We start from the raw sequence: 56,344 nt of genomic DNA on the forward strand, positions 1-56,344 counted from the left end.
TCGACATCCTCGACGAGACGGTGCGCGCACACCCCACCGCCCACGCCCTCGACGCGGGCGCCACCCCACTTACCTACCGCGAGCTGGCCGACGCCGTCGAGGCCGTTCGGGTCACCCTCGCCGGCCACGGCATCGGCGCCGGCGACCGGGTGGGCATCCGCATTTCTTCGGGTACGGCCGAGCTGTATCTGGCGGTTCTCGGCGTGCTCGCCGCCGGTGCCGCCTATGTCCCGGTCGACGCGGATGATCCCGCCGAGCGTGCGGAGCTCGTTTTCGGCGAGGCCGGCGTCGCTGCCGTCCTCGGTGACGGTCTGTCCGTTTCGCTGCGCCAGACCCCGCAGGGACGGGTCGGCCGGCCCGGACCGGACGACGATGCCTGGATCATCTTCACGTCCGGCTCCACCGGAACCCCCAAGGGCGTCGCGGTCAGCCACGGCGCGGCCGCCGCCTTCGTCGACGCGGAGGCGCGGCTGTTCCTGACCGGCGAGACCGACGCGGGCGCACCGATCGGTCCACAGGATCGGGTCCTCGCCGGGTTGTCGGTGGCCTTCGACGCGTCCTGCGAGGAGATGTGGCTGGCCTGGCGCTACGGTGCCTGCCTGGTTCCCGCCGAGCGGTCGCTGGTCCGCAGCGGCGTCGACCTCGGTGCCTGGCTGGCCGAGCAGCGCATCTCCATCGTGTCCACAGTGCCCACTCTGGCGGCACTGTGGCCGGTCGAGGCGCTGGCCGAGGTGCGACTGCTGATCTTCGGCGGCGAAGCCTGCCCGCCCGAGCTCGCCGAGCGGCTGTGTGTGGCCGGCCGCGAGGTGTGGAACACCTATGGCCCGACCGAGGCGACCGTCGTGGCGTGCGGCGCCCGGATGACCGGCACCGGTCCAGTGCGGATCGGCCTGCCGCTGGTCGGCTGGGATCTCGCTGTGGTCGACCCGGCGGGCGAGCCCGTCGCGATGGGGGAGACCGGCGAACTGGTCATCGGCGGGGTAGGACTCGCGCGCTACCTCGACGCGGCCAAGGACGCCGAGAAGTTTGCGGCGCTGCCGTCGCTCGGCTGGCAGCGGGCATATCGCAGCGGCGACATCGTCCGCGCGGAGCCCGAGGGGCTGCTGTTCGTCGGTCGCGGCGACGAGCAGGTCAAACTGGGCGGGCGCCGGATCGAGCTGGGCGAGGTCGACGCCGCGTTGCAGGCGCTGTCCGGGGTCGCCGGCGCGGCCGCCGCTGTGCAGCGCACCGCCGCGGGCAATCAGTTGCTCGTGGGCTACGTGGTGCCCCACGACAGCGCCACCTTCGACATCGACAAAGCCGCGCTGCGCATCCGCGAACAGTTGCCGGCGGCGCTGGTGCCGTTGCTGGCCGTCGTCGAGTCGCTGCCGACCCGTACGTCCGGCAAGGTGGACCGGGCTGCCCTGCCCTGGCCGCTGACCGCTGCCGTGGAAGCGGCGGACGCACTGACCGCGACCGAGTCCTGGCTTGCCGAGGGATGGCAGGAAATTCTGGGCGTGCGGCCCAGCGAGGCGGACGCCGACTTCTTCCACCACGGCGGCGGCAGCCTGACGGCAGCGCAGCTGGTGGCCTGGATCCGTGAGCGGCACCCGCAGGTGTCGGTCGCCGACATCTACCAGAGCCCGAAGCTGTCCCAGCTCGCAGTGGTGTTGGACGGGCTCGGCACGACGACGGCGGTCCGCCGCGAGGTGCGGCCGACGCCGCGCCGAGCCGGGCTGATCCAGGCCGTGCTGATGCTGCCCCTGCTCGCGCTGGTCGGTCTGCGCTGGCTGACCCTGCTGGCCGCGCTGAGCAACATCCTCGCCTTTCTCACTCCCGTGTCATGGGTGCCGGTCGTCTCCTGGTGGTGGGTGGCGCTCGGCTGGGTGCTGCTCGACAGCCCGCTCGGCCGGATCGCTCTTTCGGCCGGGGGAGCGCGGCTGCTGCTGCGCGGCGTCGGGCCGGGTGACTATCCCCGCGGCGGCAGCGTGCACCTGCGGCTGTGGGCTGCCGAACGGCTCGCCGAGCTGACCGGAGCCACCAGCGTCGCCGGGGCATCATGGCTGCTCACCTATGCCCGCGCGCTGGGTGCCCAGATCGGCCCGGACGTCGACCTGCACTCCGCGCCGCCGGTCACCGGCCTGCTCAAGCTGGGCCGTGGCGCAGCCGTCGAGCCCGAGGTGGACCTCGCCGGGCACTGGGTCGACGGTGACGTTGTCCGGATCGGCAAGGTGCGCATCGGCGCCGGCGCCCGGGTCGGCGCACGCAGCACCCTCATGCCCGGCACACGGATCGGCAAGAACGCGCAGATCGCCGCCGGGTCGACCGTGGCCGGGACGGTCCCGGCGACCCAGCGCTGGGCTGGCTCACCCGCGGCTCCGGCCGGCAAGGACCCGGGTGAGTGGCCCGCCCAGCGGCCCGAACGGTCCCCGATGCGGTCCCGCTTCTGGGTCGCCGCGTACGGCCTGACCGCGCAGTCGCTGAGCCTTGTCCCGGTGCTCGCCGCCCTACCCGCGCTGGCCCTGCTGGGCTGGACGGTCGCCTACCGGCCGGCCGCGGGCCCGTTGCTGGGCGCCGTCGCGGCCGGAACCGTCGGCTTCTTCCTCGGCTACGCCCTGCTGGTGCTGGTCGCCGTCCGGCTACTCAGCCTCGGCATCCGCGCCGGGTTCCACCCCGTGCAGGGGCGGGTGGCGTGGCAGGTGTGGACCACCGAGCGGCTGATGGGGATGGCCCGGGTCGGGCTGTTCCCGCTCTATGCCAGCCTGTTCACCCCGGTGTGGCTGCGGCTGCTGGGCGCGAAGGTCGGCCGCGGCGTGGAGGCCTCCACGGTCCTCGCGCTCCCCAAGATGACCACGGTCGCCGACGGCGCGTTCCTGGCCGACGACACCATGGTCGCCACGTACGAGCTGAGCCACGGCTGGCTGCGCGTCGCCCCGGCTCGGATCGGCAAGCAGGCGTTCCTCGGCAACTCCGGCATGGCGGCCCCCGGCCGGTCGGTGCCCAAGCGTGGCCTGGTCGGCGTGCTGTCCTCGGCGCCGCACAAGGCGAAGAAGGGCTCGTCGTGGCTCGGCGCCCCGCCCATGCCACTGCGCCGGACGGTCGAAGCCGCCGACACCACCCGCACCTTCGACCCGCCGCTGCGGCTGAAGCTGGCCCGCGCCGCGATCGAGTTGTGCCGGATCGTTCCGGTCATGTGCGCCGCTGCGCTCGCCGTCGGGGTGCTGGGCACCCTCGCGTACATGTGGCAGCTGGCCGGCGGATGGGTCGCCGCACTGGCGGCCGGCCCGGTCGTGCTGGCCGCGACGATGGTCGCCGCGCTCACCGCGACGGCCGCGAAGTGGCTGCTGGTCGGCCGCTTCCGGGTCGCCGACCGGGCGCTCTGGACGTCGTTCGTGTGGCGCAACGAGTTGGCCGACACGTTCGTCGAGGTCCTGGCGGTGCCGTGGCTCGTCCGGTTCGCCGCCGGCACCCCGCTGGTGAACCTGTGGCTGCGCACCCTCGGCGCGAAAATCGGCCGCGGCGTGTGGCTGGAAACGTACTGGTTGCCCGAGTACGACCTGGTCCGGCTCGGCGACGGCGCCACCGTCAATCGCGGTTGTGTAGTGCAAACTCACCTGTTTCATGATCGGGTGATGAGCATGGATCAGGTGACCCTCGGCGCGGGTGCGGCTCTCGGCCCGCACGGCATCGTGCTGCCCGGCGCCAGCATCGGCGCGCGTACCACCGTCGGACCCGGCTCGTTGGTGACCCGCGGAGACGCGGTGCCCGCCGACAGTCGTTGGCTCGGCAACCCCATCGCGACCTGGCCCTCGCCGGACCGTCGTTCCGCGTGAGCCCGAAGGCCGCCACGCCCGGGGCCGACCGGTCGACCGACTCCTACCTGCCCGAGCACGGCAACGGCGGGTACGACGTCGTGCACTACGACCTGGACCTCGACTATCGGGTCGTGCCGAACCGGATCGCCGGCCGGGCCACCGTCACCGCGGTGGCCCGGCAGGCGTTGTCCCGGTTCACCCTCGACCTGGGCCGGCTCCGGATCCAGGACGTCCGGGTGGACGGCCGGCCGGCGAAACACGCCCACCGGCCGAACAAGGTGCACATCACGCCGCAACGACCGATCGCCGCCGGAGACACCTTCCGGGTGGACATCCGGTACGGCGGCAACCCGGTGCCGATCGCCGGCCGCTGGGGCGACATCGGCTGGGACGAGCTCACCGATGGTGCACTGGTCGCCAGCCAACCGAACGGCGCCCCGTCCTGGTTCCCCTGCGACGACCAGCCGGGCGCCAAGGCCACCTTCCGGGTGACGATCACGACGGCGACGCCGTACACCGTGCTGGTCACCGGCGACCCGGTCACCCGCCGGCGCGGCGCCGGCAGCACCACCTGGGTGTACGAGCGTCGCGAACCCACCTCGCCGTACCTGATGAGCGTGCAGATCGGCCGCTACGAACTGATCGACCTCGCCGTCGGCGGGGTGGTCCAGCGCGCCGCGATCCCGCCCCTGCTCCGCACCACGTTCGCCCACGACTTCGGCCGGCACGGCGAGATCATGGAGGCGTTGCAGCGGCTCTTCGGCCCGTACCCGTTTCACGAATATGTCGTGGTGGTCGCCGACGACGACCTGGACGACCCGATCGAAGCGCAAGGCATGGCCGTGTTCGGCAGGAACCACCTCGACGGGCGGCGCACCCACGAACGCCTCGCCGTGCACGAACTGGCCCACCAGTGGTTCGGCAACAGCCTCACCGTCGCGGACTGGCGGCACATCTGGCTCAACGAGGGCTTCGCCACGTACGCGGAATGGTTGTGGTCCGGCGTGTGCGGCGACCTGCCCACCGACGCCCTGGCCGCGCACTGGTATGCCCGCGTGGCCGCTCGCCCGACCGAGGTCGTCCTGGCTAATCCCGGCGTCGACCGCATGTTCGACCCGCTCGTCTACAAACGCGGCGCCCTCACCGTCCACGCCTTGCGCAAGCAGGTCGGCGACGAGGCGTTCTTCACGCTGCTGCGCGCCTGGGTGGCCGAGCACCAGCACGCGACCGTGACCACCGACCAGTTCCGCGACCATGCCCAGCGGTTCGCCCGTGAGCCGCTCGACGACCTGTTCGCCGCCTGGCTGGACAGCCCGGTCCTGCCCCCGCTGCCGCGCTAACGCCGAGCGCTGAGCCGCGGCAGCGCCCGGCGGATCGCCGCCGGGTCCGTGACCTCGACGCGTGGCCGCAGCTCAGTTCGGCCGCGGTCCAGTGCCCCCAGGTGTACAGGCGGACGGTGTCCAGCAGTGACCCGGGCTTCAGGGATCTGAAGGCCCGGGTCACCCGTGTCGCTGGGGGTCTAGAGGGTCAGGGTCCAGGTGTTGATGTAGCCGGTGTCCGCGCGGTAGACGTCGCGGACCTGCAGCTTCCAGGCGCCGTTGCCGGCCTCGCTGGACAGGTTCGTCGTGTAGGTGGCGTTGACGTTGTCGGCGCTGTCACCGAGACTGCTGTTCTTCAGCCGGTACGCCGTGCCGTCCGGGGCGATCAGGTCGACGACCAGGTCACCGCGGTACGAGTGGACGATGTTGACCGCCACCGTGGAGCTGGCCGTGCCGTTGCGGCCACAGCCGCTGATCGTGATGGTGCTGGTGACTGCCGCGCCGGCGTCCGGGATGGTGACGTCGGTGCCGTTGGTGCCGGTGCAGCTGCCGCCGGGTCCGCCGGTGACGGTCAGCGTGTAGGTGGCCGTACGGGCAGCCGTGCCGGTGCCGGTGATCGTGATCGGGTAGCTGCCCGACGGGGTCGAGGCGCTGGTGGCGATGGTGAGGGTGGACGAGGCGCCCGAGGTCACCGAGGTCGGGTTGAACGTCGCGGTGGCGCCGCTGGGCAGGCCCGAGGCGCTGAGGGCGACGGTCTGCGCCGAGCCGGAGGTGGTGGCGGTGGCGACCGTGGTGGTGGCCGAGGCGCCCGCGGTGACGCTGCCCGAGGTCGGCGAGGCCGAGATCGAGAAGTCGTTGCCCGGGTTGGTGTCGCAGGTGGCTTCACCGGTCTGGGCGGGGACGCTGATCGCGTTCCAGGCGGCCTTCACCGTGTTGAACTCGGTGCAGCTGTTCGGGTAGAGGTTCCGCGCGGCCTGCAAGGTTGCCGTACGGATGTTCGCGTACCGCCAGGTGGAGGTCTTGGACTGCATCGCGTTGTAGTAGATCTCGCCGGCCTTGCGGATGGTGATGCCGGCGACCGACGACGAGTTGCAGGTCGGGCTGGCGGGCTGGCCGTTGGTCGGGGCGGAGCCCTCGGCGGTCAGGTAGAACCAGTGGTTCAGCGGGCCCGCGGCGGCGTGCACCTCGGTCGACGGGATCGAGGTGGACCAGCAGTTGGGGTCGCCGGCCAGGGACGGGTTGTACATGTAGCGGATCGGGCCGTCGCCGACCAGGTCCACTTCCTCGCCGACCTGGTAGTCCGGCGGGTCGAGCGGGCTGTTGGCGTACGCCTCGGTCAGCGCGCCGAAGATGTCGCCGGTGGCTTCGTTGATGCCGCCGTTCTCGTTGCCGCTGCCGGCGCCGCCCGGCGTGTACTGGAAGATGGCGTGGCCCATTTCGTGCGCCACCACGTCGATCGGCGTGGCCTGGCGGTCGTTGGCCTGGTTGTGGCCGAAGTTGGTGAAGGTGCCGTTCCAGTAGGCGTTGACGTCGTTGAGGCCGACCCGAATCGGCGGGTTGTTGCCGTTGCCGTTGATGCCGTTGCGGTTGAACCAGCTGCTGAGCATGTCGACCTGGCGCTGGGCGCCCCACATCGCGTCGACGCAGGCGGTCTCGAGGTTGGTGCCCTGGCCGGTGCCCCAGGCGTCGTCGGTGCCGGTGTACGCCGAGCCGTTCTGTCCGCCGCAGCGCAGGCCGGGGCGGGTGGTGTCGGTCATCGACCAGGAGGTGCCGGAGCCGGACGTGTTGATGGTGACGTTGCCGTAGTAGTAGCCGTTGCCGGTGCCCTCGCGGACGTAGTCGACCTTGTCGACGACCTTGCCGGTCTGCGCGTCGACGAAGACGTGCAGGTTGCTGGGCGTCCGGTCCGCGGCGCGGCCTTCGACGACGGCCTCGTACACCAGCTTCGGGGTGCCCCAGGCGAGCACCTTGAGCTGCGGTGCGGCCGCGCTGTCCACCGTGGCTAGTTCCTTCTTGGCGGTGGCCGCGGCTTGGGCCGCGGTGATGCCGGCCGTGGTGCCGACCGCGATCTGGGCAGTCTGCGCGACGGCGGTGTCCTTGACCGTGCCCGCCGCGTCCGTGGTGACCACCACGTCGCCGCCGACCACGGGCAGGCCTCGGAAGCTCCGGGCGTAGGTCACGTATTGCAGTCCGCGCGTGCCCTGCACGACGCCGGTCCGCTGCAGGGCGTCGCCGTCGGAGCGGCGCAGCAGCGAGGCGGTACCGGCGCTGCCGACGAGCCGGTCGGCGGCCGACGCGGCGAGTGCCGGGCCGGACGGGGGTGCGGGCGCCTGCTGGGGTTGGGCCGAGACCGGCGCCGCGGCCAGCGTCAGCGCGGCACCGGCGGCGAGCGCCGCCGAGGCTGAGATGATTTTTCTACGTCCCACGCTCGTCACTCCTTCTCTCGACCCGATCAGGGCGAGGGCTAAGCGCGGTGTCCCGGGGTCGGGAGTCACCAGGCTGGTGGAGCAGACGCTATGCATCGACGGATGTCACCGAATCAGGGAAAACCCTCGTCGTCGGGAGCCGCTGGGAGAGCTGGGTGCGCGAGCGGACGCCGAGTTTGCGATACACCCTGGTCAGGGTCGCTTCCACGGTCTTGACGCTGAGGAACAGCCGGCCGGCGATCTCCCGGTTGCTGGCGCCGTCGCGGACCAGTCCCGCGATGCGGGCCTCGGTGGAGGTCAGGCCCAGGTCGGTGGGGGGCGCGGCGGTTCCTTCCGTACGCGCGAGCGCCCGTTGCGCCTGTTCGGTCCACGGTTTCGCCTCGGCGGCGAGGAACAGGGCGAGCGCCGCACCCAGGGCCGCCCGGGCAGCGGCGTAGCGCCGGCGGCGGCGCTCCGCCCCACCTTGCACGAGGAGGGCGTGCGCCTGTTCCAACGGCTGGTGCAAATCCGCGAAGTGCCGTGCAGCTGCACTCGACAGCAGCACGGCCGAGTCGGTCTGTCCCTGTTCCGACAACACCAGCGCGCTGGCCCGGTCGAGGTAGCCGTGCAGGCTCGGGGTGGCGCCCAGCCGGACCGCGGCGGCCCGAGCGCGAGCCAGGGTGGCAGCGGCTTCGGAATGTTCACCGAGCGCGGCCAGGCCGGCGGCGAGGTCGCCCTGCCAGCGGACGATCATCGGGTCGGCGCCACTGCCGGCCAGCTCGCTGAGCCGGCGCAGGGTGGCGACGCCGTCGCGGGTGTCGCCGGCACGCAGTTGGGCCTGGCCGAGGGCGTGCAGGCTGCGGCGAAGATACAGGCTGTCGCCTTCCTGTTCCGAGGCGCGGACGCCGCGGCGGGCGTATCCGGCGGCGGCCGTGAGACTGCCGCCGGCGAGTTCGGCGATGGCCGCCGTGTACCAGGTGGGGCCGGGGCTGAGGCAGGCCTGCTGGGCGGCGGTGACGGCGCGGTGGGCGTAACGCAGCGCGTCCCGGCAGCGACCGGCCCGGGCTGCCACTTCGGACAGGCTGCGCAGGATCTCCACGAGGGCTTCGCCGGTGCGGTCGTGTTCGGCGACGGCGAGCAGGGTGAGCAGTTCGGCACGGGCCTCGTCGAGCCGGTCGTCCATCATGGCGAACCGGGCCGCCAGGTAACGCGGGCTCATGTGCAACATTCCCGGCACCTGCGGCGCGGGCAGCTTCAGAGCCCGACGCAGCGTGCTGGTCCACAGGTAGTGCCCGCGGATGCGCTGCACCTGAGCGAGGGCGCTGAGTGCCATCGCCTCGGTGGTGGGGTCGTCGGCGGCGTGCGCTGCCCGGGCTGACTCGGCGGCGCAGTTTGCGGCCGTTTCCACGTCGCCGCCGAGCATGGCGGCCCAGGCGAGCCGCAGCTTGACGGGGGCGAGCAGCGCCTCGTCGGTCCCTGCCTCATTCAATGCGCCGGCAAACGTCTCGCCCATGTCCCCGAGCGCCTGCCCGGCCAGGTCCAGCAGCACGACGCGCGCCTGGACGCGGTGTGCGGCGGGGGCGTCGGCGGCGGCCAACACCGTCTCGGCGGCGCGCCCTGCGACCGCGGATGCGCCGCTCGCCGCAGCGGTTCGTGCGGCGGCGACGAGCCAGTCGAAACGCTGGTCGGCCAGGCTGCGCGGGCAGCGGTCGGCGGCGAGGAGGTACAGCTCGGCTGCGGTCCGTCCGGCGTTGCGACGCAGGGCCCGCCCGGCGGCGTCGAGCAGGTCGTGGGCCACGTCGGCGTCGGGTCGGCCGCTGCGCAGGGCCCGATGCCGGGCGGCCATCGTCTCGTCCAACGCCGTGTTGGCGAGCGCATCGTGCACTCCGGCGCGGCGGGCGGCCCCGGCGTCCTCGGCGAGCACGTCGGCGAGTGCGGGCGGCGTGAACCGGATCGTTTCGCCGTCGGTGCGTACCGCTCCGGCCGTCTCGGCGGCTCGCAGGTCCCGATCGGCGTCCTCGTGGCCCGCGCGGACCAGCACGGACAGGGTGGGTTCGATAGCCAGCGCGGCCACCAGCAGGGTGCCGGTGACCTGCGGCGGGAGTGCGGCCAGGCGGCGACGCAGCAGCTCTCGGGCCGCTTCCGGCAGCGGCGCTGGCCGCCAGGGCGGGCCGGGCGCCACAGCGCCCAGGGCCACCGCCAGGAACGGATTGCCGCCGCTGGCCTCGTGCAGCCGAGCCGCCGTCCGGCAGGGTAGGCCACGTGCTTCGAGCAGCGCGGTGAGGTCATCCGCGCTGAGCGGCGGCACCAACAGGTCCGCCACCGGGGCCGGGCACAGTCGTGCGGCGCGGTGGCGGCCCGCCTCGTGTCGGCCGGCGTCGTCCGGGAAGCGCTGCGCGGCGACAACCCGGACCCGTGGCCCGGGGCGGCGGCGCATGGCGAAGCCCACCAGGTCAGCGGACTCGGTGTCGAGCCACTGCACGTCGTCGAGGATGAGCAGCACCGGTCGGCTTCGGGCGCAGTGCGCGAGCAGGTTCGGCAGGACCAGCCGCCGGGCCAGCGCCGGGGCGCCGGACCGGGGAGCAGCACCCTGCCGCAGCATGGCAAGGGCCGCGCGGTGGGCGGGGGGCAGGGCGGCGACGGCGGCTCCGGGCAGCTGCGCCACCAGGTCGGCGATTCCCGCGTACGGAAGAAGTCGCTCGGCTGACGCGGGCCGTAACCGGACGACCAGCTCGTCCCGCGCGACCGCCGTGGCCGCGACCGCGTCGAGCAGCGCAGTCTTGCCGATGCCCTCCGGTCCGTGCAGGGCCACGCCGCCGCCGGAGGCCAGGCGTGCTTCGATGGCGGCCAGCAGGGGTGCCCGGCCGAACAGGGTGGTCGGGTGAGGTGCGCCGGTGTCCAGGGCCGTCTCCCGCCGCGAGAGCGAAATCGAGGACCTTCAGCCTAAATAAATTCACCAGAAGGCATCAATGCCTGTGAATGTTACGATCATGAAAACCAGCCCGCGGAAGCTCCGGGCATACTTGCCGAGTGCCCCGGATCTACCACGCGGATCACACCGCGCACATCAGGCGGCGCCTGCGCACCGAGACGATCCGCTTCTCGGCGGGGCTGCTCGCGGCCGTCCTGCTTGCCGTGGGCAACGGGATCCTCGCCGCCCGGCTCGACGGCCGGCACGCCACCCTGACCGCCGCCGTGTGGTGGGCCGACGGGCTGTTGATCATCATTTCTCTGCTCGGGCTCGCCCTGGCCGGCGCCCAATACGTGGTCTACCGCCGGCGTCGGCCCGACCTCGACGCTGCGGGCGCGGAAGCGATGGGTGAGCGCGCCGCCCGACTGCACTACGGCTCCAGCGACTGAAAAGTCCTTCAGTCCGGGCGCTCGATGCCGACGTACCGGGCGGAGGAATGTGGTCATGGCTGGACGGCACCGACACGCCCGCGCATCGCGCGGCCGTTTCGCATGGCTGGGTGCCGCCGTCCTGATCGTGCTCTACCTGGGCGGTTTCACCCAGATGCCGGTCAGCTCCGCCGCGTTCACCGCCACGACCGACAACTCGGCCTCCGCGTTCACGGCCCGCGCCACCTTCGGCCTGACCCAGACCGCCGGCTGCTTCAGCGACAACGGCTCGGGTGGTTGCCCCACCACCGCTTCGGGCATCGCGAACGGCGCCGCCGTCGTGGTCAGCCCGGACGGCAAGAACGTCTACACCGCTTCGGTCAGTGGCAACGCCGTGGCCGCGTTCTCCCGCAACGCCACCACCGGCGGCCTCACCCCACTCGCCAACCCCAACGCTTGTCTGAGCAACGCCAGCTCTCCGCCGCCCAACTGCAGCTCAGCGACCGGCCTCCTGAGCCAGGTCTGGGACCTCGCGATCAGCCCGGACGGCAAGCACGTGTACGCGGCCGCGTACGGCTCGTCGACCCTCGTCGTCTTCGCGCGCAACGCCACCACCGGTATGCTGAGCTATCAGAGCTGCCTCTACGGCAACTCCGCCGTCGGCTCGTGCACGTCGGCGCGGGGCATCGCCGGCGCCAACGGTGTCGTCGTCAGCCCGGACGGCAGCTACGTGTATGTAACTGGCTTCAACTCCAAGGCGCTCGCGGTCTTCGCGCGTAACACCACCTCGGGCGCGCTCACCCAGACAGCCGGCGCCAACGGCTGTTTCACCCTCACCGCCACTGGTACGGCCGCCACGTGCACCGTCGTCTACGGCATCGACCAGCCCTACTACCTGCGAACATCGCCGGACAACCGCAGCATCTACGTGGCGGGCTACGGCAGCAACGCCATCGCGGTCCTCCAGCGCAACATGACCACGGGTGTACTGACCCAGCCCTCGGCCCCCAACGGCTGCGTCTACACCGGCACAGGCAACGCGAACTGCACCGGTGCGCCCGGCCTGACGGGAGCGTGGCACATCGGCATCTCACCGGATGGAGCCACCGTCTACGGCGTGGGTAACACGAGCAGCTCAGTGGGCTCGTTCTCCCGGAACGCCAGCACCGGCGTCCTGACCGCGATCGCCAACCCCACCGTGCGCGCGATGACGAGCCCAACCGGCATGGCCGTCAGCCCCGATGGGCTCTTCGCCTTCGTCTCGGCCTCGGGAAGCGGCGGCGTAGCGGTCTTCCGGCGTGACGACAGCACTGGCGTCCTCACCCAGGTGACCCCCAACGCGAGTGGCTGTATCGGCGCGTCCGCCAACGGCTGCACTACGGGCTCCGGCTTGAGCGCTGCCGGGGGAATCGCCATCAGCCCGGACGGCCGGGACGTCTACGTGGTCGGCGGGGCCAGCGCCCGAGGATATGTCGCGGTTCTCAATCTGACCCACTAACCCGGTGGCGCCGATCCTCCACGTCCCAGCGGCGCAGCTCGGCGTCGATCTCACGTTGGTCCGCGGCCCGATCTCGCTCATCCGCCGTCTCTTCCCGCAAGTCGGCCAGGCGTTCGCGCTCGTCGGCGGCGGCTTCGCGCAGGTCCGCACGCCGATCTCGTTGATCGGCTCGGTCGTCGCGCAGGTCGGCCTCGTCGTCGCGCCGGGCGGCGCGCTGGTCTTGTTCCCGCAGGGCATCGGCGCGCTCGTCGAGGTGGCGCTCCCGCTCGCCGGCGGAGTCGGATCGTCCATCGAGGCTACCCCTGGCCGGTGCTGTCGGTCGCCGTGCCGTCGCCGCGTACGGAACGGAGCAGCAGTTCGGACACATCCGTGACCCGGACGTCGTCGGCGGCACGGCCCTGCTGTTTGCGGGTGGCGACGCCGTCCGTGAGCATGCTGATGCAGAACGGGCAGGCCGCCGCGACCACACTGGCACCGGTCTCCAACGCCTGGTCCGTGCGGGTCTCGTTGATCCGGGTGCCGAGCGGCTCTTCCATCCACATCCGGGCCCCGCCGGCCCCGCAGCAGAACGACGTCTCGCGGCTGCGCGGCATCTCGGCGACCTGCAGCCCCGGCACGCTGCCCAGCAGCTCACGAGGCGGTTCGAAGACCCGGTTGTGTCGACCCAGGTAGCACGGGTCGTGGTAGGTGACCGCGGCCTCGACCGGGTGTGCCGGGCGCAACCGTCCGTCCGCCACCAGCCGGGAGAGCAACTGGCTGTGGTGTACGACCTCGTAGTCCCCGCCGAGCTGCCGATACTCGTTGCCGATCGTGTTGAAACAGTGCGCGCAACTCACCACGATCTTGCGCGCGCCGACCCCGTTGAGCGTTTCCACGTTCTGCCGGCCGAGCTCCTGGAACAGCATCTCCTGGCCGAGGCGGCGGGCGGCGTCGCCGGTGCACGTCTCGCCGCTGCCGAGCACCATGAACTCGACGCCGGCCTCGTGCAGCAGTTCGGCGATCGCGCGGGTGGTGCGCTTGGCGTTCTCGTCGAGGGCACCTGCGCAGCCCACCCAGAAGAGGTACTCGACGTCGCCGGGCAGGCGTTCCTCGCCGCCGGTGCCGAAGACGCGGACCTCGAAGGGCAGCCCGGCTGTCCACTCCAGCCTGGCTTTGGCGCCGCGGCCCCACGGGTCGCCGGCCCGTTCCAGGTTGCGCAGCATGACGTTGGCTTCCTTGGGGAACTGCGACTCGATGAGCACCTGGTAGCGCCGCATGTCCACGATGTGGTCGACGTGTTCGATGTCGACCGGACACTGCTCGACGCAGGCGCCGCAGGTCACACAGGACCACAGCACGTCGGGGTCGATGACGCCGCCGCTGTCGGCCGGTCCGATGAGGGGTCGTTCCGCCTCGGCGAGGACGTCCCGGGGCAGCGCGGCCCGTTCCTCATCCGAACTGGCGAGCAGGTAGGGCGCCTTGGCGAGGGCGTGGTCGCGCAGGCCCATGATGAGCAGTTTGGGGTTGAGCGGCTTGTCGGTGTGCCACGCCGGGCACTGCGACTGACACCGGCCGCACTCGGTGCACGAGCCGAAATCGAGCATGCCCTTCCAGGTGAAGTCCTCGATCACCCCGCGGCCGATCTTGTCGTCCTCGTCCGGGTCCTCGAAGTTCACGGGTACGCCGCCCGAGGTCACGGGCAGCAGCGGGCCGAGTCCACGGGGGCGCCGGGAGAACAGGATGTTCAACGGCGCGAGGCCGATGTGCAGGTGCTTGGAGTGCACGACGAGGACGAGGAAGGCGAGGACGACGCCGAGCGACAGCAGCAGGCTCACTGTTTCGAGGACCTCGTTGGCGGCGTGTCCGGCCGGCGCTAGCGCCTTGGCGGCCAGCTCGGAGGCGAAGGCGCCGCGCGCGTACGGAAAATTGCCGGTGTTGATCTGGGCGCCGCGGCAGAGCAGCAGCGTCCACATTACGTTGAAGATCATGAAGAGGACCAGCCAGGCGGCGCCCGTGTGCGAGCCGAAGAACCGGGACCGGCGTCCCTCCCGCTGGGGCTGGTGCCGCAGTCGGATCGCGGCGAAGGCGACGAGCCCGAGCAGCACCGCCACGATGAAGAAGTCTTCGAGGAAGCCCAGCCAGGCCTGCTTGCCGATGAGCGGGATGTGGAAGTCCGGGTCGAAGAGTGCCCCGTAGCCCTCCACGATGGTCGCCCCCAGGACCAGGAATCCCCAGAAAACCGCGAAATGCGCAATTCCGGGCACGCTCCACGTCAGCAGTTTGCGCTGCCCCAACACCTCGGTGACGATCGCCCACGTGCGGGTGCCGAGCTCGGTGGTGCGCCCGGGCTCGACCGGCTGCCCGGTGCGGGCCGTCCGGACCAGGGTGCGGATCCGCCGCCCGGCCAGCGCGAAGGCGGCCGCGGTCAGGGCGAGTCCGAGCACCATGCGTATCGTCACGTCGTCTCCTCGCTGGGGCTGGTCAACGGGTGGCCTTGCGCCTGCTGATCTCGGCCAGCAGTTCGGGCACCACCCGGTGGACGTCTCCGACCACGCCGAGGTCGGCCAGGTCGAAGATGGGGGCCGCCGGGTTCCGGTCGATCGCGACGATCGTCTCCGCGTGCTGCATGGCGGCCCGATGGCGCACCGAACCCGAGATGCCCAGGGCCAGGTACAGCCGGGGGTGCACGATCGTCCCCAGCTGATCGATCTGTTCGCGCCGCGGACACCAGCCGAGCTCGGTCGCCGCGTGTGAGCCCCCTGCCGTGCCGTGCAGCGCCTCCGCGAGCGCGCCGACCAGGGCGAACGACTCCTGCGAGCCCAGCCCGCGGCCGCCTGCCACGACGATGGCCGCGGTGGCAAGGTCGCCGGACACCTCGGTGCCCCCGGGCCGCCGGGCGATCCGCCGGACAGCGCGAACCCCCGCCGGGAAGCCGATGTCGACCCGGCGCACCGACGGCTGCACCGGCGCCGGGAGTGGCTCCACGGCGTCGGTGCGGATGGTCAGCACCGGCACTCCGGCGGTCACCCGGGACTCGACGCGATAGGCGCCCAGCAGCGCCGACTGCACGGCGACCGGCCCGTCCACGTCTCGGCGCAGGTCGACGGCGTCACTGATCAGGCCGGAGCCCAGCCGCGCCGCGAGCCGCGCGGCGATCTCCTGGCCCAGCCGGTCGGAGGCGATGAGCACCGCCGCGGGTGCGTCCCGGCGGACGAGATGGGTGAGCAGTTCGACCCGGGCCGCGGCGGGGTGCTCGGCCAGCTCGGGGCGGGCGATGGTGGCGATCGTGGTGGCGCCGTACCGGCCGAGAGCGACGATGGCGGACGGGTCGGGCGGACCGCACAGCACTGCCGTCGGCGGACCGATCCGCCGGGCGAGGGTCAGCAGTGCGTCCGTGGAGCGGGGCACGCTGCGATCGGCGGTGGCCTGGTCCACGAGCACCAGCACAGGTTTCATGACCCTCTTCCCGGTGGGCGAACGGCTACAGGAACTGGTGCACGGTGAGGAAGTCGGCGACCCGGATCGCCGCGATCGTGGGCTCGTCAGCGAGCACGACGGGGGAGCGGGCGGCCGGCGTTGCCGCGACGGTGTGGACGACCGTGGCGCCCGGTCCGGCGCCGGGGATGCCGAGGTCGGTCAAAGACCAGGTGTGCACCAGCTTGTGGTGCGCGTCGAGGGTTGCCGTCAGCGTGGGCAGCAACGGCTCACCGCAGCGCTCGGTGACCGAGACGACGGCGGGGAGCGCCGCGGCGTACGTCTGCAGCCCGGCGCCGTCGTTCCGCCCGATCTCCACCCGGTGCTCCCGGACCCGGAGGAGGTCGGCGAAACAGAGCACCGGAACGTCCAGCAGCTCGGCGACCATCGCGGGCACCGCCGACGTCCCGGCATCGGAGGAGGCGGAACCGCACAGAACCAGGTCGAAGCCGATCCGGTCCACCACGGTGGCGAGCACCCGCGCGGTGGCGAGCGCGTCACTGCCGTGCAGCCGGTCGTCGAGGACGTGCACCGCGTCGTCAGCGCCGAGGATCAGCGCCCGGCGCAACGCCGCGGCGGCTGCGGCCGGACCCATCGTCACGGCGGTAATCTGGACATCACGGCGCCGGCGCGCGACCCGCAGCGCCTGGTCCACGGCGTATGTGTCGGCCTCGTTGAGCTGGCCGGGGCGCCCGCCGCGCGCCAGGGTGTGGTCGGCACCGAACGTCATGCCACGCAACACGCAGGGTACGTGTTTGACCAGGACGACGATCTTCATCAGGGACAGCCTCCGCCCGCTCAAGAGCACGACGCTGCCGCGAGTGTACGACAGAATATCGATCATCATGGATGATGTTGCCCACGAGCCCGTCTGACCGATCGGAGGATGCGGCAGTGCCCCGGACAGTCCAAGGTCGCTACTGACGGGTAACGGATCGTCAGCAGCATTGAACCGACCGCAGGGATCCTGCGTTTCCATGGTCAAGTTCAACAGGGGGTCGAGGATGATCATCGGTGTACCGCGGGACCCGCACCCGGGCGAGCGGCGCGTCGCGGCGACACCCGCCACCGTGACGCAGCTGGTCAAGCTCGGTTACGACGTGGTGGTGGAGGCTGGCGCCGGAGTCGGCTCCTCGTTCTCCGACGAGGCGTACGCCGCCGCCGGGGCGACCGTCGGCGACCCGCTCGCGGCGGACGTGCTCTTCGCGATCAACCCGCCGACCACCGAGCAGCTCGACAAGCTCGGCACGGGCGCCACCCTGATCGGCATGCTGAGCCCGCGGCTCGACCAGGACCTGGTCGACGAGCTCGCCCGGCGCCCGATCACCGCGCTGTCGATGGACGCGGTGCCGCGGATCTCCCGCGCCCAGTCCCTCGACGTGCTGTCCTCCATGGCCAACATCGCCGGCTACCGCGCGGTCGTCGAAGCGGCACACGTCTTCGGCCGGTTCTTCACCGGCCAGGTGACCGCTGCGGGCAAGGTACCCCCGGCGAAGGTCCTGGTCGCGGGCGCAGGCGTCGCCGGGCTCGCCGCCATCGGCGCCGCGAACAGTCTGGGCGCGATCGTCCGGGCCACCGACCCCCGCCCCGAGGTGGCCGACCAGGTCCGCTCGCTCGGCGGCGAGTACCTGTCGGTCGAGGCCGCCGACGTCGAGGTGTCCGCGACCGGCTACGCCAAGGAGATGTCCGACGACTACAACGAGCGCGCCGCCCGGCTGTACGCCGCGCAGGCCGGCGAGGTCGACATCATCATCACGACCGCGCTGATCCCCGGCCGTCCCGCCCCGGTGCTGATCACCGCGACGATGGTGGCGAGCATGAAGCCGGGCAGCGTGATCGTCGACATGGCCGCGGCCAACGGCGGCAACGTCGAGGGCACCGTCAAGGGCGACGTGGTCGTCACCGACAACGGCGTCACCATCATCGGCTACACCGACCTGGCCGGCCGGCTCCCCGCCCAGGCGTCCCAGCTCTACGGCACCAACCTGGTCAACCTCATGAAGCTGCTGACACCGGAGAAGGACGGCCAGCTCACCCTCGACTTCGACGACGTCGTCCAGCGCTCGATGACCGTCGTCCGCGACGGCGAACTGACCTGGCCGCCGCCGCCCGTCGCTGTCTCCGCGGCGCCCGCCGCTGTCGCCCCGGCCGCAGTCGCCGTCGCCGCGCCCGAGCCGGCCGCCAAGCCGGGCCGCCAGCTCGCCATCGTCGGCGCCGCGGCGGCCGCGCTCTTCCTCCTCACCGCGCTGGCGCCGGGCTCCCTCCGCGGCCACCTCACCGTCTTCGCCCTGGCGATCGTCATCGGCTACTACGTGATCGGGCACGTGCACCACGCCCTGCACACGCCGCTGATGTCGGTGACCAACGCGATCTCCGGGATCATCGTCGTCGGCGCCCTGCTGCAACTCGGGCACGGCGACTCCGTGGTGACCGGGCTGTCGTTCGTCGCGATCCTGCTGGCCAGTATCAACGTCGTCGGTGGCTTCGCGGTGACCCGCCGCATGCTCGCCATGTTCTCGAGGAGCTGACCCGATGAGAGTGGAAACCGCGGCCCAGGCGTCGTACATCGTCGCCGCCCTGCTCTTCATCCTCGCGCTGGCCGGTCTGTCCAAGCACGAGACCGCCAAGGTGGGCAACACCTTCGGCATCGCCGGGATGACGGTCGCCCTCGCCGCGACCGTCGCGCTCGCCATCGAACTCAAGATAAGTACGACCGGACTGATCCTGCTCGCCGCCGCCATGCTGATCGGCGCCGCGATCGGGCTGCACCGCGCGGGCAAAGTCGAGATGACCGGCATGCCGGAACTGATCGCCCTGCTGCACAGCTTCGTCGGCCTCGCCGCAGTCCTGGTGGGCTGGAACGGCTACCTACACGTCGAAGCCCACCTCGACGGCACCGAAGCCGCCATCCTCAGCGGTCAGGACATGCTCGGCATCCACAGCGCCGAGGTCGTCATCGGCATCTTCATCGGTGCCGTCACCTTCACCGGCTCGATCGTGGCATTCCTCAAGCTGTCCGCCCGGATCAAGTCCAGCCCGCTGGTCCTACCCGGCAAGAACCTCCTCAACGTCACCGCACTCGTGGCATTCGTGGCGCTCACCGGCTGGTTCGTGGTGGCTCCCCAACTCTGGCTGCTGATCGTGGTCACCCTGGTCGCGCTGCTGCTGGGCTGGCACCTGGTCGCCTCCATCGGCGGCGGTGACATGCCGGTCGTCGTGTCCATGCTCAACAGCTACTCCGGCTGGGCCGCCGCAGCCGCCGGCTTCCTCCTCGAAAACGACCTGCTGATCGTCACCGGCGCACTCGTCGGCTCGTCCGGCGCCTACCTCTCGTACATCATGTGCCGGGCGATGAACCGGTCCTTCCTGTCCGTGATCGTGGGCGGCTTCGGCATCGAAGCCGGCCCCGCCGGCGACCAGGACCTCGGCGACCACCGCGAGACCACCGCCGAGACCGTCGCCGAGCTGCTCACCGCCGCCGACTCGGTCATCATCACCCCCGGCTACGGCATGGCGGTCGCCCAGGCCCAGCACGGCGTCGCCGAACTCACCAAAGTGCTGCGCGAACGCGGGGTGAAGGTCCGCTTCGGCATCCACCCGGTCGCCGGCCGCCTGCCCGGCCACATGAACGTCCTGCTCGCCGAAGCCCGCGTCCCCTACGACATCGTCTGCGAGATGGACGAAATCAACGACGACTTCCCGGGCACGTCCGTCGTCCTCGTCATCGGCGCCAACGACACGGTCAACCCGGCGGCCACCGAAGACCCCACCAGCCCGATCGCCGGCATGCCGGTGCTCACCGTCTGGGAAGCGGACGACGTCATCGTCTTCAAACGCTCCATGGCTTCCGGGTACGCCGGGGTGCAGAACCCGCTGTTCTTCCGCGACAACTGCTCCATGCTGTTCGGCGACGCGAAAGAGCGCGTGGACGCGATCCTCACCGCGGTGACGGCCCTGGCCCCGGTCCGGCATTGAACGTCACGTCAAGTCGTCCAGGATGTCCTGGCCGAGGCTGATCAGGACCGGCTTGTTCTTCCTGACCGCGGTGGCGTACGACGCCGGTGTCAGCTCTCCCACCCCATACGAGAGCATGACTCGGGCATTGCTGGCACGAAACGACAGCACAATGTTCTGTCGATCACCGTAGACAGCAAGGTAGGCCTCGTCCCCGATCCCGCCGACCTGCTCGGGTGCAAGCATTCGTCCCTCTGCGACGGATTTTTGCCACTCCGCTTCGAATTCTGTCGCTGTTTTCTGCTCGGCGGTCGGCGTACCTTGCCCACGGTCGATGCTGATCAAGGTCGTGACAGACCCGACGCCCGTTCCCCACGTGCAGGTGACGAGCTGGGAGATGAGGCTGTCGATGTTGGTGTCGCCCGGCTTGCCGACAGCGGGCAATGCCAATCGTTTGGCGGCGTCGCCGTCGAGGGTGGGGCACGGATCCGTGACCTTGGTGTACTTGCCTACGAAAGCACCGTTGGCCGAAGCGAGGGAGGACACGTCCGGGCGAGGCGGGACCGAGACGGGATCGGCTTCGAGCCCGCACCCGGCCAAACCCAGGGTGATCGCCAGCGCCGGTGCGATCGCCAAGCGACGCATGCTCATTTCTTCTCCCAGATCAGTCGGAGACGGGCGACGGCCACATACCGTCCGGGGTGAGGCCGGTGAGGTCGGCTTTCTCGGCCTCCAGCTGGAGGATCTGGTTCAGTACCTCGGAGATCCGGGCGCCGAGCTGCGCGATGTAACCGAGGACCTGTTCGGTGATCGTGCCGATGACCTCGGAAAAGTGCTCGAGCAGGGAGACCACCTGCGTGACGGCACCCGAGGAAGCCGCAACGATGTCAACGCAGGCCGTCATGAGGCTGCCGTAGACCGCCGCAAGCCGTTCCCCGAGGCTCGCCATATACGCCATGTTCCCGGCGCCTGCCTCGCCGAGATATTCCACGAGCTTCTTGACCTTCGCAGTAGCGTTGGACACCGCGTCCTGCTGATCCTGCACTCGCTTCTCATAGGTGTTCTTAGCGGGGCCGCGCCAGAAATCGATCTCGTCGGAGCCAGTCATTTCGCCGAACATGCCGGACATCGGCCGGGTCACCTTATTGTTGATCTCAAAGCCGCGGGTGAACAGTGATGCGACCGGTACTGCACCGGCCAGCGAGTCAGCGGCCTTGGTCAGAATCTCGGAAATCTTGGCACTCACCTGCTCGGTGAGGCTCTTGATTTTCGCAAGTTTCTCATCCAAGTCACCGGTGACCAACTCGACGACCTTGCCGAAAAAGCTATCGTTCAACTCGTCGACGGTCCGCTGCATGAAAGCGTTGACACCGTTGATGAGCTTCTCGAGTTCGTCGCGGATCTTTCTGACGAGCTCCTCGACCGCTTTGACAGCTCGCTGGAACGTTTCAATCGCGAGCGGGATGTACTCGCTGCTCGGTGTCGGTGTCGGGGCTGTCAACGGTGCTCCCCTTCCGCCGCGGCTGGTCGCCTCACGACGTAGCGATGTTGTCGAAGGACTTGGCGCTGCGACCGTCTGTCTGGTCGTATTCATCGGCGCACTTCTTCAAGGCGTCGCCGAAGCGTTCCATCTTGCCGGAAGCGTCATGGAACAGGCTGAACAGCCATTCTTGCGTCTTGGAATAGGCGCCAGCCTGGTCCATGCTGGTCATCAACGCGGCATGATCGATGACCGCAAATGCCGTTGGCTGGAGGGTCATGAGTCCCATCGCGGAGCGGATACCAGCCATCTGGTCTGCGAACCCATACCACTTTCTAGCCTCGGCCCGGATGCCCTCGGTGGCGACCTCGATCGCCTCCTGACTAAAATACGGATACTCGTCGGTCATAGATCTGCAACTCCTCTGGAGAGCCAGTACCGTGGATCTGCCTCGCGCGAAGCCTGCGTCAACGCGGCGCGCGCATCCTCGACCAGCAGATCAGCGCCGGACGCGGAAAGTGCGCCTTCGTTCACGTCAGCCCGCTGCACCGCGAATCCTGTCATCGTTATGTGGAAGAGGCCCCGTGGACCGGTGATCAACCGCTGCTGTGGGTTGTCGCGTAACCGGCCGATCCGGTCAGCGGCGTCGACGATCGAGATGGCGCGGTCGATCTTTTTGGACGCTGCCGCGGTCTCAGCCGCTAGGTTCGCGACTGGTTCTTCCTGACTTGGGAAGAATTCGCTGACATCAACCTCGCGCGCCTTCACCGTGCGTCCGTAATGGCTTAAGGTTGCCATTGCGATGAGACTCATCTCCTGGGCGAATGCGAGTGCGTCCAGGACGGCAGAGGCTATACCAGCTGGACCGACCGAGTACCACCAGTCGGATTGAATGGACAGGTCGACGAAATCGCCGCGAACGTCGACATAGCAGGTGACGGTGCCGGTTGCGTCGCTGCCGGGAATGCGGTCGAGACCGTCGACGGGTAGGTCCGGTGATGTTGCCGTGATCGCATGGCGAAGTTGCTCGGCGAAGATACGCGCGCCGGAAATCCGTGGGTCATCAGCGCCAATGGTCCGCTGGCTCTTCAACATGTGACTTTCCGGCCCCCGCCGATCGAAGACACCTGGTCAGCGTTCTGAACAGGTCGCGGGCTACCTTAGCTCACCGCGCGCCGGCCGTGTTGCCGTCCACGGTCCGCCGGAGGTTAGGTTGAACTCATGCAGCCAGCAACCAGGCCCATGAACCATGAGGTGGACGCGGCGGTCATCCTCAGCGGACAGTACGACCTCAGGGGCTATCCGTTCCCCTATCTGGCCGTCCTGTCGAATGCCACCAGCGGAACGAGCATCGTCTCGAGCTTGTTAACAGCGGTTGGACTCTTGAAGGAGCAGGGCTGGGAGCTAGTGAGTGTCGCCAATACGGGAACCGCCGGGCTGCACCTCACGGCATTCCTCAAGCGTCTAACGTAATTTCGGCGGGAGTGAGCGGGCGAAGCGCACTCCTCGCTCCACCCAGGAGCCCAGCTTGCCGGCCGTGAGCCCGGCCGGGTCGATGTGCAGCCAGCCGTCGAGCTCCCGGCCGCGCATCTCGAAGCGGGCGGCTTCGGGCTGCTCGACGAGGCGCGGAGTGTCCGCAGGGTCGACGCGCAGCAGTAATCCGCCCTGGCCGCTGGCGCTCACTGCCAGGTGCCCGTCGATGAGGAACGCGAGCCCGCCGAACATCCGCTTTTCCGTCAGCCCGGGCTCGCCGTGCACGAGGTCGCGGATCTGGTCGGCGAGCGCCTCGTCGTATGCCATGGCGACCAGTCTTCCACCGTTCGGCTCTTTCACCGTTCGGCGGTAGCCGTTTCAGCGGGCGTTCAGGTGGGGTACGCGACGATAGCTTGGCCGACTGCCCCCGGAGGAACCCATGCGCGTACTCGTCGTTGACGACGAACGGCGACTCGTTCGGTCGTTGCGGGTGGGGCTGGAGGCAGAAGGTTTCGCCGTGGACGTGGCGCACGACGGGACTGACGGGTTGTGGCTGGCGCGGGAGAACGCGTATGACGCGATCCTGCTGGACCTGATGTTGCCGGGGATCAACGGCTATCAAGTGTGCGCCGCTCTGCGGGCGGAGCAGGACTGGACACCGATCCTGATGCTCACCGCCAAGGACGGGGAGTGGGACCAGGTCGAGGGGTTGGATACCGGCGCCGACGACTATTTGACCAAGCCGTATTCGTTTCCCGTGTTGGTGGCGCGGCTGCGGGCGGTGGCGCGGCGCGGTGCTCGGGAGCGGCCGACAGTGCTGGAGGCGGGTGACATTCGGCTGGATCCGGCGGCGCGCCGGGTGTGGCGGGGTGAGACGGAGGTGGAGCTGACGGCACGGGAGTTTTCGCTGTTGGCCTTTCTCGCCCGGCATCGCGGGGATGTGGTGTCGAAGCGGCAGATTCTGGACGCCGTGTGGGACACCGATTTCGCGGGAGATCCCAACATCGTCGAGGTGTACGTGCGGCATCTGCGCAACAAACTCGATCGACCGTTCGGCCGCGCGGCGATCCAGACGTTGCGCGGCGCCGGCTACCGGCTGGGCAGCGACGGTGGCTGAGCGACGCCGTCCCTGGTGGCAGCGGGAACGCCGTCCAGCGGGCCGGCGCACTGATCCTGCGGCGTTTCAGCACGTGGCGACGGCGGATGCCCGGGATTCGAGGTCCAGCGCGGTCCGGTGGCGGTGGAGCCGAGCTTCGGTCCGGTTCCGGGCAACGTTGTACGCCGTTCTCGTGGTGGCGGTGGCACTCATCGGTGGGGCCGTGGTCTTCGTGATCTTGGTCGGGGCATCGCTGCGGAACGGGGTGGAAGCCGCCGCCGAGCAGCGCGCGGCCGCGTTGGCCCAGCAGATCGAGACGGCTGGTCTGCCGGCGCCGGTCTCCGCGGAGGGGGCCGAGCCGGACGATCTGGTGTGGCAGGTGGCCGACGCCTACGGCACCGTGGTGCGGTCGTCGCAGGGGCTGGCCGAGCCGTTGCCTGCCGCAGATCTCGACGAGGTGCGCATTGCCGGCGGGGACAACCCGTACGTCGTGGTGACCGAGGAGGCGGGAGACTTCCGCGTTTCGGTCGCGGCCTCGCTGGAGGAGGTCGGCGAATCGACCGAAGCGCTGATCGTGCCGCTGCTGACGGGTGTGCCCATGCTGCTGGTCCTGGTCGGTTTCACCACTTGGACGGTGTTGGTCGGTGCGCTAGCGCCGGTCGAGCGGATTCGGCGTGAGGTGGAGGGGATCACCGGCGACCGGTTGGACCGGCGGGTGCCGGTGCCGCCTTCGCGCGACGAGATTCACCGACTGGCGCACACCATGAATCAGATGCTGGCCCGGCTGGAGGACGCGCGGACTCGGCAGCAGCAGTTTGTCGCGGACGCCTCGCACGAGCTGCGGTCGCCGCTGACCAGCATGCGGCAGGCGGCTGAGGTGGCGCACGCGCATCCGGGGGCGCTGGGGGAGGGCGAGCTTGCCGACGCGGTGGTGGAGGAGTCGGCGCGGATGCAGCGGTTGGTCGGCCAGTTGTTGCTGCTGACCCGGGGTGAGGCGCTCAACCGTACGCCGCAGGATGTTGATCTTGATGATCTAGCCTTGGCCGAAGCCGGCCGGCTGACCCGGGCGGGGTTGACCGTCGAGACCGCCGGGATCGGCGCGGGGCGCGTGCGCGGTGACGCCACGGCGCTGGCGCAGGTCGTGCGAAATCTGGTCGATAATGCCGCCCGGCACGCGGAACGGACGGTGGCGCTCGCGGTACGGCAAGGTGGCGGCGTTGTCGAACTGGTTGTCGAGGACGACGGCGGGGGAATCGCCGAGCCGGACCGGGAGCGGATCTTCGAGCGGTTCGTCCGGCTGGATGAGGCGCGGACGCGCGATGCCGGCGGGAGCGGGCTCGGGCTGTCGATTGTGCGCGAGATGGTGGCCGTCCACCAGGGGACCGTCCAGGTGTCGGCATCAGCGCTGGGCGGGGCGCGCTTCACCGTCCGGCTCCCGGCTGAATAGCCCTTCAGGTTCGTTCAGCGAGGCTTCAGGCACACCCGGGCAGGGTTGCACCCATGAAGATTTCGCGGAAGCGCACAGTCCTGATCACTACCGCCACTGTCGTGCTCCTGGGCGCAGGTGGCGCCGTGTGGGCCACCGCGGCCAGCGCCGACGTGCAAGGCGGCGACCGGGAGCGCGCTAGCGCCGCCGCAGTCCAGGCCGTTGGTGGCGGCACGGTGGCCGATGTGGAGAAGAGCGACGACAACGGCGAAGCGTATGAGGTGGAGGTGCGCAAGGCCGACGGTGCCGAGGTGGAAGTCGCCCTCGACAAGAACTTCACGGTGATCAGCCAGCAGGCGGAAACACCGGACGCGGGCGAGCGGGTGCTCAGCGCCGCCGACCGCGCCGCCGCTGAGAAGGCAGCACTGAGCGCGGTCGGCGGTGGGACGGTCACCGACGTGGAAGCTGCCGGGGACAGCGGTGGGACGGTCACTGCCGGGGAGGCTGCCGGGGACGACGGTGCTGCCGCCTACGAGGTGGAGGTGCGGCTCGCGGACGGCGCTGAGTGGTCCGTCGACCTGGGCGCCGACTTCTCGGTGCTGCGTAAGGCTGTTGACGATTGACATCCATGAGAACATCCGGGTCCGGCCCGGGCGCGTCGGCTGCGCGCCCGGGCCGGCCTTACCGGGTCAGTTGATCGTGGTGCCGACCCACAGGCTGCCGTTGCTCGGGTGATACCCGACCACGTCGCTGCGCGCGTCTCCGGCGTAGTTGCCGGCGACGAAGCTCCAGTTGGCGGTAGGAGTCACCTGGGCGTACTGGGAGAAGGAGAATCCGAATCCGGTGTTGGTGCCTTGCCACAGGATGCCGTTGCTGGGGTGATTGACAACGATGTCAGTCAGTCCATCGCCGGCGAAGTTGCCCGCAGTGATGCTCCATCCGGCTGGCGGAGTGACCCCGCCAGTCTGGAAGAAGGCGAATGATGCCCCGGTGTTGGTGCCGCGCCACAGGCTGCCGTTACCGGAGTGGTATCCGACGATGTCGGTCCGGGAGTCACCGCCGAAGTTGCCCGATACGAAGGTCCAGCCTGACGGCGGCGCAACGAGGGCCCGCTGAGTGAAGCCGAAGTTGAAGCCGGTGTTGGTGCCGACCCAGATGCTGCCGTTGCTGGGGTGGTAGCCGACGAGGTCACTGCGGGAGTCGCCGGCGAAGTTGCCCGACACGAAGCTCCAGCCGGCGGCCGGGCTGACGGTCGCGTACTGGGCGAAGGTGAACGAGGTGCCGGTGTTGGTGCCGACCCAGACGCTGCCGTTGCTGGGGTGGTAGCCAACGATGTCGAGCCGGGAGTCGCCGGCGAAGTTGCCGGCGACGAAGCTCCAGCCGGCCGCCGGGCCGACGGTCGCGTACTGGGCGAAGGTGAACGAGGTGCCGGTGTTGGTGCCGACCCAGACGCTGCCGTTGCTCGGGTGGTAGCCGACGACGTCGCTGCGGGAGTCGCCGGCGAAGTTGCCCGACACGAAGCTCCAGCCGGCGGCCGGGCTGACGGTCGCGTACTGGCTGAACGCGAACGAGGCGGCAACGGCCGACGGGTTGACGGAAGTCGGGCTGGCCGACCCGGCCGGGGCGTCGCCCGGCCGGGTGTCGGCCTGGGCGGCCCCGGCCCAGGTGACGGCGCCGAGGACCGTGGCCAGGCCGACGGCCAGACCCCGGACCAGTAGGTTGCGCATGATGAGCTCCTCCTCTGCCGAGGAGCGATTGCTGCACACCGAGTGAAAGCAATTTACCCACGCCAATTTTTGCACATTGCGTGCGAAAACTTTCCCACTGGTGGCACCATTCGCCAGGCTCGGCTTCGTGGTGTGCTACCCGCATTCGCGGGCGCATTCCTGCCGGTTCAGCCTCCGCCTTGAAGGTCATCGGGACAACGCGAGAAAGGGGCATCAGCCGCGCATTCGGACCTACTCGAGATCGGTAGGTTTCACCTATTCGTCGCGGTGTTCATGATCGGTGTCGTCAGGCGTACGAGTAGTTCAGGGTGTTGATGTCCCGAACTGCGGCGGGCGTGACGGTGAACGGGAGCATGGTCTCGCTGTTGTCGATGACGTTCGTGGTGCCGGTGCGCGGCTGGTACGTGTCGAGGCCGCGGTTGGTCTGCCACTGCCACCACAGCCGGTCCACGTTGCAGTGGTGCAGCCAGAACACCGGGTCGTTGGGCGACTCCACGGTGGCCATGTGCCCGCCGACGTAGTTGTGCACCCGGTTATGCACGTCGATCTCATTGCGGTTGCGGTAGCTGTTCACCACGGTGTTGTTCCACGGGGAGCGGTCGTACGTGGTCTGAGCCTGCACCGTCGACACGGTCTGCGCGGTGGGCCGGGTCGCGTTGACACCCACCCGCCGCTGCAGGAACGAGCCGGCGATGCTGCTGCGATACATCGACCAACCCCAGGTGGGACTGAAGTTGCCGCTGTTCACGCTGCCGTTGGTGATCGCCCCGAGCAGGTCGGCGGTAAAGGGCGTGGCCGCCTGAGTCCAGTCCCAGTAGGGGAGGAACACGTTCGGGTTGCCGCTGACCGTCTGCAGGTCGAACTCCATCTGACGCAGGTACTCCCGGTGCCACGGGAGGAACGACGGCGCCTGGTGTGCATAGTTGATGCCGTTGCGCGGTCCGAAAAACTCGATGTGCCGGTCGATGTACCAGTTGTACGTACGGCCGTTGGCGGATCTGGTCTTGAAATCTCGGAGCGCGTTCACGAACGCGGTCTTCTCGGCGGGGGTCATGACGGCGAAGCTCTTGCGCACGACGGCCACTGTCGGACTGCCTTTCTGCGGAGGGGAAGTGCTGGTCAGTGGTGGTGCGCTCGCGCCGCTTCGGCGCTGAGCTCGGAGCCGCCCAGGGTGTCCACGATGCGCGCGGCCAGGCGACGGAGGCCGTCGGCGTGCTGCCCCTCGTCGATCTTGATCGGGTCGTAGTGGTTGATGGAGCTGATGTAGCCGGTGCCCACCTGCGGCGCCGAGCCGTCTTCCGGCACGAACAGGGTGGTGATGGCGGTCAGCGTGACCTTCCGATTGTTGATGTGCAGTTCGTGATTGCCGTTGGCGACGTGCCGACCCCGAATCCGCTTGCCCTTGTAGATCTCGTCAAAGTCGCGCCGGTCTGCGCGGCTGGTCTGCGCGGCCGCTGCGGATTCCGCGGCGGTCAGGCTCGCGATGCCGGCCGCGGCGGTGGACGCAAGTACGGCTCCCGCCGCGGTATACCGCAAAACGTTGCGACGTTTCATCTCTGCCATGGGGTTCCCCGTCTGGAAAAATGCCATCCGATGCGGCATGTCCAGGAGAAGTTAACGGTGCTTAGGGTGGCTCGCCATGGGGCGGACGGCGACCAAGATCAACCCAGTCGGCCATTGTGGATAAGTGATATTTCAAGAGTTTCATATTCGGTTCATAATTACGAAGTCAAGCCATTCGATGGAAAGATATCGACATCAGTGACTTTGTAGCCAACAATGGAGACTGCGCCTGCACAAAGCTGGGCGAGGATCCGAGGAGATGTCATGCGAAACAACGTCACCCTGGCGGCCGCCGTGTTGGTCACCACCGGTCTGCTCGCGATCGCCGGCCCGGCCGCCGCGGCGACGGACCCGGCGCCGGCCAGTCGGGTCGAGACCGCGACCAATACCGAGATCAGCGCCGGAGCCTTCTCCGAGATCTACCGCGGTCGACACATCATGGGCTGGGGCCGTGACGACTCCGCCTGCGCCTACATCGACGGCATCCAACTCGTGCTCTACCCCGTCGGCAACGACTGGTACGTGAGCGCCGTCCAGGCCTACGAGCAGGCACACGGCGTCCGTGAGATCACCAAGGCCTCGGTACGGACACTCGGCGAGTTGGACCTGTTCCCGCCGACCGAAGCGGTCCCGCACTGCCCCCGCTTCCTCGGAGACACCCTGCCCGGCTGACGACCGCCGACCCCAACCCGGCAGGGTGGGGCGGGTGACCGGTGACCGGGCGCTAGTCGCTAGCGCCCGGCACCCGGATCGCCGAATCCGCTCCTCAACTGCACCCGAGCCAGTTTCAACTGTGGTGCGCTCCTCGTCGAAGATAGGAGCATGGTGTGCCAACGGACGGCTGTCGGTCCGGAATCGGAGACGACAGCGCCGCAGCCGCACTCCAACGGCATCCCGCTGCGCCGCCTGCGTACGGTAGCCGGCTTGTGCGTGGCGCTCGTCGCGCTGTACCTGTACGTCGTGCTCGCCCGGCCGCTGAACGACTACGGAATGATCGTCTTTGGTGACCTCTTCCTGGTCATCGTCCCGATGTTCGGCAGCCTGCTGGCCTTCCTCGGCTGGCGCCGCGCCGCCGGCACGCCGCGCTCCGGCAGCCTGCTGCTGGCATTGGCCACCTTCTTCTACGGCGCAGGGCAGGCAGCCTGGTGCTACTACGAGCTGTACGCCGACGAGCCTCCGTTCCCATCTCTCGCCGACGTCGGCTTCGGTGCCTCGGTGCTGTGTCTGGTCATCGGGATGGCCTCGTTCGTGCCGAAGCGAACGCACCGCCTCCTTGCTGGGCTTGATGGTGCCCTGATCGCCAGTTCGCTGCTCTATGTCAGTTGGGCCCTGGTCCTCGGCCCGATCGTGCGCAGCGGGGCCGGCAGTCCGCTCGAGTGGAGCCTGCTCCTGCTCTATCCGGTGGCCGATATCGCGACTGCGAGCATCGCCCTGACCGTGCTGGTACGGGCCGTGACCGCCCACCGTTGGCCGCTGCTCATCGTGGTGCTCGGCGCGTTCGGCCTGGCTACCGCCGACAGCGTCTTCGCCTACCTGGCCAACCAGGACCAGTACGAGGCGGGCCGCTTGGCCGATCTCGGCTGGGTGGCCGGCACCCTGCTGGTCGGATTCGGCATCTGGTGGCGGGGGCCTGCGCGCACCGCCGGACGGTCCCTCGCGCCGGCCGGCGAACCGGAGTTCGGCACCCGGGTTCGGGTTTCCACCGAGTTGCCCGAGCGTTCGTCCCTGGTCGGGCTGATCCTGCCGTACACCCCGCTGGTCATCGGCATGGTCACCACGCTCGTGCTCATCCTGCGGGACTGGACGCTGGACCCGGTGTTGTACCTGATGGCGATGGGCGTCGTGCTGCTCGTCGTGGCCCGCCAGCTCACCGCGATCAGGGACAACCTGCACCTGAACCGGCGCCTCGGCAGCGCGGTCGAACAACTGCAGGAACGCGAACGCCAGCTCGAGTTCCTCGCCTTCCACGACCCGTTGACCGGCCTGGCCAACCGGGCACTGTTCCACGACCGAGCCGCGCACGCGCTCGCCCGCCAAGACCGACTCGGCACGTCGCTGGCTGTCCTCTACATCGACCTGGATGGCTTCAAACCGGTCAACGACCAGCTCGGCCATGCCGCCGGCGACGCGCTCCTGCTGCTGGTCGCCGAGCGGCTACGCGGCTGCATCCGAGCCACCGACACCCTCGCCCGCCTCGGCGGCGACGAGTTCGCCGTCATCAGCGAGCCGATCGACGACGTTCTCGACGTATCGCTGGTGGCAGACCGGATCGTCGAGGCGATCGCAGAGCCTTTCCTGCTGGACCACGGCGCGGCCCAGATCACCGCCAGCGTCGGCATCGCCATCCGGACCCCAGGCGACGGCGACTGGGGCACTCTGCTGCGCCGGGCCGACGCGGCGATGTACGCCGCCAAGGCGGGCGGCAAGAGCCGCAGCGTCGTCGCCGACCTCGTCGAATCCCCGGCACACCCCGCCTGACCGCGACCGCGGCGCTACGACCCTGGTCAGACCAGCTCCGCGAGCAGCTTCTCGGGACGCAGAGCGTCGTACGTGCAGTCGCCGCCCAGGCCGAACCGCATCGTTGCCAGTGCCGGGTCGTCGACCAGGGTGGCACCGCGGGCTCGGATGTGGCGGCGGGCGAGGTCAGCCACCGACGGCTTGGTGTGCCGGCGGGCGGCTACTGCGGACACCAGCGTCGCGATGTTGTGGCCGTCCTGTTCGACACGGGCCCGTGGCTGCCCGTTGAGGTAGACGTCCACGTAGAGGATCTCGTGGGTGTCGAGGTCGAGGAGCATGGGTACGGCGTACCGCTTGCGACCGGTCAGGGCGAAGGCGTTGACGACCGTGGCCGGGTCGAACACGCGGTGCGTGCTGGACGCCGAGTCGCGCAGCATCCAACCCGTGTACGCCTCGGCCAGCGCGTCGAACGTGGGGCCGGCGTAGCGGAACACCACCGGCACCAGGTAGCGCCAGCCGCGCTTGTGGGCGACATGGGCTGCCTTGGCCAGGTCGATGTCGACGAACTCCTGCGCGCCGGTCGGTGCGGAGGTGAGGTCGCCGGAGTGGGTCATGACACCGTTGCCGAGGTTGGTCCAGGACGCCTGGGCGGCGATGCTGAAGTCGGCGTTCAGGGCGATGCAGGACAGGTCCAGGTCGCTGCGCTCGCCGTCTTCCCGCCAGTGCATGAACAGCCGCACCACCTGGGCGTCGCCGACGGGGAGTCGGCTGCCGCGCTCCACCTGCACGAGACCTTGCGCGGTGGCACGGAGGGTGTCTGGGAGCAGCAGCCGGTCCAGCCCCGGGTCGACGTGCACGGTTTCGCCGGACCAGTCGCCTTTGGCCGCGATCTGGGCGTCCACCGCGGTGTCGAGCGTGCCGAGCAGCTCGGTGCGAAATTCGGCCGAGACGGCCAGGTGGCCGGGCTGCCGGACGATCGGCAGCGCCGAGCCGTCCTTGCCGAAGACCACTCGGGGGTACGTGTGCCCGTTGTCGGCGAGCTGCGCGCGGGCGGCGAGCAGCACTCGCAGCGGGATCCGGTCCGCCGCCGCGGTGAGCTCGCCGACCAGCACGGCCTGCTGGTCGGCCGCGGTGGCAAGGGCGGCGAGCCGGCGTAGGCCGCGGCCGAGCAGGCCGGGTGCCTCGGCGGCGCACAGGCGAACAGCAGCGGCGTAGTCCGTCCAGAGCAGACGCTCGAACCGGGACGGGAAGGAGGTGTGGTCGTGGCGGCTGTGGCGCAGCCAGAGGAAGGCCGACTTGGCCCGGAGTGCGCGGAATTCGCCGAGGTGGAGACCGCGGTCGATCGCCAGCCACAGCCCGCGGCGCCGAAAGATGTCGCCGAGGCGATCGCTGGCCTCGAGGGTGTTCACCACGACGCGGCGGTCGGCGCGGGACAGCCGGGGGAAGGTGATGGGGGCGCTGAGGCTGATGTCGCCGCCGGTCAGTTGGGCGAAGAGCCGCAGCAGGTCGTCGGGGGTGGCCCCGGTCGTCGGGAGCCGCTTGCGGTCGTGCGCCCAGAGCAGCGCGAACAGCAGCGTACGGTTTTCCCGGAAGCGGACCTCGCTCAGCGTGATGCCGTCGGCGCCGAGCCGATCGACCAGGATGCCGAGGTCACGCTGCACGTCCTCGCGCAGCGACGCTGCGCTGAGAAAACAGTCCCGCATCCAGTCGCGCAGCCGGGCCTCGAGTTCGGTGGCGCTGACCAGTCGCACGGTGATCCAGGTGATCCGACTGTCGCGGGGCAGCAGCCCCTGCGCCCGCCGGTCGGCCGCTGCCCGCTTCTCGTCTTGCGGGATGGAGGATGCGGGCCACCAGTCGAAGTGCGCGACACCCAGCGCTGTCCGGAACGACATGTCGTCGAATTCTGGGAGCTGGTCCGGAAAACCGGGGAACAGCGGTGCGTAGGTGCCAGATTCTCCGCGCCGGGCGCGTACGTGGGCGAGCACTGCGCGATGCGGTCCGGCCAGGCCGTCGGTGATGGCTTCCGGGTTGCTGAACCGTACGCCCGCATGCGCGAATTCGAGCAGCAGTGGGGCAGAGACGCCCGGGGTGGCGGTGCCGTCCGGTGTGCCGACCAGTCTCAGCCGGTCGAATCCGATTCGCTCCAGCGCGTCCATCCGTGCCCCCGTACCCACGTGAAATCGGCGCCGCGAAAGCGACGCCGATGCGAGGAGAGTGCCCGGGCGAATATCTAAGAGGATGTCGAAGTATGCCCGTGCTAAGCCTCTGCGCAGGAGCGTACGGGACCCGTCCGACGCCTGGCACCTGAATATCGGGGCGGCCGGCTGGCCGCCCCGATGCTGGTGCTGATCAGCCGCAGTTGGCCCAGCCGCTGGTGTAGCTGGTGCCCTTCGAGTAGCCGAAGATGCGGACGCACTTGCCCTTGCTGCGCTGCTTCACCGGCCCGGCGTAGTACGTGTACGCCCCGGTGTCGTACGCCCAGGATCCGCCCTTGACCCGCAGACCGGCGGTGATCTTCGTGGCCTTGCCCAGCGCGGTCGTCTTGAGGGTCACGACGCAGGTAGTCGTGCCGTTGTAGAGCTGGTAGACGGTCGCGCCGGGCAGCTTGTGCGAGCGCTGGAGCTGGTAGCCGCTGCCGCACACGCCCTTCGCGGTGTACGGGTTCGCGGCCTGCGCCGGGGCGGCCATGCCGGCGATCAGCAGGGTGCTGCTGGCGGCGATGACGGCAAGCCGGGAACGCTTCGAGATGGTGGACATGATTTCCTCTCGGGGAACTACGCGGACCGCGAGGTTTTACCCCTAAAGTCCGTTTTATAACCCTACGAGAAGTCCCCAATGAGCTGGCCGACCGCATACGTGACCGCCATAGCTGCCGCGCCGCCGCCGACCAAGCGGGCGACCGCGCGCCCCGCGGCGGCCGAGCCCAGCTTCGCGCTGATCGCCCCGGTGATCGCCAGGGCGAGGATCACCACCGCGAAGGTGACCGGCACCCGAGCGCCAGGCGGCGGCATCAGAATCGCTGCCAGGGGCAGCACCGAACCCATCGTGAAAGCCAGCGCCGACGCCCCGGCCGCCTGCCACGGATTCGCCAGCTCCTCGGGGTCGATCCGCAGCTCGATGTCCACGTGCGCCGCGAAGGCATCCTTCGCGGTCAGCTCCTCGGCCACCTGCCGTGCAGTCGACTCCGTCAGGCCTTTCGCGACGTAGAGCGCGGTCAGCTCGTCAAGCTCCTGCTCGGGAAACTTCTCGAGCTCCATCCGCTCCTTCGCGAGCAGTGCCCGCTCGGAGTCGCGCTGGCTGCTCACCGAGACGTACTCGCCCAACGCCATCGACACCGCACCGCCCACCAGGCCGGCCACCCCGGCGATGGCGATCGGGCCGGCAGCCGTCGTCGCCCCGGCGACACCGACGACGAGCCCCGCGGTGGAGACGATGCCGTCGTTCGCGCCGAGCACACCGGCCCGCAGCCAGTTCAGTCGTTCCGCGAGTCCGGCGTCGTGCGGTTCTCCCGCGTGGGTACTCATGATCGATATCCTGCCTCCCGCCGCTCAGCCCACCACGAGCGTCAGTCCCAGCGTCGCCATGATCACAGCGATGACACCATCCACGACCCGCGGCGACCGCGCTGCGCTAGAGCCTGCTTCGCTCCAGGCAACGCGGCCGTCGCGGGAACCTCGCAGGGTGGGTCAATGACGCGAGATCACGCTGATGTTGTTCGGCCAGGAGTCGTGGAGGGTGCCGAGTTTTGCGCCCTGCCCGATGGCCCACCCCTGTTGTCCGCCGATGTTCCGCCAGACACCCCAGATCGAGCCGGTGCGGATGCACAGCCTCGCCACGAGGCTTCATTGGAACAGCAGTGTCAAGTCCCTGCTGTCAGTCGTCGGCCAGGAGGGTGCCGAGCGGTCCCAGGTCGAGGTTGAGGTCGGCGCGGGACAGGCCGAAATGGACGCAGAGCTGGTCCATCCGGTCGTCCAGCGCCATCAGGCCGGTGCCGAGGCGTTCGACGTCGTCTTCGGTGAGGTCGCCGATGTCCATCCGCCGGATCGCCTGCCGTTCCATGAGTTGCCGCAGCAGCTCGATGATGGCGAGGACGAGGCCGGCGAGTGCGCGCTCCGGCGGCTCGTCGCTGGTGGTCATCGGCCGGGTCCGATCGGGGCTACCTCGGCCCGGACGGAGGCCAGCAGGGCGTGCAGTGAGATGCGGACGAGGTCGATGTCGGCCACGCCGAGCACGATCTCACCGTGGACGACCGTGCCACGGCCGAGGACGCGGTCCAGGATGTCGACCAGCGCGACGGGACGTTCCGCTTCGGTCATGGTTGCTCCCGCAGCGTGGTGAAGCTGTAGGCGGCCCACGGTCCGGTGAGTTCAAGTCGCAGACCGTCGGTGCCGGACAGTGACCTCACCGTGGCGGCGAAGGCTTCGGCGCTGGTGCGGTCGACCAGGTAGGCCGCTTTGAGGACGTCGGGACCGTCCCGGACCGCGGCCGCGGCCAGTGCGGCGAGTGTGGCGTGCACCTGGTCGGCGCTGCCGGTGGGATTGCGGGCGAGTTGCCGTCTGCGGCGTTCCAGATAGGCCGTGCCGGAGGCGGTTGCTGCGGGCTCCTTCGGCGGTGCCACGGCGTAGCCTTTGACGCCCCATTCGTCGCGTCCGTCGATCGACCGTAGGGTGCGGTGCAGCTCGTCGCGGTGGGTGTCGACGAATTGGCGGACTCGGTCGTCGCCGAGATAGACGGTGGCGAGCCGGAACGGAATGGCCGTCGTGGTCGCTGCGATGGCGGACACGACCTCATGGTGGGTACGCGCGAGGTGCCCGAGGCGGCTGCTGTCCGTGAGTGCCTGCTCCCATGCTTCCGCGCCGAACTCGGGGAGGCCGACTGTGCCGACCACCGCGGTGAGGTCGCCGCAGGGGAGGGCGTGGACCGGTTCTCCGGCGACGCCGCGGAGGCCGGTGGGGACGTCGGCGACCGGGCCGGTGATCGCATAGAGCCAGGTGCCGATGGACTCAGGCATGGCCGGTCACCTCGCTGCGGGCGCGGCGGTGGCCGGCGGACAGTGTCGGGTCATGTTCCCACCAGTCGATGCCCATTTCCCGGGCGCGGTCGACGGAGGCCACGATGAGGCGGACCCGGATGGTGAGCAGTTCGATGTCGAGCAGGTTGATCCGGATGTCGCCGGCGATGACAACGCCCTTGTCGAGGACCCGTTCGAGGATGTCGGCGAGGTTGGCCTGGCCGGGCGGTGGTGTGGCCGGGACGCCGGCGAGGAACCCGGTGAGCGGGCGGTCCGGCGTCACGGCATGCCCGCCTGGGGCAGCAGCTGAAGCAGAAGGTGCTCTTCCAACTCGGCGGCGTCCTCGGCGCTGAGCTCTCCGGCGGCCAGCGCATCCTGGAGGTCGCGAAGGCTGTCGTGGCTCGACGAGGCGTCGGCAGCTTGGTCTGCGAGGAACTGAGCAAAGAGGATGACGAGGCGCAGGGGGAAGGGCAGGAACATGTCAGCCTCCGTCCGCGAGCGCGAGCGCGGGGGCGACGAAGTCGTAGGCGGCCGTCGGGCCGAGCAGGCGGATGCGGGCCCGCCCCGCCCAGCGCCGGGCCAGCTCTTCGGCCGCGGCTTCGAACGACGCGCGCTGGTCGTGGCTGACGAGGAACGCGCCGCCGAACGGTGCTTCCTGGTCGCCCGCTGGGCGGGGTGTCGCGCCGGCGGCCAGGGGTGCTAGCCGGCTCCACAGCTCGTGGGCGTCGGCATTGCGGGTGGCTGCCAGCGCATGGGCGACCAGCTCGCCGAGCCGGACTCGGGCCTGGTAGCCGTCGGTGTGGCACAGTTGTGCGATGTCGGGCCGCGTGTCGACGACTTCCCGCAGGATCACCTGGCGAACGTGTCGGGCGGTGACGGAGAACTGCACGTGCCCCCGCAGGCGTTCCAGGCCGGCGAGGAATTCCTGCTGGTGAGCGGCGAGCGGGGCGCAGGAGAGGTCGGTCAGCACCGTGCCGAAGCGGGCCGGGAGGACCGGCGCGCGGGTGGCGATCCGGTCGAGCAGCTGGGCGTGGTGCAGGAGTGCGGCCCGGTCGCGGGTGGGCGGGCCGTCGAAGGGTCCGTCGATCACCGCGGCGATGGCACCGTACGGAAGCAGCTGGGTTCCTGGTTCTTCGAAGGTGGCGTCGACGATGCCGTAGACCCGGTAGTAGGCGGTCATGCTCAGCGACCTCCCCGGCGGCGGCGGGTCATGCGGCCGGTGACCGCCTCGATGACGCCGCGGGTCTTGCCGGCGGCGATGCCGGCGGTGACCCCTTCGACCAGCTCGGGGAGGCCGGCTGCGGGCTGCGGGGTGAGCTGGAGGCGACGCATCTCCTCCGCGTACCGCAGGTAGGTGTCGATGCTGGCTACGACGACCCGCGCCTCGATGGCGAGGATCTCGATGCCGATCACGGAGACGCGGGCGGACGCGTCGACGACGAGGCCTTTGTCGAGGATGAGTTCGACCACGTCGGCGAGGCCGCCCTGGGATTGCCGGTCGAGCAGCTGGCCGTGCGGTTGTACGGTCACGGATCCTCCGTCGATGGGGGTGGTGTCGGCCGTGACGGCCGGAGGGGTGGGATGCCGCGACGTCCTTGGCCGGCATCCGGCTGCACCTGCGGTGCCCCGCCCCTCCGGCGGTATCACTGCCCATCCCCCACTCCGGCAGATGGTGCAAACTTCTCGATTCCCCCGTGCGCTACGCCATGATTTCTGCGCCGATCGGGAGCGGTGTCGAGCCGATCACCACGTCACCGGCAGCGCAGCCAGGCCGTACACGATGGAGTCGTCGCGTTTGGGCAGGTCCTCGGCCGCGGCGGTGACCTTGAGGCCGGGGAAGCGCCGCGCAAGGCGGGTCAGGGCGATGCGGAGCTCGGCGCGGGCCAGCGGCTGGCCGATGCACTGGTGCACGCCGAACCCGAAGGCCAGATGCTGATGCGCCTGCCGGTACGGGTCGAAGGTCTCGGGATCGGCGAACACATCCGGGTCCCGATTGGACATGGACAGCAGTGCGGTGGCCGGCTCGCCCGCCCGGATCAGTTGCCCGCCGATTTCGACGTCACGCAGCGCCTGACGGGGCAGCCCGGCGCGGACAACCGTCAGGTAGCGCAGGAGCTCGTCGACGATGCCTTCCGCCGTGGCGTCGTCGCCCTCGCGCAGTTGTTGCCACACAGACGGATACTGCTGCAGCAGCAGCACGCTCATCCCGATCATGTTGGCGGACGTTTCGTAACCGGCGATGAGGACCAGCGTCACCATGCCGATCAGCTCGGGCAGCTCCAGCTCGCCGGTGCGCAGCCGCTCGTGCACCAGCCGCCCTAGCAGATCGTCGCCGGGGTCGTCGGCGGCCCGCTTGGTGTCGATCAGGGTCCGCAGATAGCCGGCCAGCGCCCGGATCCGCTGGGGATTGTCCTCGCCGTCGAGCAGGCGCGCGCTGTGCTGCTGGAACAGGGCGTGGTCGGCGTACGGGACGCCGAGCAGGTGGCAGATCATCAGCGACGGCACCGGCAGGGCGAACGTGGTGATCAGGTCGGCCGGCGGTCCCGCGTCCTCGGTGGCGTCCAGGGCGGTGTCCACGGCGTCGGCGATCTGCGGTTCGATCCGGCGGATGTGCTTGAACATGAACTCGGTGGTGAGCATCCGTCGCAGCCGCAGGTGCTCCTTGCCGTCCATGCGGATGAATCCGCCTCGGTTGGCCCGCGGCATCTGCGGCGGCAGCTCGCGCAGCCGGGGGAAGCCGGGTCGGGTCATGTCGGCGCTGAACGCGTCGGAGCGCAGCATGACTTTGACGTCGGCGTGCCGGGTGACCAGCCAGGTCCAGCCGCCGGTGGGCAGTCGGACCCGGGTGACGGGGCCGTCGAGGTGGCGCCGGTCGGCGGGGGTGATGGGGGTGAACGGATCATGCTCGGGGCTGTGGAACGGAAACAGGGGGAGATCCGTCAAGAGGTCGGCCACAGAGGCGCTCCTCGCACATAGCAGGGCGTACCGGTCAGCACGCGCTACGTTAACCGCCGTCGAGGTAAAGAACAATGAACATCGATGTCTTGCTCGCTGAACAGTCGCACGTTAGGGCGGATATCAATCGTTTCTCAATGTGGTGATTCACCAGACTTTACCGTCGTTTTCATGCATATAGCTTCGATTGTGCGCCCCGCGACACCGCGGCGGCGCCACCTTGGACTGTTGCTCGCCGGCGTGCTCGTCGCGGCGGGAACACCCACGGTCGCGGAGGCGGCCACTCCGCTGGTTTCCGTCAAGCCGGTCGGCTCGGTCGGCTTTGATGGTCTGGTGTACGCCACGGCGTACGCGGGTTCCACAGTGTTCGTCGCCGGTAGCTTCCGGAACGCCATCGTCAACGGGCGCTCGGTGCCCCGCAAGCGGCTGGCTGCCATGAACGCCCGCACCGGGGAACTGCTGCCGTGGGCGCCGGCGACCAACGGCACGGTCTTCGCGTTGGCCGCATCCGGACAGTCGCTCTACATCACCGGCAAATTCACCACGGTGGGTGATCAGTCGCGCGGTGGCCTGGCGAGCGTCAACATGCAGACGGGTGCCGTCGGCGCGCTGAAGCACACGATCAAGGGCGAGGGGAAGACACTCGCCGCGGGGGGCGGGCGACTGTTCCTGGGCGGGAAGTTCACCGCTGTGGACGGCCGTGCGACGGCAAACCTGGCCGCCTTCAACCTGGCGACCGGTGCCCACGACGCTTCCTACACCAGCGGCGCCGACGGGGAGGTCAAGGCGCTGACCGCGGCCGGCACCCGGCTCTATGTGGGCGGCGCGTTCAAGAAGCTCAACGGGGCTGCCAACACGGTGCGGCTGGCCGCGCTGCAGCTCGCCAACGGGCAGGTGGACTCGACCTTCCGGCCGATGACGCCGTACAACACGATGGCGATCACCGTCGCGCCGGACAAGGTGTATGCGGCGCTGGCCGGGCCCGGTGGGCGGGTGGCCGCTTATCGGCCGGACGGGCAGCTGGTCTGGAGCTCGGTCACTGATGGTGACGTGCAGGCGCTGACGCAGCTCGACGGCACCGTGTACGGCGGCGGCCACTTCACCGTCGCCTGCCCCGCACCCTCGCGGACGGCCACCTCCTGGTGCCCGGCAGATCTGCGCAGTCAGCCGAAGCTGGCGGCGTGGAACTCCGACACTGGCAAGCTGCTCGACTGGAACCCGAAGAGCAACGGCAAGTGGGGCGTGCTCAGCATGGACGTCCACCCGCGCCTCGGCCGGATCGCCGTGGGCGGCGAGTTCACCGCGATGAACGGCGTGAACCGTCCGCACTTCGTCCAGTTCAGCACGCCGGGCGGGTACGGCTCCGGCGGCCGCACCGGACGCTAGCGAGCAAGGGGTGGTGCCGGCGCTTGGACACCACCCCTTGTCCGAGTCAGCCGTGCCGGCGGCTCCACGGGCCGGTGATGGCGAAGACGTAGCCCGGCACCTGCACGTTGGCGAAGAGGAACCGGCCGTCCTGGCTGAAGGTCACCCCGGCGAACTCGCTGTCGTTGAACTCGTTGCGAGCCATCGGGTAGGCGGTGCCGGATTCGGTGAGACCGACGACGTGACTGAGGCCGACGCCGTCTTCGGCCAGCATCAGCCCACCGTACGGTGACAGGGTGATGTTGTCGGGTCCGTCGTAGGCCAGATCCGCGTCCGGGTCGGGGTTGACGCCGAAGATGGTGGTGAGGGTGACGGTGCGGGCCGCGGGGTCGTAGTGCCACACATGGCCGTCGTGGTCGTTGCGGCTGCCGTCCTCCTTGCGGGCGAAACTCGCGACGAAGTAGACGCCGCCGTCGCCCCACCACTGGCCTTCCAGCTTGCGGCTGCGGGTGATCTGCGTGTCGGTCAGCTGGTTGCGCACCGACACGGTCCGCGCGTCCCGGTCCGGCACGTCCACCCAGGTCACGTGGTAGCGCGTGCCGGGCTCGGTGGCCTCGGACAGGTCGAAGATGTGCTTGCCGTACGCGGAGCAGCTCAGCGCCTGCAGCTTCCCGGCCGTCGCTCCGCCCGGGCTCAGGGCGAGCGCCCGGAGCGCACCCTTGCCACCGTGGAATCGCTTCGGCGGCGTCCACCGGTAGTAGAGCCCCTGCGGGCCGGCGGCGTCCTCGGTGAGGTAAATGCTGTGGGTGTGCGGGTCGACGGCGACCGCTTCGTGGGCGTACCGGCCGAGGAACGTGAGCGGGACCGGTTGCTGGTTGGCGTCGCGGTCCAGGGGATCGACCTCGAAGACGTAGCCGTGGTCCTTCTGGAACACGCCCCCGGCCCGCTGCTCGGTCTCCTCACAGGTCAGCCAGGTGTTCCACGGCGTCACGCCGCCGGCGCAGTTGTTGTGGGTGCCCGCGACGCTCACGTACTCGCGGAGGCGGTTGCCCCGGCGGTCGACCTCGATGGTGGTCGTGCCGCCGCCCGCGCCCGGGTCGTACGTGACGCCGGGCAGGACGGGCACCCGGAAGGGCTCGGTGCTGCCGACCTCGTGGTTGTTGACCAGCGCCCAGCCGGTGCGGGCGCGGAAGCAGGCGGTTCCGTCCGGGTCGCTCGGTGTCGGCTCGCCGGATTCGAGCAGCGTCTTGCCGGTCTCGGCGACGATCGTGTAGGTGAAGTCCTTCGGCAGGGCGAGCAGGCCGTTCGGGTCGGGGATGAGGGGGCCGTAGCCTGCGGGCGGCCGCACCGCGGCCCGCGCCTCGGCGGGTCCGGCGATGGCGTCGAGGCTGCCGCCGATCGCGATGCCAAGTCCGCCGTAGGCGCCTGCGCGCAGCAGATCGCGGCGGGGGAGTGCGTTGGTCATGATGATCACTTCCCGGTAGGGCGAATAATCAGACTCGATGGACAGTGGAGGAGGACCTGGTGACCAGTCCGGTGCACGTCGTGGTCGACCGGCGCAGCCCGGTCCCGCTGTACTTCCAGGTCGCTCAGCAGATCGAGGTCATGATCGATCGGGGTGAACTGCTGCCCGGCTCTCGGCTGGAGAACGAGATCGTCCTCGCCGACCAGCTGGGCCTGTCGCGGCCCACCATGCGGCAGGCCATTCAATACCTGGTCGACAAGGGACTGCTGGTGCGCAAGCGCGGTGTCGGCACCCAGGTGGTGCACGGTCAGGTCAAGCGGACGGTGGAGTTGAGCAGCCTGTTCGACGATCTACGCCGGGCGAACCAGCACCCCACGACCGAGGTCATTTCGGTCGCTGTGGTGCCGGTGACCGACGACGTCGCCGTGGCCTTGCATCGGCCGCCCGGCACCGAAGTAGTCCGGTTGGAGCGGCTCCGGCGCGCCAACGACGAGCCCCTCGCCATCCTGCAGAACTGGCTGCCCACCGGACTGGCCGAGCTGACCCCCGAGCGGCTCGAAGCGCACGGCCTGTACGAGCTGTTACGGGCCGCCGGGGTGACCCTGCGGGTGGCCGCCCAACGCATCGGCGCGCGGGCAGCCACCCACCGGGAGGCGACGTTGCTGACGGAACGACGGGGTGCGCCGCTGCTGACGATGACCCGTACCACGTACGACGACAGCGGCCGGGCTGTCGAGCACGGGTCCCACGTGTACCGCCCGGCGCTCTACAGCTTCGAGATGGCGCTGATCGAGCGCTGAACCGCAGTAATTACCGCCGTGGACTCCAGCCGCTGGTGTCCACGGCCAGTCCGGCCTCCTCGGCGACGTCGTCCCACTCCACGAACTTGAAGTTGGTATTGGTCCGCGCCTCGCCCTCGGAGTCGTCGACGTCCGGGGTGTTGAAGCCGTCCTGGACGACGAGTAGACCTTCATCGAACTCGCCGAGCGGCACGTTCAACACCATCGCGCCGTCGCATTCCTCGGAGCCGTCCGGGCCGTCGGAGTCGGGGCCGATCCGGAAGTTCGTCACGTACGCGTTGGCGCCCGCGCGCTGGTACACCACGAACGTGTTGTCGCCCTGGCTGGAGGCGAGCAGGTAGCCCCGGCCGTCGCGGCGGTAGTAGATGGTCAGGCCCTCGACGTCGGCCGAGATGTGCCTGCCGCCCGCGCCGGGATCAGGGCCGGAGACCGCGCACTCCTCAGTTTCGGGATCGTAGGTGGCCGGGACCCCGAACTCGCGGACCTTGTCCATCAGGACGGGCGTACCCGTCAAGGTCGCGGGCATCCGCCAGATCCCCACGTCCTCCTGCCCGGCGTAGAGCACACCGGTTTGCGCGTCGACGACCATGCCTTCGACCTGGGGCAGCTCGCCGGGGTCCGCGCACGGCGTCCAGGTGGAGCCGTCCGGCAGCGAGAAGCTGGACGGCAGGGTCAGGGTGCGGACGACGGTGTAGGTGATCGTGCCCGTCGGGGTGGCGACGAGCCGGACCAGAGCGACCTCGGTGGTGTGGCGGCGGCTGACCAGCGCGTAGTGCTGACCCGAAGCCGGGTCGCGCCAGGTCGCCAGCCCGTAGGCGGTGGACTGCTCGTTGACTTCGTCGGGGCTGCTGGAGAACACGAAGGGCGCGGCCGGGTCGGTGACATCGGTCAGCGGTGCGCGTCCCGCCGTTGCGGCGGCGGGGTCGATCCGGTAGGCCCGTAGTGTGTCGCGTCCCCGGTCCGAGACCACGGCCAGATCGGCAGAGACTCCGCCCAGGCGTACGCCGTACGCAAGGTCGACGTTGTTGAATCTTCCGGCCTCGTCGTCCGGTCCGGGGGCGACCGGCGCTGCGATGGTCTGCAGTTGCTTGCCGGCCAGGGAGTAGGCCCGCAGGCCGCCTTCCTTGGCTGTTGCCACGACGACGCTGCGGCTGGCTTTGCCGGGGTGCAGCCAGATGGCCGGGTCGTCGGCGTTGGCGTAGCTGCCGGCCTCGTCGTCGAACAGCGCCGGGGTCTCGAGCTCGGCGTCGATGCGGGGGAGTCCGGTGGTGGCCTGCGCCGCCGAGGCGACGGGCAGCAGGGCCGCGGTGAGAAGGAGGGTCGTGGCCGCGGTGAGCGATCGGCGGCGGGAAGGGAGCTGCATGGCGCCTCCTGCAGGGGGTGCGCACGGATCGAATCGCTCAAGACGTTACAACAAGATGTCCTGACAAAGAAGGTCTTCTATGTACGCTTGCGGCGCTCGTTCGCATGGTGTGCTTTTTGCGGCTCAGGGTTCCCCGGCACCGGCCGAACAGGGAATTGGAGCTTGTTTGCGAGCGAGGAGTGGCGCGTGGCTCAGCAGCCTTCTGTCCTGGACGCGGATGCGTCGGCCATCATCCAGCATGCATCTCATCGCCTGCTGATCTCGGAACGGCTCGCGGTCGTGCTGAACGCCAAGAACGGCGTGATCAGCATGGTGAACGAACGCGTGTTCGACACGACGGACCGACCCCTGCGGGAAATCATCGGGCAACGGCTGGAAACGCTGTGGCGGCTCCCGTCGCAGGTGGTGGACAACCTGCTGGACGAGGCCCGCAGCGGCCGGACCATCGAACAGGTCAACCCGATCGTGGACTCCGGCGGCCGCCAGCGCTGGCTGCGCTTCAACGTCGGGCCGATCGGCAGCCTCGAGCGCGCTCCCGAGGCGATCCTGGTCACCGCGTACGACATCACCGAGGACCGCCGGCAGCTGGCCGAGCTGCGCGGCAAAGCGGCCGCCATCGACCGGGCCCAGGCGGTCATCGAGTTCAACCTCGACGGCACCATCATCTCGGCCAACGCCAACTTCCTGAACCTCACCGGGTACGCGCTCAGCGACATCGTCGACCAGCACCACCGAATGTTCGTCGACGAGTCGTACGCCGAAAGCCCGGAGTACCTGACCTTCTGGGAGCGCCTCGCGCAGGGCGAGTTCGTCAGCGGCGAGTTCAAGCGGTTCGGCCGGGGCGGTCGGGAGATCTGGCTGCGGGCCACCTACAACCCGATCTTCGACCTCGAAGGCCGGCCCATCAAGATCGTCAAGTACGCGCTCGACGTGACCGAGGCCAAGCAGCGCAACGCCGAGTTCCAGGGCAAGGTCGACGCGATCAGCAAGGCGCAGGCCGTCATCGAGTTCGACCTCAACGGCACCATCCTCGACGCCAACGACAACTTTCTGACCACCCTCGGCTACACCGCGGACGAGGTCATCGGCAAACACCACCGCATGTTCGTCGAGGAGGAAGAAGCCCGCAGCGACGCGTACCGGGTCTTCTGGCAGCGACTGGCCGCCGGCAAGTTCACCTCCGGCGAGTACAAGCGGTTCGGCAAGGGCGGCAAGGAGGTGTGGTTGCAGGCCACCTACAACCCGATCTTCGATCTGAACGGGCGGCCGTACAAGGTGGTGAAGTTCGCCAGCGACGTCACCGAGGCGAAGCAGCGCAACGCGGAGTACGAGGGCAAGGTGAACGCGATCGACCGCTCCCAGGCGGTCATCGAGTTCAACCTGGACGGCACCATCCTGAACGCGAACCCGGCGTTCCTGCACACCATGGGCTACACCAATCTCGACGAGATCCGCGGCAAACACCACCGGCTCTTCGTCGACCCCAAGATGGCCGTCAGCGACGAGTATCGGGCGTTCTGGGAAGCCCTCGGCCGCGGGGAGTTCATGGCCGGCGAGTACAAGCGGTTCGGCAAGGGCGGCAAGGAGGTGTGGTTGCAGGCCACCTACAACCCGATCTTCGATCTGAACGGGCGGCCGTACAAGGTCGTGAAGTTCGCCAGCGACGTCACCGAGGCGAAAGAGCGCAACGCGGAATACGAAGGCAAGGTCACCGCGATCGACCGCTCCCAGGCGGTCATCGAGTTCAACCTGGACGGCACCGTCGTCGACGCCAACCGCAACTTCCTGGAACTGATGGGCTACACCATCGACGAGGTCCGCGGTCGGCACCACAGCATCTTCGTCGACGAGAGCTTCGCCGCCTCCGAGCAGTACGCCGCGTTCTGGGAGCGGCTACGCCGCGGCGAATACTCCAGCGGCGAGTACAGGCGCCGCACCAAGGACGGCACCGAGGTCTGGATCCAGGCCAGCTACAACCCGATCTACGACGTGAACGGCGAACCCGTCAAGGTGGTCAAGTTCGCCCTCGACGTCACCGAGGAGAAGCGCCGCAACGCCGAATTCGAAGGCAAGGTGAAGGCGATCGACCTGGCCCAGGCGGTCATCGAGTTCGACCTCGAAGGCCACGTCCTCGCGGTCAACGACAACTTCCTCAAGACGATGGGCTACACCCGCCGCGAGATCCTGCACCAGCACCACAGCATGTTCTGCACCCCCGAATACGTCACCTCACCGGAGTACCGCGACTTCTGGCTGCGACTCAGCCACGGCGAGCTCATCACCGGCGAGTTTGAGCGCCTCGGTAAGTACGGCCGCGAGGTTCACCTGAAGGCCACCTACAACCCGATCTACGACCTGTCGGGCCGACCGACCAAGGTGGTCAAGTTCGCGTACGACATCACCGATCAGGTGCGCCTGCGGCAGCGCCTGTCCCAGAAGTCGGAGGCGATGACGGAGTCGATCGACCGGCTGACCGCCTCCACCGACAACATCGTGACGAACGCCAAGCTGGCTAACGACCTCGCCACCGAGACCCAGTCGAACGCCGAGCGCGGTGCCGCCGAACTGCGCCGTTCCATCGAAGCCATCGACCTGATGGAACGCTCGTCCGACCAGATCGCCTCGATCGTCCAGGTGATCGGGGAGATTTCCAGCCAGACCAACCTGTTGGCTTTCAACGCCTCCATCGAAGCGGCGCGGGCCGGCGAACACGGCGTCGGTTTCTCCGTCGTCGCCGGGGAGGTCCGCAAGCTCGCCGAGCGTTCCTCCGAGGCCGCCCGCGAGATCGGCCGACTCATCAACGAATCGGCCACCCGCGTCCAGCAGGGCGCGCAGGTGTCCCGCCGGGCCGAGGAAGCCTTCGCCGGCATCCTCACCAGCGTCGGCAGCACGGGCGCGACGATCGGCCAGATCGCCGCCAACACCGCCGACCAGCAAACCCAGTCGCAGCTGGTCCAGGAGATCATCGTCGCGCTGACCAGCGAGGTGGAGTGATCAGTACGCCGACCGCCGAGCCGACCACCGCGCCGACGTCCACCACGTACGGTGTCTTCACCGTGGCCGGGATGCACCTCGCGCTGCCGGTGTCGCACCTGCGGGAGGTCATTCCCCGGCCGGGAACGTTCGAGCCCCTGCCGACCACCTCCGCGGCGGTCGTCGGCGGCGTCAACCTGCGCCACCAGGTCATCCCGGTCCTCGACCTGCGTCGGCTGCTGGCCGTGCCCGCCGACGACGACGCGCAGATCATCATCATCGTGGTGGTCGACGACCACCTGCTGGGTCTGTTGGCTTGCACGGTCTCCGGCGTGGTCGCGGTGCCGGCGGTCGATCAGCAGTCCATCATGGCCGCCGGTGCCGGTCCGGCGTTGTTCACGAGCGCCTTCGAAGGACCGGCCGGGAACATCGTGACGATCCTCGACGGCCCGGCACTCGCCGAACTGCCCGGTGTGCCGCTGGTCCGCAGCATCGACGTCGCCGACCCGACCGGGTCCACCGCCGAGGGCGACCAGGGCAAGACCACCATCGTGTTGCTGCGGACGGGCACCTATGGGATGTGCATCGACGTCGCGCAGCTGCACTCGGTCATCCCGGAGCTCGTCGTGCAGGCCTCCCCGATCACGGCGGGCGCCATCCGTGGTGTCGTCCGGGTCGGCGATGCCGAGATTCCCGTGGTGGACCTGCTGGAACTGCTCGGCATCGGCGACGAGACCGGCAGCGCCACCCACCGCGGCATCGCAGTCAAGTTTCCCCAGGGACTCATTGTGTTCGCCATTTCGGAAGTCGTCGAGATCGTCGCGGTCAGCAACGACACCCTGCTGCCGTTGCCGCCCGGCACCGCACTTCCGTCGGTCGTCAGTGGCGTGTTGACCCGCCCCGCCGAACGGCCCTACCTCGTCATCGACACCAAGGCCCTGCACGCTGACGGCAGCCTCTACGCCCTCGCCGCCCTGAACACCGCCGTTGACGGCACCGCCGAACGCCGCGGCGGCCCCGGTGACGGCGTGCACGGCGACCGTGAGCTCCTGATCTACCGTGCCGGGGTGGAACTCGCCACGCCGCTCATCCAGGTCGACGAGATCCTGCCGTTCCCCACCGAGATGATTCCGCTTCCGCCATCCGTCGCGGGCAGCAGTGGCCTGATCGTGCACCGCGAGGTGGCGATACCACTGTGGTCACTCGCCGAGCTCGTCGGCCACCACGCCGCTCCCGACCCGAACGCGAAGATCCTGCTCGTGCAGGCGGACGTCGGCCCGGTGGGCTTCGTCGTCTCCCACCTGTACGGCATCGAATTGCCGGTGTGGTCGGACACTGCCGGAATGACGTTGAGCCTGGACCGCCCGCTGCACACCAGCCCCATCGTCGAGGTGGGCCGGGAGAATGGCGAAGGCCGCATGCTCACCAATCTCGACCTTGCCGCCCTGGCTAACCTGCTCACCGGCCAGGAAACTGAGCATCCGGGTCGGCACGCGGTGGCCGCCCGCTAGGCATGTTCTTATTGCGCCCTGTTGCCTCATCTGAGCGAGCCCGAGCGGCCGGCAAACCCGTGTTAGCGTGCGGCATGGCTCACATCGACCTGGGAATAGACGAGAAGGAATTTCCCGGCATCACCGGACCGATGCGCTACCGGCCCGAGACGGCCGCGCCCCTCAACGCCCTCGCCGAGGCCCTTCTTCGTGGCCCGCACTCGATCCCCGCCGGCGAACGCGAGCTGATCGCCGCGTACGTGTCGGGGCTCAACGACTGCACCTTCTGCTGCTCGTCCCACTCGGCCTTCGCCGCCGCGCAGATCGACGCCGGCATGTCCCTAGTGGACCGAGTGCGGGCTGACCCGAACACCGCCCCGATCAGCCCGAAGCTTCGTGCTCTCCTGCACATCGCCGGCGCCGTCCAGCGCTCCGGCAAAGCCGTCACGATCGAGCTTGTGGACGCCGCCCGCGCGCAGGGCGCCACCGACCTGGAAATCCACGACACAGTCCTGATCGCCGCGGCCTTCTGCATGTACAACCGCTACGTCGACGGCCTCGGCACCTACGCCCCGCCGAACCCGCAGTCCTACCTGCCGATGGCCGAACGCATCGTCACCCACGGCTACGGCAGCTGACGCGGCTCGGCATCGGTGCCGAGCCACGCCAGCAGGGATCAGAACAGGGGACTGCGGCCCTTGTAGCCGCCCGACACCCAGATCGGGGCCTGGAAACCCTTGCCCGTGCCCCGGAACAGATACAAGCCGCCGCTGGTGCTCTTGACCGCGATCAGGTCGGTGAACCCGTCGCGGTCAAAATCGCCGACACCGGTGAAGTCGCGGAAGCCGTTCGCGGAGCCGACCTTCAGCCGGGACTGGAAGCCGCCGTTCTTGCCGCGATACAGGAACAGGTTCCCGGTCTTGTTTTCCTTGACCACCAGGTCGGGTCGGCCGTCGCGGTTGACGTCACCCACGCCGGCGAACTCGCTACGGTCATTCCAGTTTCCGTACGCCAGCGCCGTCCGCTTGCCGAACTTGGCACCCTTCACGCCCGGGTACAGATAGACGTTCCCGTTGCTGATCTGCTGCGCCAGCAGGTCCGGATAGCCGTCCTTGTTGACGTCGCCGATCGCCGTGAGCTCGCGGAGTTTGCGCTGGTCCTTGAAGACCTTCTTGGCGGCGCCCAGCTTGCCGTTGCTCAGGCCGGGGTAGAAGAAGACCGCGCCGGACTTGTGGCGGGCGATGACGTCGGTCAGGCCGTCGCGGTTGAGGTCCATCCGGACGATCTGGTCGGCGTCGGCGAAGGTGGTGGCGACCTTCATCCGGGACGCCTCGGTCACCGCCGTGCCGTTACCCGGGTAGGCGAACAGGTTGCCGGTGCTCTTGGTCTTAGCCACCACGTCGGACCAGCCGTTGCGATTCCAGTCGGCCAGCTGCGCGGGCGGCAGGACGCGGAAGTCGAGGTAGTCGCTGTCGATGTTGATGGAAACGCCGCCGTACGTCTCGACGTGTCCGCCGGTGTACTGCTTCATCCGGCGCCCCGGCGACCAGTAGTTGTCCGGGATCACCTTGTCGGACACCGTGACCTTGCCATCCCACCGGGCAAAATCGAGGTAGTCCGGCCGGACATAGCCGGGCTTCGCGTACACGGCGACCTGATCCGCGATGCCGGATCCGGCGCTGCTGTAGTAGCCCGACAGGTAACCGAGGTCGTGCAGCCGAGCGGTCCACGCGCTCATGAACGCCAGCACACCGGCCTTACAGGCGGCGTTCCGGTTGTCGTACGCCTCCATGTCGTAGATCAGCACGCTGTCCGGGGACAGGCCGAGCGCCTTGGCCTTGCTGGCGGCGTCGGTCGCGGCGTCCCGACCCTGCGCGGCCGCGTTGGCGTTGTCGATCAGATGGCGTCGGGTCACGTTGGTGCAACTGGCCTGCGGGCCGACGTAAAGCGGGAACAGCCGCCAACCCCGGGTAACCTGCTCGCGGACCCAGCCGGCGGTCAGGTTGGGCTGGGCACAACCCCGATTGTCACCACCGAAATAGATGCCGGCCGCCCGGTACGGCGATTCCCGCAGCCACGTCGCCATGGTGTCGCTGGACGGGGCGGTGCAGGCGTCAAAGCCGTACCCGGTGAAGTTGCCAGGCTGCGGTGGCAGGGCAGCAGCCGCGCCGGCGGTGTTGAAGAAAGCCAGCGGGGTGATCGACAGCAACACCACGAAGCCGCCCAGGATGCGCTTGCGGTTGCTCCACAGTCGGCGGGGGTGCATCCGGTGCCGCCCGGCCCGGGGCGCGTCGCTCATGGGTGACCTATCGTCGACAGTTAATGAACCAAGCGATGTAACCAGGCCGGTCTACCCGCGCCAAGATCTGTTCGGCCGATATCCACCTGGCCCGAACGGTCAGCGTCCGCGAGCGTGCCCGCCGCCTGCGGCCCGTTCCCGGCGGAACCCGACTGAGCGCTCCGGCCGGAAAGCGCAGACAACCGGATGAGTCTGCCCCGCCAGGACCACTGCCAAGATCGTCGCCATGACGCGGGACGAGTTCTGGGCACTGGTCGGCACCCGGAAAAGCGACGACGACTTCACGGCGCTGACAGCAGACCTGGCCGGCCGGGACCCCGCGAACATCACCGCCTTCGCGGACCACCTGGCCGAGCTGCTGCACGCGCTTGACACTCCCGCCCACGCGAAAGCCGCCCGAGCACACAACGACTGGTTCCTTTACGTACGCTGCGCAGCCCTCGCCGCCGGCCAGGAAACCTACGAACAGGTGCTGGCCCACCCGGCCGAGCTACGCCGCTTCCGCCGCCGGGAGGCCGAACACCTGCTGACCGTGGCGCCGTCGGCGTACGAAATGCGCACCGGACAGCACTGGGCGCACGAGACGGAACTGAGCTACGAATCCGGCAGCAACCTCACCGCCTGGGGCAAATCGGCAGCGTTCCTGGACACGATGTTCGACGCCGGCATCGCCCAAGCCCCGTCAGGGGGAGTGTGGCGCAAGTGGTGGACGCGCAGAGCGGCCAAGACCGAAGCGCGTTGAGGCGAACCACCACCGGGCCGGCGTGCGGAGCGGGTGCTGCTGAGCCTGATGGGCACTGTCGTGGTCCCTGTGACTGGTCGTCGTCGGCTCACACTTCCTGCGCTGAGGGGTCGGCGCTCAGGATCCGGACCGGCCGGCCGATGATGGACGTGATCCCTGACGGAAGGATGCGCCGATGCGCTGGCCGCGCGCCGCTGTGCCAGCCTGGGTGGTGCATGCCGGATTCCTCGGGTTGCTCATCGCCGCCGGCGCGGCATATGCGCTCGCCGGATCGGGTCAGCGCGAGCTGATCTACACCGCGGCGACGATCCTGCCGGTGCTTACCTTCCTGTTCGCACTCGCCAACGGAAATCTGCCCGACCGGCGTCCATGGACGCTCGCCGTCATCGCCCTGGCCGTGATCGCCGGGCAGCAGTTGTTCTGGCCGACCTGGATCGCTGAGGCACCTCTCGGCCGGGCGCAGGGCATGGTGCACGACACCGCCCAGGCTGTCGCCCATCTGCTGTTTCTGGCCGGTACCGCGGCCGGGCTGCGCCGCCGGGCGAGCGCCGACCTCGGCGGGATCATCGACTCGGCGCTGATCGGGATCTGCTGCGGGGGACCGCTCTGGGAATGGGTGATCCGCCCGCACCTCGCGCCCGGGGCGACGCCGCTGGGCCAGGTGCTGCTGCTCAGCGACCTGCTGGTGCTCTGCGCCGTCGCCGGCAGCCTGATCCGCCTCGGCATGATGGGCCGGCAGGGCCGGGGCACCCTCGCTTACCTGCTACTCACCGCGGTCTTCACCCTGGCATCCACCGTCACGTCGACCGTAGCGCCCGACAGCGGTCGGGTGTGGTCGGCGCTGATGATGCTGGCCGGAGCGTTGACCATCGCCGCCGCGCCGATGCATCCGGACGCCGCTGCCGTGACTCAACCGCCGGTGACCGGGCCGGTCGTCGGCCGGCAGCGGCTGGGTTGGTTGGCGGTCGCGCTGGTCACCAACCCGCTCATGGCAGCGGTGCAGATCGTCCGCGGCGAGCAAGGTGCCAGCCTGCTGCTGCCGGTGGGCACGTTGTTGATCGTACCGTTGGTGCTGATGCGGATCCGGCTGCTCTCGGCGCAGCGGGACCAGGCCGAATAGACCCTCGCCTTTCACGCCACCCACGATGAGCTGACCGGGCTGAGCAACCGCCGGCACGTCGCCGCGGAAATCGACAGCGCCCTGGTGGACCTGAACCGAGGTGCACTGGACGGCGTCACCATCTTGCTGTGCGACCTCGACGGCTTCAAGCCGATCAACGACCAGCATGGCCACCCGGCCGGCGACGCGGTGCTGAAAACGGTGGCGGCGCGGCTGACAGCGGCAGTCCGCGACCAGGACGTGGTCGGCCGCCTCGGCGGCGACGAGTTCCTGATCCTGTGTCGGGGCACGGCCGGAATGGACGCATCGGAGCTGCGCGAACGGATCACCGAGACGGTACGGACACCGATTGCGCTCCCGACCGGAACCGTGTCGGTCGGCGTCACCACCGGTATCGCCCTGGCCGGCCCGGGACAGACCACCGACCGCGACACGCTGATCAGCATCGCCGACACCGCCATGTACGCGGGCAAAGCCGAGCGCCGTACGGTCCAGCAAGCCTGGAAATAGCATCGCGCCGCTCCGCGTTGCGCCCTATCGTGATCGCCATGTTCGCGCCCGGTCTGCAGCTGCCCGCGGGGTTCCCCCTGCCGGACGCTCCCGCGCGCGTGCTGACCGGCGCCGATACCCGAAGCTGACCCTTCCCCAGTAGTCGCAGAACCCAGGGGGAGGGTAGGTGCGACCCTGCCCGGGTTCTGGCGTCCTTTTCCGTTTCTTACATCCAGTAAGGACAGTTCCATGGCCAAGAGCCCGTTCATCCGTACGAAGCCGCACCTCAACATCGGCACGATGGGGCACGTCGACCACGGCAAGACCACGCTGACCGCCGCTATCACCAAGGTTCTCGCCGACCGCGACCCGGCAACCAACCGGTACGTCGCGTTCGACGGGATCGACAAGGCCCCCGAGGAGCACGACCGCGGCATCACGATCAACATCGCGCACGTCGAGTACGAGACCGCCAGCCGGCACTACGCGCACGTCGACATGCCGGGGCACGCCGACTACGTGAAGAACATGATCACCGGGGCGGCGCAGGTCGACGGGACGATTCTCGTCGTGTCGGCGCAGGACGGTGCCATGCCGCAGACCCGCGAGCATGTGCTGCTGGCCCAGCGGGTCGGCGTGCCGTACCTGGTGGTGGCCCTCAACAAGAGCGACACCGTCGAGGACGCTGAACTGCTCGACCTGGTGGAGTGGGAGGTACGTGAGCTCATCGCCGAGTACGGCTTCCCGGGTGCCGACGTGCCGGTGGTGCGGGTCAGCGCGCTGAAGGCGCTCGAAGGTGACGAGCGTTGGACGCGAGCGATCGGGGACCTGCTCGACGCGGTCGACACTTATGTGCCGGTGCCGCCTCGGGAGCTGGGGGAGCCGTTCCTGATGCCGATCGAGAACGTGCTGACCATCAGCGGCCGTGGCACGGTGGTCACCGGCAAGGTGGAGCGCGGCACGCTCCGCGTCGGCGAGCCCGTCGAGGTGGTCGGTCTCGGTCCGAGTATCGCCGCGGTGGCGACCGGTCTGGAGACGTTCGGCAAGTCGTTGCTCTCCGCGGAGGCGGGCGACAACGCGGCCATTCTGCTGCGCGGCATCAAGCGTGACCAGGTGCAGCGCGGTCAGGTCGTGGCGCTGCCCGGCAGTGTCACCGGCCGCAGGAGTTTCCGGGCCCGGATGTACACCCTGACGAAAGAGGAAGGCGGACGGCACACCCCGTTCGTGGCGAACTACCGCCCCCAGTTCTTCTTCCGCACCACGGATGTGTCCGGCGCGATCGACCTCGGTGACCTGCCGATGGTCAGCCCGGGTGACACCGTGGAGTTGACGGTGCACCTGGGCAAGGAGGTGCCGATGAACGTGGGGCTCGGCTTCGCGGTGCGCGAGGGCGGCCGTACGGTCGCAGCCGGCACGGTGACCGAACTGCTCGACTAGCGTGCGGGAGGACCGCCCCCTGTGGGCGGTCCTCCCGTGTCACCATGCCCTGATCGGGCTGATCTACGCGGACGATGACGGCGAGGTGCGGTGGGCTCGGCGGGTCGCCGGCTGAGCGGGGCGCCGGCGAATAGCAGCGACCGGTGGCACCCGTGTGGGCGCCACCGGTCGGTGGGGGCGTACGTCAGACGGTGAACTTTTCGGTGAGGCCGCGGATGGAGCCGGCCAGGTTGCCCAGGTGGGCTGCCGAGGTGTTGACCTGCTGGGCGTTGTGCGCCGCGCCGGCGGCGCCGGAGGCGACGCCGATGATGACGTCGTTCATAGTGCTGACCTGGCCGGTGGTGGTCAGGGCGCTGGCGGAGAGCAGGTTGGTGGTGGCGGCCTGCTCCTCGACGGCGGCGGCGATGGTGGTCTGGTAGTCGTTGATCTGCTCGATGACGCCGGTGATGCGCTCGATGGCTTGCACCGCCGAGCCGGTGTCGTTCTGGATGACGGTGATCCGCTCCACCACCTGAGCGGTGGCCTTCGCGGTCTCGTTTGCCAGGTCCTTGACCTCTGTGGCGACCACAGCGAAGCCCTTGCCATGCTCGCCGGCCCGGGCGGCCTCGATGGTGGCGTTGAGCGCCAGCAGGTTGGTCTGCTTGGCGATGGCATCGATCAGGGCGATGACGTTGCCGATCTCGGCGCTGGAGGTGCCGAGCCGGCCGATGCTGTCGCTGGCGGTCCGGGCGACGGTCACCGCATCGGAGGCGATCAGGGCTGCGTCGCTGGCGTTGCGGGCGATCTCGGCGATGGAGGCGTGCATCTCCTCCGCACCGCTGGCCATCGTGGTCACCTGCAGCGTCATCTCGCCGGAAGCCTCGTTCATCGAGTGGGCCTGCTCGGCGGTGCCTGCGGTCACCTGGGTGATTTCCGCGCTGGCCGCCTCGAGCTGGGTGCTGTGCGCGGACAGCGTCTCGGCGGCGCCGTGCAGCTGGTGGATGATCTCGCGGTTGTTGGCGACGGCGGTGTCGACGGCGGCAGCCATCCGGGCCAGGTCGTCGTTGCCACCCAGATCCACCCGGGCGGTCAGGTCGCCGGCGGCGACGCGCTCCAGGGTGCGGCGGACCGCACCGAGCGCGGTGGTGATCCGCCGGACGCTGCGCCACGCCACGATGATCAGCAGGACGAGGCCGACGCCGCCCGCGATGCCGGCGCCCCGGGCCGCGGCGAACGCGGCGTTGTCGATGTCGTCGACCCACACCCCGGAACCCACAACCCAACCCCAGTTGGGTACGCCCTGCACGTACGCGACCTTCGGCTGAGGACTGTCGCTGCCGGGCTTCGACCACTCGTACTCGACGAAGCCGGACTTCTGCTTCTTCACCACATTGACCATCTCGACGAACAGGTGCTTGCCGTTCGGGTCGGCGTCGTCGGACAGGTCGGTGTTGTCGAGCTCGGGCTTGACCGGATGCATGATCATGCGCGGGCTCATGTCGTTGATCCAGAAGTAGTTGTTGGTGTCGTAGCGCAACACCTTCAACGCCGCTGCGGCCTGCTTCTGCGCCTGCTCACGGGTGAGTTCGCCGGTCGCCTCCCGCGCGATGTAGCCGTCCACCACCCCGATGGCCGTCTCGACCAGCTGCTGGGTCTGCCGTTCGCGCTCCTCGACCAGGTTGTTGCGGGTCGAGATGTTGGAGGCGACCAGCATGATCACGATGCTGAGCGCGGCGATCAGGGTCAGGGCTGCCAGCCGGGCGGTCACGCCCGGCTTGGTGGCCTGCCGCAACCGGTTCAGAATCCAGTTCATCAGCGAACTCCTTGCCGTACGCGGCATTGGGTGGGTGTGTCGTTCGGGGCGATTCGGGT

49 protein-coding genes and 2 pseudogenes (2 of these 51 cut by a window edge) are annotated in these 56,344 nt (G+C 69.3%); 22 read left to right on the top strand and 29 right to left on the bottom strand.

What is annotated here, in order from left to right; translation table 11 throughout:
• On the top strand, positions 1-3,812 hold the 3' portion of the coding sequence (locus ACIA1L_RS26255) for a Pls/PosA family non-ribosomal peptide synthetase (protein WP_396075677.1). The gene continues 106 nt to the left of window position 1, outside the view; 3,812 of the gene's 3,918 nt are visible here — the last part of the coding sequence; its start codon lies off the left edge, out of view; the stop codon is at positions 3,810-3,812.
• On the top strand, positions 3,809-5,134 hold the full coding sequence (locus ACIA1L_RS26260) for a M1 family metallopeptidase (protein WP_396075582.1): 1,326 nt from the start codon (positions 3,809-3,811) through the stop codon (positions 5,132-5,134). Before ACIA1L_RS26255 ends, ACIA1L_RS26260 begins: the two co-directional genes overlap by 4 nt.
• 179 nt (positions 5,135-5,313) lie before the next feature.
• Here the strand turns inward: ACIA1L_RS26260 and ACIA1L_RS26265 are convergent, their stop codons facing one another.
• Together ACIA1L_RS26265 and ACIA1L_RS26270 are read right to left on the bottom strand one after the other, a co-directional pair.
• Positions 5,314-7,539, bottom strand: a complete 2,226-nt coding sequence (locus ACIA1L_RS26265; RefSeq protein WP_396075583.1) for a M4 family metallopeptidase — start codon at positions 7,537-7,539, stop codon at positions 5,314-5,316.
• An 88-nt stretch (positions 7,540-7,627) separates the two neighbouring features.
• Entirely contained in the window at positions 7,628-10,447 is a 2,820-nt protein-coding gene (locus tag ACIA1L_RS26270) for an AAA family ATPase (protein WP_396075678.1), read from the bottom strand.
• Positions 10,448-10,548: 101 nt separating this feature from the next.
• Here ACIA1L_RS26270 and ACIA1L_RS26275 point away from each other — a divergent pair, with 101 nt between their 5' ends.
• Genes ACIA1L_RS26275 through ACIA1L_RS26285 form a run of 3 tightly spaced genes read left to right on the top strand, consistent with a single transcriptional unit; the run spans position 10,549 to position 12,728 of the window.
• The gene (locus ACIA1L_RS26275) at positions 10,549-10,878 is read left to right on the top strand and encodes a hypothetical protein (protein WP_396075584.1); all 330 of its coding nucleotides are present in this window, start codon (positions 10,549-10,551) and stop codon (positions 10,876-10,878) included.
• A 55-nt stretch (positions 10,879-10,933) separates the two neighbouring features.
• Entirely contained in the window at positions 10,934-12,355 is a 1,422-nt protein-coding gene (locus ACIA1L_RS26280; RefSeq protein ID WP_396075587.1) for a lactonase family protein, read from the top strand.
• 4 nt (positions 12,356-12,359) lie between these two features.
• Positions 12,360-12,728, top strand: a complete 369-nt coding sequence (locus ACIA1L_RS26285) for a hypothetical protein (RefSeq protein ID WP_396075588.1) — start codon at positions 12,360-12,362, stop codon at positions 12,726-12,728.
• On the opposite strand, the gene ACIA1L_RS26290 is transcribed toward ACIA1L_RS26285, so the two are convergent.
• The 3 genes from ACIA1L_RS26290 to ACIA1L_RS26300 are packed head-to-tail and all read right to left on the bottom strand — an operon-like array spanning position 12,652 to position 16,586.
• Positions 12,652-14,781, bottom strand: coding sequence for a (Fe-S)-binding protein (locus tag ACIA1L_RS26290; protein WP_396075679.1), 2,130 nt, complete (start codon positions 14,779-14,781; stop codon positions 12,652-12,654). The genes ACIA1L_RS26285 and ACIA1L_RS26290 overlap by 77 nt on opposite strands.
• Positions 14,782-14,815: 34 nt before the next feature.
• Positions 14,816-15,790 (bottom strand): electron transfer flavoprotein subunit alpha/FixB family protein, encoded by a 975-nt coding sequence (locus ACIA1L_RS26295; RefSeq protein ID WP_396075589.1) that lies wholly within the window; start codon positions 15,788-15,790, stop codon positions 14,816-14,818.
• Between the two features lie 25 nt (positions 15,791-15,815).
• Positions 15,816-16,586 (bottom strand): electron transfer flavoprotein subunit beta/FixA family protein, encoded by a 771-nt coding sequence (locus tag ACIA1L_RS26300; protein WP_396075590.1) that lies wholly within the window; start codon positions 16,584-16,586, stop codon positions 15,816-15,818.
• Between the two features lie 226 nt (positions 16,587-16,812).
• Between ACIA1L_RS26300 and ACIA1L_RS26305 the strand changes: the two genes are divergently transcribed.
• Together ACIA1L_RS26305 and pntB are read left to right on the top strand one after the other, a co-directional pair.
• Positions 16,813-18,336: a Re/Si-specific NAD(P)(+) transhydrogenase subunit alpha gene (locus tag ACIA1L_RS26305; protein ID WP_396075591.1), complete on the top strand. Its 1,524-nt coding sequence runs from the start codon at positions 16,813-16,815 to the stop codon at positions 18,334-18,336.
• A 4-nt stretch (positions 18,337-18,340) separates the two neighbouring features.
• Positions 18,341-19,783, top strand: coding sequence for a Re/Si-specific NAD(P)(+) transhydrogenase subunit beta (gene pntB / locus ACIA1L_RS26310; protein ID WP_396075592.1), 1,443 nt, complete (start codon positions 18,341-18,343; stop codon positions 19,781-19,783).
• A gap of 3 nt (positions 19,784-19,786) precedes the next feature.
• Here the strand turns inward: pntB and ACIA1L_RS26315 are convergent, their stop codons facing one another.
• From ACIA1L_RS26315 to ACIA1L_RS26330, 4 genes are read right to left on the bottom strand one after another with little or no spacing between them, the layout of a single operon-like run.
• Positions 19,787-20,398, bottom strand: a complete 612-nt coding sequence (locus ACIA1L_RS26315) for a hypothetical protein (protein ID WP_396075593.1) — start codon at positions 20,396-20,398, stop codon at positions 19,787-19,789.
• A 28-nt stretch (positions 20,399-20,426) separates the two neighbouring features.
• Complete coding sequence (locus ACIA1L_RS26320; RefSeq protein ID WP_396075595.1) at positions 20,427-21,263, bottom strand: hypothetical protein; 837 nt, start codon at positions 21,261-21,263, stop codon at positions 20,427-20,429.
• A 31-nt stretch (positions 21,264-21,294) separates the two neighbouring features.
• Positions 21,295-21,651, bottom strand: a complete 357-nt coding sequence (locus ACIA1L_RS26325; protein WP_396075596.1) for a hypothetical protein — start codon at positions 21,649-21,651, stop codon at positions 21,295-21,297.
• Positions 21,648-22,337, bottom strand: coding sequence for a hypothetical protein (locus tag ACIA1L_RS26330; RefSeq protein ID WP_396075597.1), 690 nt, complete (start codon positions 22,335-22,337; stop codon positions 21,648-21,650). The genes ACIA1L_RS26325 and ACIA1L_RS26330 overlap by 4 nt, the downstream gene beginning before the upstream one ends.
• Positions 22,338-22,484: 147 nt before the next feature.
• Between ACIA1L_RS26330 and ACIA1L_RS26335 the strand changes: the two genes are divergently transcribed.
• Positions 22,485-22,715 (top strand): hypothetical protein, encoded by a 231-nt coding sequence (locus tag ACIA1L_RS26335; protein ID WP_396075598.1) that lies wholly within the window; start codon positions 22,485-22,487, stop codon positions 22,713-22,715.
• Here ACIA1L_RS26335 and ACIA1L_RS26340 read toward each other — a convergent pair.
• Positions 22,707-23,042: a TfoX/Sxy family protein gene (locus ACIA1L_RS26340; protein ID WP_396075599.1), complete on the bottom strand. Its 336-nt coding sequence runs from the start codon at positions 23,040-23,042 to the stop codon at positions 22,707-22,709. The two genes, ACIA1L_RS26335 and ACIA1L_RS26340, sit on opposite strands and share 9 nt — an antisense overlap.
• A 112-nt stretch (positions 23,043-23,154) precedes the next feature.
• Here ACIA1L_RS26340 and ACIA1L_RS26345 point away from each other — a divergent pair, with 112 nt between their 5' ends.
• The 3 genes from ACIA1L_RS26345 to ACIA1L_RS26355 are packed head-to-tail and all read left to right on the top strand — an operon-like array spanning position 23,155 to position 25,860.
• On the top strand, positions 23,155-23,832 hold the full coding sequence (locus ACIA1L_RS26345; RefSeq protein ID WP_396075600.1) for a response regulator transcription factor: 678 nt from the start codon (positions 23,155-23,157) through the stop codon (positions 23,830-23,832).
• The gene (locus tag ACIA1L_RS26350; RefSeq protein ID WP_396075602.1) at positions 23,825-25,258 is read left to right on the top strand and encodes an ATP-binding protein; all 1,434 of its coding nucleotides are present in this window, start codon (positions 23,825-23,827) and stop codon (positions 25,256-25,258) included. Before ACIA1L_RS26345 ends, ACIA1L_RS26350 begins: the two co-directional genes overlap by 8 nt.
• A gap of 53 nt (positions 25,259-25,311) precedes the next feature.
• A complete protein-coding gene (locus ACIA1L_RS26355; RefSeq protein ID WP_396075603.1) occupies positions 25,312-25,860 on the top strand; it encodes a PepSY domain-containing protein in 549 nt (182 codons plus the stop codon).
• Positions 25,861-25,926: 66 nt separating this feature from the next.
• Here the strand turns inward: ACIA1L_RS26355 and ACIA1L_RS26360 are convergent, their stop codons facing one another.
• From ACIA1L_RS26360 to ACIA1L_RS26370, 3 genes are all read right to left on the bottom strand, one after another.
• On the bottom strand, positions 25,927-26,964 hold the full coding sequence (locus tag ACIA1L_RS26360) for a hypothetical protein (protein ID WP_396075604.1): 1,038 nt from the start codon (positions 26,962-26,964) through the stop codon (positions 25,927-25,929).
• A gap of 286 nt (positions 26,965-27,250) precedes the next feature.
• Complete coding sequence (locus ACIA1L_RS26365; RefSeq protein ID WP_396075605.1) at positions 27,251-28,039, bottom strand: tyrosinase family protein; 789 nt, start codon at positions 28,037-28,039, stop codon at positions 27,251-27,253.
• 44 nt (positions 28,040-28,083) lie between these two features.
• Entirely contained in the window at positions 28,084-28,527 is a 444-nt protein-coding gene (locus ACIA1L_RS26370; protein ID WP_396075607.1) for a tyrosinase family oxidase copper chaperone, read from the bottom strand.
• Positions 28,528-28,791: 264 nt separating this feature from the next.
• Between ACIA1L_RS26370 and ACIA1L_RS26375 the strand changes: the two genes are divergently transcribed.
• The gene (locus ACIA1L_RS26375; RefSeq protein ID WP_396075608.1) at positions 28,792-29,199 is read left to right on the top strand and encodes a tyrosinase family oxidase copper chaperone; all 408 of its coding nucleotides are present in this window, start codon (positions 28,792-28,794) and stop codon (positions 29,197-29,199) included.
• A 150-nt stretch (positions 29,200-29,349) separates the two neighbouring features.
• Positions 29,350-31,005, top strand: a complete 1,656-nt coding sequence (locus ACIA1L_RS26380; RefSeq protein ID WP_396075609.1) for a diguanylate cyclase domain-containing protein — start codon at positions 29,350-29,352, stop codon at positions 31,003-31,005.
• A gap of 26 nt (positions 31,006-31,031) precedes the next feature.
• On the opposite strand, the gene ACIA1L_RS26385 is transcribed toward ACIA1L_RS26380, so the two are convergent.
• The 11 genes and pseudogenes from ACIA1L_RS26385 to ACIA1L_RS26435 form a co-directional block, all read right to left on the bottom strand.
• A complete protein-coding gene (locus ACIA1L_RS26385; protein WP_396075612.1) occupies positions 31,032-33,140 on the bottom strand; it encodes a hypothetical protein in 2,109 nt (702 codons plus the stop codon).
• Between the two features lie 193 nt (positions 33,141-33,333).
• A complete protein-coding gene (locus tag ACIA1L_RS26390; RefSeq protein ID WP_396075613.1) occupies positions 33,334-33,741 on the bottom strand; it encodes a hypothetical protein in 408 nt (135 codons plus the stop codon).
• A 62-nt stretch (positions 33,742-33,803) separates the two neighbouring features.
• A complete protein-coding gene (locus ACIA1L_RS26395) occupies positions 33,804-34,508 on the bottom strand; it encodes a VIT family protein (protein WP_396075614.1) in 705 nt (234 codons plus the stop codon).
• Positions 34,509-34,857: 349 nt separating this feature from the next.
• Positions 34,858-35,121 carry a gas vesicle protein K gene (locus ACIA1L_RS26400; RefSeq protein WP_396075617.1) on the bottom strand — a complete coding sequence of 88 codons (264 nt, stop codon included), beginning with the start codon at positions 35,119-35,121 and terminating at the stop codon, positions 34,858-34,860.
• The gene (locus ACIA1L_RS26405; RefSeq protein ID WP_396075618.1) at positions 35,118-35,300 is read right to left on the bottom strand and encodes a gas vesicle protein; all 183 of its coding nucleotides are present in this window, start codon (positions 35,298-35,300) and stop codon (positions 35,118-35,120) included. Before ACIA1L_RS26405 ends, ACIA1L_RS26400 begins: the two co-directional genes overlap by 4 nt.
• Positions 35,297-35,995 carry a GvpL/GvpF family gas vesicle protein gene (locus tag ACIA1L_RS26410; RefSeq protein ID WP_396075620.1) on the bottom strand — a complete coding sequence of 233 codons (699 nt, stop codon included), beginning with the start codon at positions 35,993-35,995 and terminating at the stop codon, positions 35,297-35,299. Before ACIA1L_RS26410 ends, ACIA1L_RS26405 begins: the two co-directional genes overlap by 4 nt.
• Entirely contained in the window at positions 35,988-36,278 is a 291-nt protein-coding gene (locus tag ACIA1L_RS26415; RefSeq protein ID WP_396075621.1) for a gas vesicle protein, read from the bottom strand. Before ACIA1L_RS26415 ends, ACIA1L_RS26410 begins: the two co-directional genes overlap by 8 nt.
• Positions 36,275-36,475: a hypothetical protein gene (locus ACIA1L_RS26420; protein WP_396075622.1), complete on the bottom strand. Its 201-nt coding sequence runs from the start codon at positions 36,473-36,475 to the stop codon at positions 36,275-36,277. The genes ACIA1L_RS26415 and ACIA1L_RS26420 overlap by 4 nt, the downstream gene beginning before the upstream one ends.
• Position 36,476: 1 nt before the next feature.
• On the bottom strand, positions 36,477-37,175 hold the full coding sequence (locus ACIA1L_RS26425; RefSeq protein ID WP_396075624.1) for a GvpL/GvpF family gas vesicle protein: 699 nt from the start codon (positions 37,173-37,175) through the stop codon (positions 36,477-36,479).
• 116 nt (positions 37,176-37,291) lie between these two features.
• Positions 37,292-37,501: pseudogene (gene gvpJ / locus ACIA1L_RS26430) on the bottom strand (gas vesicle protein GvpJ); the annotation flags it as partial.
• 237 nt (positions 37,502-37,738) lie between these two features.
• Complete coding sequence (locus tag ACIA1L_RS26435; RefSeq protein ID WP_396075625.1) at positions 37,739-38,950, bottom strand: cytochrome P450; 1,212 nt, start codon at positions 38,948-38,950, stop codon at positions 37,739-37,741.
• A 171-nt stretch (positions 38,951-39,121) separates the two neighbouring features.
• Here ACIA1L_RS26435 and ACIA1L_RS26440 point away from each other — a divergent pair, with 171 nt between their 5' ends.
• A complete protein-coding gene (locus ACIA1L_RS26440) occupies positions 39,122-40,336 on the top strand; it encodes a hypothetical protein (protein ID WP_396075626.1) in 1,215 nt (404 codons plus the stop codon).
• 46 nt (positions 40,337-40,382) lie between these two features.
• Here ACIA1L_RS26440 and ACIA1L_RS26445 read toward each other — a convergent pair whose 3' ends face one another.
• Entirely contained in the window at positions 40,383-41,780 is a 1,398-nt protein-coding gene (locus ACIA1L_RS26445) for an alkaline phosphatase PhoX (RefSeq protein ID WP_396075627.1), read from the bottom strand.
• 59 nt (positions 41,781-41,839) lie between these two features.
• Between ACIA1L_RS26445 and ACIA1L_RS26450 the strand changes: the two genes are divergently transcribed.
• Positions 41,840-42,580 carry a GntR family transcriptional regulator gene (locus tag ACIA1L_RS26450; RefSeq protein ID WP_396075629.1) on the top strand — a complete coding sequence of 247 codons (741 nt, stop codon included), beginning with the start codon at positions 41,840-41,842 and terminating at the stop codon, positions 42,578-42,580.
• Between the two features lie 10 nt (positions 42,581-42,590).
• Here the strand turns inward: ACIA1L_RS26450 and ACIA1L_RS26455 are convergent, their stop codons facing one another.
• Positions 42,591-43,943: a phytase gene (locus tag ACIA1L_RS26455; RefSeq protein ID WP_396075632.1), complete on the bottom strand. Its 1,353-nt coding sequence runs from the start codon at positions 43,941-43,943 to the stop codon at positions 42,591-42,593.
• 186 nt (positions 43,944-44,129) lie between these two features.
• On the opposite strand from ACIA1L_RS26455, the gene ACIA1L_RS26460 reads away from it, so the two are divergent.
• From ACIA1L_RS26460 to ACIA1L_RS26470, 3 genes are all read left to right on the top strand, one after another.
• The gene (locus ACIA1L_RS26460) at positions 44,130-46,937 is read left to right on the top strand and encodes a PAS domain S-box protein (protein ID WP_396075634.1); all 2,808 of its coding nucleotides are present in this window, start codon (positions 44,130-44,132) and stop codon (positions 46,935-46,937) included.
• Positions 46,934-48,427: a chemotaxis protein CheW gene (locus ACIA1L_RS26465; protein WP_396075637.1), complete on the top strand. Its 1,494-nt coding sequence runs from the start codon at positions 46,934-46,936 to the stop codon at positions 48,425-48,427. Before ACIA1L_RS26460 ends, ACIA1L_RS26465 begins: the two co-directional genes overlap by 4 nt.
• A 74-nt stretch (positions 48,428-48,501) precedes the next feature.
• Positions 48,502-49,044 carry a carboxymuconolactone decarboxylase family protein gene (locus ACIA1L_RS26470; protein WP_396075639.1) on the top strand — a complete coding sequence of 181 codons (543 nt, stop codon included), beginning with the start codon at positions 48,502-48,504 and terminating at the stop codon, positions 49,042-49,044.
• A 38-nt stretch (positions 49,045-49,082) separates the two neighbouring features.
• On the opposite strand, the gene ACIA1L_RS26475 is transcribed toward ACIA1L_RS26470, so the two are convergent.
• The gene (locus ACIA1L_RS26475) at positions 49,083-50,705 is read right to left on the bottom strand and encodes a glycoside hydrolase domain-containing protein (RefSeq protein ID WP_396075641.1); all 1,623 of its coding nucleotides are present in this window, start codon (positions 50,703-50,705) and stop codon (positions 49,083-49,085) included.
• Between the two features lie 226 nt (positions 50,706-50,931).
• On the opposite strand from ACIA1L_RS26475, the gene ACIA1L_RS26480 reads away from it, so the two are divergent.
• The 4 genes and pseudogenes from ACIA1L_RS26480 to tuf all read left to right on the top strand — a co-directional run bounded on the left by ACIA1L_RS26480 (position 50,932) and on the right by tuf (position 54,493).
• The gene (locus ACIA1L_RS26480; protein WP_396075643.1) at positions 50,932-51,447 is read left to right on the top strand and encodes a DUF4240 domain-containing protein; all 516 of its coding nucleotides are present in this window, start codon (positions 50,932-50,934) and stop codon (positions 51,445-51,447) included.
• A 175-nt stretch (positions 51,448-51,622) separates the two neighbouring features.
• A complete protein-coding gene (locus ACIA1L_RS26485; protein WP_396075645.1) occupies positions 51,623-52,567 on the top strand; it encodes a hypothetical protein in 945 nt (314 codons plus the stop codon).
• Positions 52,568-52,585: 18 nt separating this feature from the next.
• Positions 52,586-53,077 (top strand): annotated as a pseudogene (locus ACIA1L_RS26490) (GGDEF domain-containing protein); the annotation flags it as partial.
• Positions 53,078-53,305: 228 nt separating this feature from the next.
• Positions 53,306-54,493 (top strand): elongation factor Tu, encoded by a 1,188-nt coding sequence (gene tuf / locus ACIA1L_RS26495; protein WP_396075647.1) that lies wholly within the window; start codon positions 53,306-53,308, stop codon positions 54,491-54,493.
• Positions 54,494-54,677: 184 nt separating this feature from the next.
• Here the strand turns inward: tuf and ACIA1L_RS26500 are convergent, their stop codons facing one another.
• Both ACIA1L_RS26500 and ACIA1L_RS26505 read right to left on the bottom strand, forming a co-directional pair.
• Entirely contained in the window at positions 54,678-56,285 is a 1,608-nt protein-coding gene (locus ACIA1L_RS26500; protein WP_396075648.1) for a methyl-accepting chemotaxis protein, read from the bottom strand.
• Positions 56,285-56,344 carry the 3' end of a MarR family winged helix-turn-helix transcriptional regulator gene (locus ACIA1L_RS26505; RefSeq protein WP_396075650.1) on the bottom strand. It continues 426 nt past the right edge of the window, so only the last 60 of its 486 coding nucleotides appear in the window; its start codon lies beyond the right edge, outside the window; it ends in the stop codon at positions 56,285-56,287. Before ACIA1L_RS26505 ends, ACIA1L_RS26500 begins: the two co-directional genes overlap by 1 nt.

The organism is Actinoplanes sp. NPDC051859, from assembly GCF_044452725.1.
Taxonomy (GTDB): domain Bacteria; phylum Actinomycetota; class Actinomycetes; order Mycobacteriales; family Micromonosporaceae; genus Actinoplanes.

Excerpts from the sequence above, each read along its gene's own strand:
- ACIA1L_RS26280 (WP_396075587.1), top strand. The coding sequence starts at position 10,934 with ATGGCTGGACGGCACCGACACGCCCGCGCATCGCGCGGCCGTTTCGCA.
- ACIA1L_RS26290 (WP_396075679.1), bottom strand. The coding sequence starts at position 14,781 with ATGGTGCTCGGACTCGCCCTGACCGCGGCCGCCTTCGCGCTGGCCGGG.
- ACIA1L_RS26295 (WP_396075589.1), bottom strand. The coding sequence starts at position 15,790 with ATGAAACCTGTGCTGGTGCTCGTGGACCAGGCCACCGCCGATCGCAGC.
- ACIA1L_RS26300 (WP_396075590.1), bottom strand. The coding sequence starts at position 16,586 with ATGAAGATCGTCGTCCTGGTCAAACACGTACCCTGCGTGTTGCGTGGC.
- ACIA1L_RS26305 (WP_396075591.1), top strand. The coding sequence starts at position 16,813 with ATGATCATCGGTGTACCGCGGGACCCGCACCCGGGCGAGCGGCGCGTC.
- pntB (WP_396075592.1), top strand. The coding sequence starts at position 18,341 with ATGAGAGTGGAAACCGCGGCCCAGGCGTCGTACATCGTCGCCGCCCTG.
- ACIA1L_RS26325 (WP_396075596.1), bottom strand. The coding sequence starts at position 21,651 with ATGACCGACGAGTATCCGTATTTTAGTCAGGAGGCGATCGAGGTCGCC.
- ACIA1L_RS26330 (WP_396075597.1), bottom strand. The coding sequence starts at position 22,337 with ATGTTGAAGAGCCAGCGGACCATTGGCGCTGATGACCCACGGATTTCC.
- ACIA1L_RS26335 (WP_396075598.1), top strand. The coding sequence starts at position 22,485 with ATGAACCATGAGGTGGACGCGGCGGTCATCCTCAGCGGACAGTACGAC.
- ACIA1L_RS26340 (WP_396075599.1), bottom strand. The coding sequence starts at position 23,042 with ATGGCATACGACGAGGCGCTCGCCGACCAGATCCGCGACCTCGTGCAC.
- ACIA1L_RS26345 (WP_396075600.1), top strand. The coding sequence starts at position 23,155 with ATGCGCGTACTCGTCGTTGACGACGAACGGCGACTCGTTCGGTCGTTG.
- ACIA1L_RS26355 (WP_396075603.1), top strand. The coding sequence starts at position 25,312 with ATGAAGATTTCGCGGAAGCGCACAGTCCTGATCACTACCGCCACTGTC.
- ACIA1L_RS26360 (WP_396075604.1), bottom strand. The coding sequence starts at position 26,964 with ATGCGCAACCTACTGGTCCGGGGTCTGGCCGTCGGCCTGGCCACGGTC.
- ACIA1L_RS26370 (WP_396075607.1), bottom strand. The coding sequence starts at position 28,527 with ATGGCAGAGATGAAACGTCGCAACGTTTTGCGGTATACCGCGGCGGGA.
- ACIA1L_RS26375 (WP_396075608.1), top strand. The coding sequence starts at position 28,792 with ATGCGAAACAACGTCACCCTGGCGGCCGCCGTGTTGGTCACCACCGGT.
- ACIA1L_RS26380 (WP_396075609.1), top strand. The coding sequence starts at position 29,350 with ATGGTGTGCCAACGGACGGCTGTCGGTCCGGAATCGGAGACGACAGCG.
- ACIA1L_RS26385 (WP_396075612.1), bottom strand. The coding sequence starts at position 33,140 with ATGGACGCGCTGGAGCGAATCGGATTCGACCGGCTGAGACTGGTCGGC.
- ACIA1L_RS26390 (WP_396075613.1), bottom strand. The coding sequence starts at position 33,741 with ATGTCCACCATCTCGAAGCGTTCCCGGCTTGCCGTCATCGCCGCCAGC.
- ACIA1L_RS26395 (WP_396075614.1), bottom strand. The coding sequence starts at position 34,508 with ATGAGTACCCACGCGGGAGAACCGCACGACGCCGGACTCGCGGAACGA.
- ACIA1L_RS26400 (WP_396075617.1), bottom strand. The coding sequence starts at position 35,121 with ATGACCACCAGCGACGAGCCGCCGGAGCGCGCACTCGCCGGCCTCGTC.
- ACIA1L_RS26405 (WP_396075618.1), bottom strand. The coding sequence starts at position 35,300 with ATGACCGAAGCGGAACGTCCCGTCGCGCTGGTCGACATCCTGGACCGC.
- ACIA1L_RS26410 (WP_396075620.1), bottom strand. The coding sequence starts at position 35,995 with ATGCCTGAGTCCATCGGCACCTGGCTCTATGCGATCACCGGCCCGGTC.
- ACIA1L_RS26420 (WP_396075622.1), bottom strand. The coding sequence starts at position 36,475 with ATGTTCCTGCCCTTCCCCCTGCGCCTCGTCATCCTCTTTGCTCAGTTC.
- ACIA1L_RS26425 (WP_396075624.1), bottom strand. The coding sequence starts at position 37,175 with ATGACCGCCTACTACCGGGTCTACGGCATCGTCGACGCCACCTTCGAA.
- ACIA1L_RS26440 (WP_396075626.1), top strand. The coding sequence starts at position 39,122 with ATGCATATAGCTTCGATTGTGCGCCCCGCGACACCGCGGCGGCGCCAC.
- ACIA1L_RS26445 (WP_396075627.1), bottom strand. The coding sequence starts at position 41,780 with ATGACCAACGCACTCCCCCGCCGCGATCTGCTGCGCGCAGGCGCCTAC.
- ACIA1L_RS26455 (WP_396075632.1), bottom strand. The coding sequence starts at position 43,943 with ATGCAGCTCCCTTCCCGCCGCCGATCGCTCACCGCGGCCACGACCCTC.
- ACIA1L_RS26470 (WP_396075639.1), top strand. The coding sequence starts at position 48,502 with ATGGCTCACATCGACCTGGGAATAGACGAGAAGGAATTTCCCGGCATC.
- ACIA1L_RS26475 (WP_396075641.1), bottom strand. The coding sequence starts at position 50,705 with ATGAGCGACGCGCCCCGGGCCGGGCGGCACCGGATGCACCCCCGCCGA.
- ACIA1L_RS26480 (WP_396075643.1), top strand. The coding sequence starts at position 50,932 with ATGACGCGGGACGAGTTCTGGGCACTGGTCGGCACCCGGAAAAGCGAC.
- ACIA1L_RS26485 (WP_396075645.1), top strand. The coding sequence starts at position 51,623 with ATGCGCTGGCCGCGCGCCGCTGTGCCAGCCTGGGTGGTGCATGCCGGA.
- tuf (WP_396075647.1), top strand. The coding sequence starts at position 53,306 with ATGGCCAAGAGCCCGTTCATCCGTACGAAGCCGCACCTCAACATCGGC.
- ACIA1L_RS26500 (WP_396075648.1), bottom strand. The coding sequence starts at position 56,285 with ATGAACTGGATTCTGAACCGGTTGCGGCAGGCCACCAAGCCGGGCGTG.